A 57671-nucleotide genomic window follows, 5' to 3' on the forward strand; every position below is an offset into this window, starting at 1 on the left:
GTTGTGATAGCTGCTGTAAGTGTTGTCTTACCGTGGTCTACGTGACCGATTGTTCCGATATTGATATGCGGTTTAGTTCTTTCAAATTTTTGCTTTGCCATTTTTATTCCTCCTAATTAAAATAAAAGGACAAAGTCGCTTCGGCGATCTGGTATCAGAAGTGGACTTTGTCGATACTCCTCGCAATTGCGAAGCCGGAATTTCCATTATTCTTTTCTTTCCAGCTGTCCCCCTGCGTAGTTTAATGGAGCTGCTGAGCAGACTTGAACTGCCGAACCTCTTCATTACCAATGAAGTGCTCTACCGACTGAGCTACAGCAGCACACCAATATACATTATGGTACTATATTTTAAAGACTCTGTCAACTAAATCAACAGGCCTTTAATGCTGATTTTACATGCCGCAGATCAGCGGTTTTCACGCCGGAGATCTGCCCTTTTCCATTCCTGCCAAAACACTCAGGACGCATATCATTTCCACAGATAATCGATCACTTTGCGCTTTACACGCTGCATCGCGTTATCTATAGATTTTATGCTTTTTCCGAGCTTCTTCGAGATCTTTTCAAAATCATTTTCCTTCAGGAACTCGTTCAGCACCTGCATCTCGAAGCTGCTGAACACATTGTCTCCATTATGCAGTATATAATACGCTATATCCTTGAAAACCAGCAGTTCCTCAGGGTTTTCGACAACATTCGTCTTCAGCGTATCGGCTATCGTGATATCGTCCTCATCGTCGATCACCGGATTGCTGAGCGACACTGATGTGTTGAGCGCCTTGTGCTTGTCGCGTCCGGCTGCCCTTATCGCACTTATTATCTGCCTGGTTATGCAGATACCTGCAAACGTTCCGAATGACGCTTCGCGCTCAGGATCGAACTGTCTTATAGCCTTGAGGAGCCCTATCATTCCTTCCTGAACGATGTCATCCTCATCAGCACCGGCCATGTAGTACATCTTGGATTTTATCCTGACGGTCTCCTTGTATTTTCTCATCAGGACTTCTTCTGCACTGATGTCACCGCCCTGAGCCATCACAGCCAGTTCGTCGTCAGAATACTTGCAGTATGCCTGTTCACCGCGAGTCATGCACCCGCTGGTCATATATCCATCCTCTGTCTCACGACTTCATACATCAGTATCGACGCCGCATTCGATGCGTTGAGCGAAGTGATATTGCCCTTCATCGGTATGGAAACCACGAAATCACACTTTTCCTTCACCAGCCTGCTTATGCCTGCGCCCTCTGCGCCTATGACGATGGCGATCGGCCCCTTGAGATCCTGCCTGTAATACAGATCCGGTCCCATGTCGCATGCGCCTACCCAGACGCCTTTTTCCTTGAGCTTTTCGATCTCATTCGCGATGTTCGTGACCTTTGCACACAGCATGTATTCGACTGCGCCTGCCGACGTCTTCGCTACCGTTTCTGTCACCGACACAGATCTTCTCTTCGGGATCACTATGCCGTGTACTCCCGCACACTCAGCAGTACGCATTATCGCACCAAGATTGTGCGGATCCTCGAGTCCGTCGAGTATGATGATAAACGGATCTTCACCGCGCTGTGCTGCTCTGGCCAGTATATCGTCGACCGTGCAGTATTTATAATCCGAAACCACTGCGATCACGCCCTGATGAGCGCCGCCCGACGCAGCCTTGTCCATCCTCGCCTTGTCGCTGTAGTAGATCGGTATATGCTTGTCCCTGGCTTTTGCCGCGATCTGCTTCACCGAGCCTTCCGCGCCTTTCGCCAGTGTTATCTTCTCTATTTCTCTGTTGCCTTTCAACGCCTCCAGAACGGCGTTCCTGCCTATTATCGTTTCTGCCATGCTACCTCATTTCAGACCTTACCTGGAATATATCGTGAATCTGTAGGAAATGCCTTTTTCCTGCTGAGGCTCGCTCTCCCAGGTAACGTGCAGTCCTTTTGCATCAAGATCCGGGAAAAACCGGTCTGCTTCATACTCCTCATCGATCTTCGTCACGTAAAACTCGTCGCAGTCGTCCATGAACTGCTCATAGACATTTGCTCCTCCCGCGATGAACACCTTTTCCGTATCGAAAGCCTGCAGCTTTTCCATGACCTCATCCTTCGAATGGCATATGATGCAGTCTTCCCTCTCGAAATCAGGATCGGTCGTCATGACTATGTTCGTCCTTCCCGGGAGCGGTCTGCCGCCGGGAAAAGAATCCAGCGTCTTTCGCCCCACCACGATCACATTGCCTATCGTTTTTTCTTTATAATATCTGAGATCGCCAGGCAGATGCACCAGCAGATCTCCGTTTTTTCCTATCGCCCAGTTCCTGTCGACAACTACTATCGCCTTCATCTTATCTCCAGTCCTTATCCTTTCATCTGTGCCACCGGCTCCGATGCTATATCGCGATCGGGATGTTCTTTATCTGAGGATTTTTCTGATAATCCTCGATCTTTATATCATCTACTGTAAAGTCGTAGAAATCCTTCACGTCAGGGTTCAGGCTGAATTTCGGAGCCGGATACTGCGGCCGCGATATCAGCTCTTTTATTATGTCCACATGTCTGTCATATATATGCGCGTCAGCTATCACGTGCACCAGCTCGCCCGGCTTGAGTCCCGAGACCTGAGCCATCATATACACGAGCACCGAATACTGTACCACGTTCCAGTTGTTTGCGGCGAGTATGTCCTGTGAACGCTGGTTGAGCACCGCGTTCAGCCTGTCGCCGGTCACATTGAAAGTCATGCTGTAGGCGCACGGCTCCAGTCCCATCTCCATCAGATCGTCGAACTTGTATATGTTTGTCATTATCCTCCTGGAATAAGGAGTGTTCTTGAGCTGCCACAGCACGTTGTCCACCTGGTCCATCTCACCGTGCGGGAATCTGTACTTCACTCCGAGCTGATAGCCGTAGGCCTTGCCTATCGAGCCGTTTTCGTCAGCCCACTCGTCCCAGATGTGGCTGTTCAGATCTCTGATGTTGTTCGATTTCTTCTGCCAGATCCACAGCATCTCGTCCACTGCCGACTTGATCGCCGTCGGTCTGAGAGTCAGCGCCGGGAATTCCTCCTGCAGGTCGTATCTGTTGACTATACCGAATCTTTTTATCGTGTGCGCAGGTGTACCGTCTTCCCATCTGGCTCTGACAGTCTGCCCCTCACTGGAAAATCCGTCCTCGAGGATGCTGCTGCACATATCTACGAATAACTTGTCTGCCTTGCTCATTATTCCCCCGTTTCTGCGATCTCGATCGCCCTGGAAAGCACCGCCTGCAGCCTTTCCTCCTCATCTGCGAGATAAAGATATCCCACGAGCGCCTCGAATGCCGTCGCCCACTTGTACGTGATCGGATCCGCATTCTTGGCTTTAGTCGCGGATTTCCTGTTCCTTGCCCGCTTCACCAGCTTCTGTTCAGGCTCAGTCAGATCATCGAACATCGTCTTTATTATCTTTGCCTGAGCTCCCGCTTTTACAAAATTTATGGCTGTCCTGTGCATGTTCTGCACATGATATGAGCCTTTTCTTATTATATGCTCTCTGACCGCCTGTTCGTATACGGCGTCGCCCATATATGCCAGTGCGGTCGTGTTGATCGCGTTGATATCGTCTACTTTCATGCTAGTCTCTGATCACCTGCACGCCCTGCGGAGTATCCTTGAGCGTGATGCCTTTTGCCTTGAGCATGTCTCTGATCTCGTCTGCTCTTGCGAAGTTCTTCGCTTTTCTGGCTTCCTGTCTCTCGTCGATCAGCGCCTGAAGCTCTGCATCCACTTCATTCTCATCGTCCTTCTGCAGAAGTCCGACTACTGTCGCCAGCTCCATCAGCACATCGAGGCTCTTCTGCGCGAACTCTTTGCTCGCTCCGTCCTTGACTGCCGTATTTATCGCAGTTATCAGCTCGAATATAGCTGAGATCGCATCGGCTGTATTGAGGTCGTCGTCCATCGCTGCGATGAATTCCTGTCTGTACTTATCGTATCCTGCCAGCGTCTCCTTCTCGGCATCCGTCATCTCGCCTGTTCCGTTGGCGATCAGATGCTTCAGGTTCTCCTTGGCGTTTTCCATTCTGGCAAGTCCGGCTTTTGCCTGTTCCATCAGTGTATCGCTGAAGTTGATCGGATTTCTGTAATGTCCGGAGAGCAGGAAAAATCTCATCACTTCTCCGTCGTAATCCTTCAGTATGTCTCTTACCGTAAAGAAGTTGCCCTTTGACTTTGACATCTTCTCGTTATCTATAGTGATGTATCCGTTGTGCATCCAGTAATTCGCGAACTGCACGCCGTTGCAGCATTCGGACTGTGCGATCTCGTTCTCGTGGTGCGGGAACTGCAGATCCTGTCCGCCTGCGTGGATATCGATGGTGTCGCCGAGGTGCTTCTTGGACATCGCCGAGCACTCTATGTGCCATCCCGGTCTGCCCTTGCCCCACGGGCTGTCCCATGCGATCTCGTCAGGTTCTTTCTGCGCTTTCCATAATGCAAAGTCCAGCGGATCCTTCTTTATATCGCCTACGGCTATCCTTGCGCCTGCCTCGAGGTCTTCGATGTTCTGACGTGAAAGCTTGCCGTAGCCGTCGAATTTTCTGGTGGAAAAGTACACGTCTCCGTTGACTTCATACGCGTACCCCTTGTCTACCAGTGTGCTGACAAAGTCGATGATCTCAGGGATATGCTCCGAAACCTTCGGATGCACATCTGCCTTCTTTACATTCAGAGCCGCAGCATCCTTGTAGTATTCCTCGATGTATTTCTCGCTGATTTCCGGTGCAGTCACACCTTCTTCTCTAGCCTTGTTGATGATCTTGTCGTCAACGTCTGTGAAGTTCTGCACGAATTTCACTTTGTATCCTCTGTATTCGAGATACTTCCTTAGAGTGTCGAACACTACGAACGGTCTTGCGTTTCCGATGTGGAAAAAGTTGTACACAGTCGGTCCGCACACGTATATTTTTACAAAGCCGTCTTCTATAGGTTTGAATTCTTCTTTTCTTCTTGTAAGTGTATTGTAGATCTTCATTTTATCCTCCGATCACGCTGGCCCTGCAGTCACTGCCGTCATCACTCGCCTGACTGTCAGTCCATTTCCTCCTCCAGTTTCTTTACATCTTCCTCAATGCTCTCTTCGACGTCCTCTGCTATGTCTTCTTCGTATATATGGTCTATCCTGCCGTCCTTTATCTCTCTCGAAATATTCGCATACTGGCAGTCGTCGTCGCATTTTATGTGTGTCTCTTCTCCGAACTGTTTCATGAACATCGCTTCCATCTCAACGACACGTCGCCGCAGGCATTCCAGCTCTACCGCGATAGGGTCCGGCATATCGACCTGATTGAGTTCTCTTGCCGGTTTTCCGTGTCTCCTGACTATAGTGCCCGGTATGCCGACTACCGTACAGCCGTCAGGTATCTCTTTGAGAACTACGGCTCCCGCCCCGATCTTCACATCGTTGCCTACCTTGAAAGGTCCCAGAACCTTTGCACCGCTGCTGATCACGACTCTGTTGCCTACGGTCGGATGCCGCTTGCCTGTATCTTTGCCCGTACCGCCGAGCGTGACACCCTGATATATGGTGACGTCATCTCCGACTTCCGCGGTCTCTCCGATCACGACAGCCATGCCGTGATCTATGAAGCAGCGTCTTCCGATCACTGCACCCGGATGTATCTCTATACCAGTGAACCATCTCGTCAGCTGCGATATTATCCTGGCAAGCATTTTCATATTGTGCCTGTAAAGCCAGTGCGCCGGCTTGTGCCAGATGAGCGCCCATATCCCCGGATAGCAGAGCAGTATCTCCAGACCGGTCCTCGCCGCCGGATCCTGCTCCAGTATCACGTTTATGTCTTCTTTGATATCTCTGAAAAATGCCATTATCTATTCCCTTTTATCATCAAATTCCCGATTTATTTCACACTAAAAAACAGGTGATCACACCTGTCTTTTATAATATCATATCTATGCCTTCAATACAATCAAGGTTCTTAAAAAAGAAGTCCTGATGCGATCTACAGGAACCCTCTCGGATCCACGCAGCTGCCGTTTATTATCACCTCAAAGTGCAGGTGCGGCCCTGTTGAATTTCCTGTCGAGCCCACCAGCGCGATACGTTCTCCGCGTCTGACCTTCTGTCCCTGAGACACCAGGATGCTGCTGCAGTGAGCGTAGTACGTCTGCATGCCGTTGCCGTGATCTATCTTCACGAGATTGCCGTACCCTCCGCAGTTTCCTGCAAAATACACGGTACCGCCGTCCGCAGCGTATATGTCGCTTCCCTGTGCGAGTGCAAAGTCAGTGCCGCTGTGCATCCTGCCCCAGCGCCAGCCGAAGTCCGACGATACATATACCTGACTTATCGGCATTCCCAGCTTTGCATAGACCGCATCGGGATCATATGAAACATTGTCATCCCGGTAATCCGAGCTGCCTCCGCCGTATCCGTCGTATATCTTCGTGCCTGTCAGGATTATCCGGTCCTGAGGCTCCTCAAGGAGCTCTTCTTCAAGCACCTCTTCCTCGATCTGCTTCCCGTTTTCCTTCACTATCCTGCTGGTCACTTCGCGTCTGCCTTCATGACCTTCCTGTTCGACCTTCTGCTGGCCCACATACATATCGGACTGAGGCTTGTACTCCTGAATGAATTCCACAGGCTCCTGTCTGGTCTGCTCCTCTGTCGTCACCACCGTGAGATAGCTTTCGCCGGAATCACCGCTCAGCAGCACTTTCTCGGCTTCATCTGCCGTCAGTATATCCGGAGGATCGTCACCGTTCCTTATCTGCATTTCTTCAGCAGAGGTTTCCTCCCTGACTTCTATATCGAGCACTTCGTTCTCGCTGTCATCGTATCCGGAGACCACATTCTCCAGGACCTCCTGCGCAGTCTCCTGCGAATCGACGAGTGCGATCTTTTCTCCGTCGACCGTTATATACCACGGAGGTGTTATCACCTCTCCGTTCGCAAGCAGCACGGGGATCTCAGTTTCTTCCGGCGCCGTCGCCATACCAGCTGCCACAGAGGCAGCCATCAGCACTGTAAATGCTGCAGTCAAAATCATCTTTCCCCGTCGGGGGACGGGCACCGTGTTTTCTTTCAAGATTTTCATAAACTTTCTTCCTTCTGTGAAATTTCCTTTCGCAAGCGGTTTTCGCCGATACTCGCTGCAGGTGTCATGTGTATTTCCCGTCACGGTCCACGCCGTACTCAGGAAATACTTTCCAGGGTTATTGTTCCCATATATTATTTATATATTCACAGAAAGAAGTTTTTATACCTGTTATCTGCCGATAAACTGATATTTTTATTGATTTTATGCCGTAGGCTTTGCGTTCCTGTAATCAGCTCCGTGAAAATCCGAGCCGCGCGTTATGCTCAGATCATATTTTTCCGCAAGTTCGATGAATCTCTCCGTCTGTGCCGCATCCTGATCAGGATGGTAACACTCGAGGCCGCTGATCCCCTGCGTTTTGAGCTGCCTGATGATCTTTTCGATATTCGTGTAAAATTCTTCAGAACCGGGATCACCTATATGCCGCGTCTGTACAGGATGCGCCAGCACCGCGATCCCGCCCGCAGCCTTTATGAGCTGTATCGCTTTTGCAGCCTGCGGCTTATCTTTTTTCACCGCCCGCGCTTCAGGACTCCCGAAAAAGCGATCGCCTTTGAAGGCTTCCTCGTAATTTTTGATATAGCCTTTATCCGCTAATGCTCTTGCGATCACCGGTTTCCCGATGAACCCTCCCGGTCTGCCGACTTTAAGTTCATCCAGAGAAATTTCGAATCCCATCTCATTCAGGACGTTTATGAGCCTGCGGTTCCTCTGATCCCGCTTTTCAGCAAGATCCGTGAGCACATCATTTAAAGCGGCATCGTCCGGATCGAAACCATAACCCAGGATATGCAGACCTGTGCCGTTTTCCATCTCCGTTGCCAGCTCGATGCCGGTAATCACCTCGATACCGTACTCCCTGCCCGCGGCTGCAGCCTCTTTCACACCGCCCGTGCCGTCATGGTCTGTTATCGCGATCGCCCTGCGGCCTGTTTCGGCTGCGGTCTTTACGATCTCTTTCGGGCCCGACTCCCCATCGGAATAGTATGTGTGTATGTGGAGGTCCACCTTGTGGATATCATTTCTGAATCTATCCAGATCGATCATTTTCTGTCATACAGCAGATCTTCGGCTACCGCATCTGCCGTTTCCTTTCCTTTCACGTTTTCTGCGATGGCAAGCGCAAATTCCATCGCAAGAGCAGGTCCCTGGCCTGTGATGATGTTGCCGTCCACTGTTGCAGCTTCGCCTGTCGGCTCAGCTCCGGTCAGGTATTCTTCCATGCCCGGATATATCGTTGCTTTTTTGCCTTCCAGTATGCCGCACGAACCGAAGACCATCGGCGCCGCGCATATCGCTGCCAGTTTCTTTCCAGCTGATGCAAAGGCTCTGATATTGGCTGTCAGACCCTCATGCGCCTGCAGATTTGTCGATCCCGGCAGTCCGCCCGGCAGCACGATCATTTCGCACTTGTCATAGTCGGCATCTTCAAAAAGCAGATCCGCCTCGACCGGTATGCCGTGAGTTCCTGTTACCATTCTGCTGCCCGTTACCGAGACCGTCTTCACATCGGCTTCTGCTCTCCTGAGCACGTCTACGACTGTCAGAGCCTCGACCTCTTCAAATCCCTCTGCAAGATGTACATATATCATTGTGATTACCTCCATTATCATTTTTTCCATACGGCAGTGCCGTTATCGATACTACGATCATTCTACCACATAACCTTCGCCTTGTAGCACGTATTTCCTGTTTTCCTTATTGTTATTTCATCTGTGCTGTGGTACGATTGTTTTGTTTGGAAAAACATAGACTTTTCGAAGTTTTCCGTATTTGGAATTTATAGATTTCCTGCTTTGCGGAACCTCGAGAGCTTTCACTTCGGAAAGCGTGCGCTTTTCCACTTCAAAAACAAATATAGTATTTATCAGCAATGAGGTCAATAAAATGAAAACTGTAAAAGATTATGTAACAAGCATTCCCGACTTTCCTGAACCGGGTATCATATTCCGCGATATCACTTCAGTCATCGGCGATGCTGACGGACTGAAGCTCGCTGTCGATCAGATGCAGGAAAAGCTCGACGGCGTCGAATTCGACGTCATAGCCGGACTTGAATCACGAGGCTTCCTGTTTGGTATGCCTATCGCCTACAATCTAGGCAAACCGTTTATCCCTGTCAGAAAAAAGGGCAAGCTTCCGAGAGAAACGGTGAGCGCATCTTTTGAGCTGGAATACGGCACAGCCGAGATCGAGATACACAAAGATGATGTCAAGCCGGGAACAAGGGTCGTACTGATAGATGATCTGATCGCAACGGGCGGCACGCTGAATGCTGCAGCGCAGTTGTTCGAACAGCTGGGTGCGTCAGTCGTAAAAATCGTATGCCTGCTTGAGCTCAAGGGGCTCAACGGCCGTCAGGCGCTTGGCGATCATTCCATCGACACGGTGATCTCATACGAAGGCAAATAGCCTGACCGCCCCGTTGATCTTATCGATCATACACACCCCGCCTAAAGCACTGCAAAGACAGCGGATCAGTCATTGTGCGAGCCGGCGGGGTGTTTTTCCACCAAAAAACGCCAGCTGCGTTCCGGCAGCCGGCGTTTTTATCATTTTTATTATACAGCAGATCTTCGCATGCCCGTCCGTCAGCGGTCTTCTCTGAAATACGGCAGACCCAGACTTTCCGGCGGCTGATCCTCTCTTCTCTTTCTGATGCTCGTAAATACGAGTACGACTATCGTTACTATATACGGCAGCATCTTGTAAAGTTCCTTTGCCGCCATTCCAGCTCCCGGAATGAACAGGTGAAGGATATACAGACCTCCGAACAGTATCGATCCGAATATCGCGATGTTTGGTTTCCACAGTGTGAATATAACCAGTGCGATCGCAAGCCATCCTCTGTCTCCGAACGCATCGTTCGACCATACACCGCTGGCATAATCCATTACATAGAACAGTCCGCCCAGACCGGCGATCATGCATCCGATACAGATAGCAAAATACTTGTACCTGTTTACATCGATGCCTGCCGCATCTGCAGTTGCCGGATTTTCACCTACCGCACGCAGCTGCAGTCCAGTCCTCGTATGTCCGAGGACATATGCCGTCACTATAGCTATCGCAACTGCAAGATATGTCAGGAACCCATATGACAGGAATATCTTGCCGAACCACCCGAGATCATCTGCAAACGGAAGTGTCCTGCTGAAATACTCACTCGTACGTGAAAGGGCGATCGAAGGGACCGAGCTTCCTGTCAGCTTCATCAGCGATCCGCCGAAAAAGTTTCCAAAACCCACTCCGAACGTAGTCATGGCAAGACCTACAACATTCTGATTAGCTCTGAGCGTGACTGTAAGCACACTGAAGAGGAGCCCCATCAGCAGTGACCCGAGGCAGCATGTCAGCATCGGTATGAAGATAGCGAGGAAAGGATTGAGGTCGCCGCTGCAGTTCTGCTCATAAATGAACGAACCGATAACGCCGCATATGCCCCCGACATACATCACTCCCGGGATGCCGAGGTTCAGACTTCCCGCTTTTTCCGAGATAGTCTCCCCTGTACATCCGAACAGGAGCGGCATGCCCTGCACTATCGCACGCGGTATAAATGAAACTATATCAAACATCTACGCTTCCTCCTTTCCTGATTTCTTTCTGATATGCACCTTGTAATTTATAAAGAACTCGCATCCTATGATGAAGAACAGGATTATTCCCGTCAGTATATCAGCAAAGGACTGGTTGAGCCCGAAGCTCGTCGATATCTCGCCAGCACCCTGCTCGAGGAAAACCAGCAGCAGACTTGCGAACACCATCGCGACAACGTTGAACTGTGCGAGCCACGATACCATGATGCCCAGGAAGCCTCTGCCTCCGGCGAGCGTCGTTGTTATCGTATGGTCTACACCCGATACGATCATCCATCCTGTAAATCCGCAGATCGCTCCGCTCAGCAGAAGTGTTCTGATGATGACTCTGTCGACCTTTATCCCGACATAGCTTGCAGTTCGCTGGCTTTCGCCTACTACAGCGATCTCGTATCCGTGCTTGCTGTATTTGAGATACATGTACATGCCGGCTGTGATCAGCGCCACGAATATTATTACAAACAGGTAGCTGTTCGTGCCTATATACGGCAGCCATCCCGACATGGAAGCCTGATTTATGATGCCTACTTTTCCCGAACCTTTCGGCACTTCCCATATCATTACGAAATATGCGACCAGCTGGATCGCCACGTAGTTCATCATCAGCGTGAACAGCGTCTCGTTCGTGTTCCATTTAGCCTTGAAAAACGCCGGTATCATCGCCCAGATCGCTCCGCTCAGCACTGCAGCCGCGAGGCATATCAGTATGAGCAGTCCGCTCGGGATCGTGTCACCCATGTATATCATGCACAGAGCCGTTGCCCATGCGCCCATCAGTATCTGACCTTCGCCACCCAGGTTCCAGAATTTCATCTTGAACGCAGGTGTAAGCGCCAGCGCCACGCTGAGAAGGAGCGCCAGCTCCTTGAGAAGGATCCACATTTTTCTCTCGGTTCCCACCGCGCCGTAAAATATCGTTCCGAAAACACTGAAAGGATCGAGTCCTGTCATTGCCGTCGTGACTATCGCACACACTATGAGCGCCGCGATTATCGCGCCTATCCTTATCGCCCATGTCTTTGCCAGAGGCAGTTCTTTTCGCTTGGTGATATGCAAAAGCGGCTCTTTATTCTGTTTACTCATTGTCTTCACCTCCGCCAAGCTTCGTCATCATCATACCTATCTGGTTCTTGTCCGCTGTCCTGCCGTCCACGAGTCCGCTGACCTTTCCTTCGCAAAGGACGAGTATCCTGTCACTGAGCTCCATCAGAACGTCAAGGTCTTCACCTACGTAAATGACAGCTACACCTTTTTTCTTCTGCTTATTGAGCAGATCGTATATCGTGTATGACGAATTTATATCGAGACCTCTCACTATATATGCGGAAAGCAGCACTGTAGGCGCCGATGCGATCTCTCTTCCCACGAGCACCTTCTGCACGTTGCCGCCGGAAAGCTTTCTTACCGGTGTGGAAAGGCTGGAAGTGCTGACTTCCAGTTCATCTACGACTTTTTCCGCAAGCTTTCTCGGAGTTTTTCTATCCGTGAATATCGATTTTCCCTTTCGGAAAGATCTCAGCATCATGTTGTCTGTAAGGTCCATGTTGCCTACGAGGCCCATACCGAGTCTGTCTTCAGGCACGAATGAAAGCGCAACTCCCATCGACGCGATCTGCAGCGGATCCTTGCCTATAAGCTCGTCCGGCTGTCCGTCATCGCCGATGTACTGCACCGTCCCGTGTTCTACAGGCTGCAGCCCCGCTATCGCTTCCAGCAGCTCCTTCTGTCCGCATCCCGAAATGCCTGCGATACCCAGGATCTCACCGGAATTTGCAGTGAACGAAACATCATCCAGTTTGAGTATCCCGTCCGAACTTCTGACGGTAAGGCCCTCCACCTTTATACGAGGCTTCGGGTCTACAGGCTCAGGTCTGTCTATATTGAGCTGTACAGCCCTGCCCACCATCATGTTAGTCATTTCCTGCTCGTTAGTTTCTGCAGTGATCATTTCGCCTATGAATTCGCCTTTTCTCAGCACTGCAACACGATCTGATATCGACATCACCTCATGAAGCTTATGTGTGATTATAACGACTGTCTTGCCCGAAGCTTTCATGTTTCTCAGCACCGCGAACAGCTTTTCCGTTTCCTGCGGCGTGAGAACTGCCGTAGGCTCGTCCAGTATCAGTATGTCCGCGCCACGGTAAAGCACCTTTACGATCTCTACAGTCTGCTTCTGCGAAACCGACATATTGTATATCTTCTGATCCGGATCTATATCGAATCCGTACATATCGCATATAGATGCTATTTTCTCGGATGCTTTTTTAAGATCCAGCCTGCCTTCTTCCTTTAGTCCGAGCACTATATTCTCTGCTGCAGTGAACACATCGACCAGCTTAAAATGCTGATGGATCATTCCTATGCCGTAGTCGAACGCTTCTTTCGGCGAATGGATCGATGCGAGCTCACCGTTGATATAGATCTCGCCCCCGTCAGGATAATAGATTCCGGAGAGCATGTTCATAAGGGTAGTCTTGCCGCTGCCGTTTTCTCCAAGCAGTGACAGGATCTCTCCGCGGTAAATGTCAAGATTGACTTTGTTATTGGCTTTTACCGTGCCAAATGTTTTCGTAACGTCCCTCATGGACACAGCCACTTCTCTGTTGGCCAAACTGATCAACACCTTTCTGTTAAATATCATTTCTTCATATCGCATAGAAAAACACATTTTCAAAGCTTCGAACAGATTTCTGCCGTTTCTTCAAAAACTGCCCTTTACTCTGCAATATGCAAAAGTATCATTACCACGAAAACCCCGGCTTGACCGGGGCTTTCGCTGGTATATTGATTATATTATCTTTGCTTAGAATTTTGTATCAAGCAGTGTGATCCCGTCGATCTTGAGATCGAAGTAAGGAGCTGATCTGAATGTGGATTCGAGGAATGCTCCGTCCTTGATAACTTCTGTGTCAGGAGTGTAGTCAGCATCTGTGTCTACGTCTGCCATGTATGAATCAACTGTCTTTCCGTCAACTGTGAACTTTGTGATATCGAATACCTTGAGTTCGCCTGATTCGAGCTTAGCTTTTATCTCTTTGATAGCATCAGCTGTTCCCTTTGCTGCAACATCTTCGTTGATATCTGTGAGTTCTACTGATCCTGTTTCCAGAGTTCCTGTCCAGTCAGCGTCTATAGCTTCTCCGTCCTGAGCAGCTTTGATCGCATATTCATAGTAAGGCTGCCAGTTGATCTTTGATGAAACGATGTATGTGTTAGGACATGCTTCCTGTGTGCTTCCGTTGTATGAAACATTTGGAACGCCTTTCTTTTCACATGCTGTAGGAGCTCCCATCGAGTCAGCGTGCTGTGAGATGAGTACGCATCCGTCGTTGATCAGCTTGTTTGCAGCTTCTTTTTCAAGAGCTTCGTCATACCATGAACCTGTGAATGTTACTTCCATAGTAGCTGATTCACATACTGAACGAGCTCCCAGGAAGAATGAAGTGTATCCTGATACTACTTCTGCATATGTGTAAGCGCCTACGTATCCGATCTTAGCCTGATCTGCAGTGATGTCTCCGTTTTCGATCATTTCGTTGATCTTCATTCCTGCAGCAACGCCTGCGAGGTATCTTCCCTCATAGATCGAAGCGAATGCATTGTGATAGTTGTCAAGCTTTTCAGTGTGCGCTTTCGTACCTGTCGAGTGACAGAACTGTACATCCGGGAAGTCCTTTGCAGCCTGGATCATGAAGTCCTCATGTCCGAACGAGTCTGCGAATATGATATCGCATCCTGCATCTACCAGTTCAGCTGCTGCATCGTAGCATTCCTGACCTTCAGGGATGTTTGTCTTGATAACAGCTTCTACTCCAAGTGAATCACATGCAGCATTAGCAGCATCGATGAAGTTCTTGTCGTAAGTTGAGTTCTCGTCATGCAGACAGATGAATCCAACCTTGAAGTCTGAATCTCCGGAACCACTTCCGCATCCTGTAAGTGTTGCTGAGAATGCGAAAATCATCATAAGTGCAAGTACTAATGATAATACTTTCTTTTTCATTTTTTCCTCCTTAAAGTGAAAATAAATTAGATAAACGATCAGCAATTCCAGCTTCCGGTCACTTCCGGCGCCGGCTCGCTGACATACCGGCTCACCCTGCCTAAACGGGGAAATATCTAAAATGATATTTCATGTGCAATAACAAAGACAGGTCAAAAAAACCTGTCTGCCAATATCTACGGCACCAACCGCTGCTACGAAAGAATGCACTTATGATCTCACTAAAGACCGTGATCTTTCCTAAATCAGCCAATAGTCGTAACTGAGGCGTTACGGTAGAAACGCACTGTCCATCTCTTCGTGCTTATACTGGCAGTTTTTATTCATGATCGTATGATCACATATTGAGTTTACCCTCTCGGGCTGACAGTGTCAACTAAAATTCGAAGTATTTCGCAAAATTTCGAACCTGAGAATCGGCCGTCATGTATCGGACATTCTATACTAAAAAGCAGGCAGGATGCGACAATATGCCGTACCTGCCTGTATCCCAGCATTAAATATGTTCGGCTCAGGCGAATGTGATAACACCGTCTGTTATCTTCTCTATGACCGCCAGTGACTCGACCCTGTAGCCTTTGTCTCTGAGCTTGCGGCTTCCGCCCTGAAACCCTTTTTCAATGACAGCACCGATCCCGACGACCTCTCCGCCCGCCTGTCTGACGAGTTCAGTGAGAGCCATCGACGCCTCTCCGTGCGCCATAAAATCATCTATGATCAGAACCCTCTCACCTTCGTTCAGGAATTTCTGAGAAACTCTGAACTTAGATACCGTTCCTTTTGTAAAAGACCTTGCATCAGCTTCATAAGCGCCTTCTATCATCGTGCTCGGTGCAGCTTTTTTTGCAAAGACAACAGACGGATATCCGAAATACTTCGCTGTGAGACACGCCACGGCTATGCCGCTCGCCTCTACTGTCAGTATCTTATCCACCTTGCAGTCTTCAAACCTTTTCCCGAACTCCTGACCTATACGATCCAGAAATTCGACATCGAGCATATGATTGAGGAAATTGTCGACCTTGACCACTTCTGTCCCTATCGCTACGCCTTCTTTTAGTATCTTTTCTTTTAACTCTTCCATATCCAATCAATCTATATTCCAATATATGCTGCCTGCGCAGCCTGCCGACCTGTCAACTATTTGTCTTCTCCGAAAAGTTCTTCAAGTCCTTCAAAAGATATCTCACCTGAATCTTCACCGTCAGGCAGCGGAGCTGCTCCGGCTTCAGGCATACCCATATTTACAGTATTGAAATCCATACCCTGCGCTGTATTCTCTGCCGCTGCGATAGGATCCTGCTCAGGGATCAGATCTTCGAGTCTCAGTTCCGACGTCTGTTCAGCCACTGTCTCTGTTTCAACAACAGGAGCTGCCACAGGTTCTTCATATACCGGCTCCGATGTGAACGGAGAATCCACTACGAACGGTGCTGCCGGTTCAGTATGTACTTCCTCCACCGGTTCTGCATAAAGCACCTCCGGCGCTGCATCTGCAGTCTGTACAGTCTGTACAGTCTGTACTTCCGCTGCATCGTCTGCAGTATATTCAGGCAGTGTTATCTCTTCAACATCATCTCCCGCTGCAGGGAAATCCACTGCGTCTAAATTTTCAGTAACGCTCCATGTGACCGCTTCATCGTCAGAAAGCTTGCTCTTGAGGCTGTCCACCTTTCCGGCAGTCCTCAGGATGTTCGTCTTGATCTCGGCAAATTCCTCTTTCATCGAGTTGAGCTGCTGTCTGTATTTGTTCTTGAGCGCTTCAGCCTTTTCTTTCTCGGCAGCGACTTCTGCTCTCATCGCAGCCTTCTCTGCTTCTACAGCTTCTCTTGAAGCATTGAGCTCTGTTGTTATCGCATCTTTTTCAGCTTCCATGCCGTTACGCATCTGCTCGAGCTCTTTTTCCTGTCTTGCGACCTGTTCTCGTCCTTCTGTGAGAATAGTCTCCACTTCTGTCTTCGCCTGGTTGATTATCTCGTTGCTGCTCTTCTTAGCTTCCATGATAAGGCTAACATACAGGTCATTGTTATCATCGTATTTCTGATACTTTTCTTTCAATTCGCTGATCTCTGCCTCATAGGCATTCTCTAATTCCTCTATGTTATTTTCGTACAAGTCACACAGCTTCTGCATGCATTCATATACATCATCTTTATCAAATCCACCAACGGTGCTTTTCTTGATGTTCATATTCTTAAGAAGACCAATAACCGTTTCACGTCTTTGTTCAGTCAATGCGTTCTTGTTCATATCTATAACCTCTTTTTCTTCTCATTATTTAGTAATGCGAATAAACAATTATTTTTTATTATAACATCATTGTGCAGCTTTGTCTTCCTTAATTTGTAATTTTATCACATTTTTTATTGACTTTTAGTGCTCAAAAAGGTTACCATAATGTTGATGTGATTTATTAGAAACCCTATTTTTCAATGTTTTTACAAAGAATTGAGGTTTATGACATGAAAACTATAGAAATAATATCCGGAGCGCAAAAAGCGCAATTTACTACAAAAAGTGTCACACTTGACGGCATAGAATACTTTTATATAAATATGTCAGACGTGAGAAACGACAGACTCAACCGCGTCTATACATTTGTTTATGACAGTGAAGTGAAAGCTGTTCCTTACGAGGAAAAAGATGCAAAAACGCTGGCGGTCATCTTCGGTCAGGTACGCGCTATGGAAGAAAAGCGCAAAGCGCATGATCGCGCCGCTGCACACCATGAAGAACACACTGCCCCCGGCACAGCAGCTGCTCCGCAGACTTTTGCACCTGCAGCAGATACACCCGTACAGAACTCTGCCGCACAGTCGCAGACACCGTCAGAAGCCTTCACACCACAGCAGGCACCGGCCAGAAATTTCACGCAGCCGCAGTACGCTGTACCGGAAGCACCGATAAACACCACCGCTCCTTACGCAGCGCCGAAAATGCCGGTGGATCATATGACGCAGTACACAGCGCCGGAAATGCCGGCAGAAAAACCGCAGGCAGCAGCTTTCTATCAGGAAACTTCCCAGACAGAAACTTTTGCGCCTGACATGTACCCGAACACACAGACACCGTCTGCCGAGCAGACACCTTTCACCGAAGCAGCCGATCCAAAGGCTGCAAAGAAAGCAGAAAAGGAAAGACTCAAAGCTGAGAAAAAGGCTGAAAAGGAACGGCTCAAAGCAGAAAAGAAAGCTGCAAAAGAACGTGCAAAGGCTGAAAGGGCTGCACAGAAAGCAGGCAATACACCTCCGACAGAAAATATCCCGCCAGCAAATGCAACCGTATCAGATCAGCAATCAACAGAAACTGTGGCAGATATATACACCGAACCAGCACCTGTGGCTGCGGCTGACACAGATCTTTCCGGGGCGACTGTTCCGTCAGAAACTCAGGAACAGGGACTGCCGAATGAATCCGCTGAAACACCGGCAGAAGCAGCTGAATCAGCAGTCCCCGGAGATGCTGCAGCTGAACCAGATGCCGTCGCTGAAGACACGATCGTTTTCACGGGCAGCGCTCCGTCATCTGAAATATCACATCCCGATGATTCTGCAGCTGACGCAGACGCCTCATCAGAACTCGACCCGGCCGATGCTGCCAAGAAGAAAAAACTGAAGAAATCCATTATAACGTTCGGCATCGTAGTCGCTGCCATCGCGGTCATCGCAGTGATATTCTTCCTGATCTTCGGAACATCGAAGGATCCTTCGCCTGTAAATCCGTCATCGACAGACTCCAACACATATCAGGATGTCGACGAACTGATAAACGATCTGCAGAACAACTGATTTCCGTATAAAAGCCCCGGAAACAGAGCATATATCAAAGCTCGCGATCCAGAGCCGATCGTTTTCAGCATGAACATGCTGAAACAGCCGTGGGCTGAGACTTTACACATAAAAAATCTTAGCAAAAAAATGTCCCCGCGTTCAAACGCGGGGTTTCCTTTCTACAAAAAACAAGCTGCCATGACAAGCACCCTGCAGTGTCCAGCCATGTGCAGCTTTTTACATATCTGCATTATTCACATCTGTTATCTGTCCGGATGACATCTGCCGCAAGGCTCGTATCCCGCGTTTTCTGCGGCATCCACACTCATGAAATACACCCGGTTCTTTTCATCAGGCAGCCCGCCGCAGCTCGGCAGGTGATATTTTTTCGAATTCACATTTCCTATGTAGTTCGCTTCCTGCTGATCCTCGTTGTAGGTTCTGTCCGACTTCTTTCCCTCACAGTTGAAAGTTATCTCACTTCCATCATCGACCGCGATCACCGTGCCCTGCTCATCCGTCCTGAAGACCTCCGCCCCGAGGTCATTGAACCTGCTCAGCGCCTCCTCGTGCGGGTGGCCGTACATGTTGTCCTTTCCGCATGATATCACCACATATCTGGGATTCACCTCGCGCAGAAAGTAATAGCTGTTTGAGGTGCTGCTGCCGTGATGCCCTGCCTGGAACACGTCTGCCTCCAGATCCGCGTCGCTTTCTATAAGCTCTCTCTCGGAAGAGGAACCGGCGTCGCCTGTAAACATGAAGCTGTTATCGCCGTGTGTCACTTTCAGACATATCGAATCGTCGTTCGCATCGTCGTGCTCTCTCACCGGCCCGAGAAAATCGATCCGGCACTCTCCCAGCTGCGCTGTATCCCCCGGTTCCGGAGCTGTCGTCGCGATCCCATTTTCGTCGACCGCACGCTTCAGGCTTGCGTCGATGCCTTCATCATACCCGTCCATCATGAATATCCTGTCAACGTCCACCGCTGCGATCACCGCTTCCCCGGAACCGATATGATCCTCGTGCGGATGCGTGAAAACTATGTATTTCAGGTGATCTATGCCCAGTTCCGCAAGATATCCCGTTATAAATGCCGCATCATCCCTGTTGCCCGCATCGATGAGCATCGCTTCTCCATCCGACACCAGCAGAGTGGAATCCGCCTGCCCTACATCGAGGAAATGTACCGTGAGCTCTCCATCTGCCGAAATCGTCCCGGAACCGCCGCCTGGATCTGACGCGCAGGCGCACAGGCTTGCCGCCGCCAGCACCAGACTCACGACAAGCGCCGCTATCCTGCTGAATTTTACTGATCTCATATATTACTGTTCCTTTCTCTGCCTGTCCTGCTGCCGCTCCTGTACGAAACCGCATGATGCCAAACAGCTTTGTCAAATGTTTTTATCAGATAGCTTTACCCGCCAGCTTAAAGACACCAGCTTAAAGAGTTATCGAGATAAACGTGCCGTCATGACCCTCGATGTGCAGTATTTCCAGGCCTTTGCAGCCTCTGAAAACATCTCTGCATTCCGAAAATATCAGCGATATCATTTCTCTGCTGACCAGGCAGTCGTATGGCCGGCCAAGCTTTTCCGCCGCCTTGCGGAATACCTTGTCCGGAACTGTTCTGATCGCCATGTCGGCCATCGCCAGCGGCACAGGCATCGAAATATCAGTGTCTTTTGTTTTTATCGTTATTTTCATGTCCCGTTTTTCCCTGCTCCCTTTTCTAATCGCCTATCGATACTCGGAACTTCGCTCCGCCGGACGAGCTCACGTTGACGAGCTCGCCTTCAGTCTCGGCTTCAAAGCATGTCCTGATGATTTCCATAAGCTCGGCCGTGTCTATCCCCTGGACCATATCGTCCGGCAGCGGCAGCTTTCCCGCCTGATCTATCAGTCGCTTCACAGCTGCCACCGGAAGCTGCAGCTTTACATCATCTCCCTTCGGAGTGACCGCCGTCATCCTGACCAGCTTTCTGTCGTAAAATGTCATATACTTTCCTCTCTATGTGTCTGTGTGTATCTCTGTGCATTCGCGTTTCTACGCATTTGCATCCCTGTTCGGATACCCGTCTGCGCCTTGCTTCCGGCACGTTCTAGCCGATCCTGTTAGTGCTGAGATAATATTTCGTGATCGTGTCCCAGTCTCGCCTTATCGCTATCTCGGCCGTGAGATCCGTGTTGTTGTAAAGGATCGACCACTGCGTATTGCTGGTGACGTCATCCTCCCTCGGTTCCTGCGAAGCCGCCCTGAGCGCTTTCCAAGCGACCGAAGCCGTCAGCGCCTCTTTATTCTCGTCGAGGATCTCCTCGATCGCGTCATGACGCTCTCTGCCATGTCCGTAGATACCGTTTTCCTGATTCGGCTTCACGTGCTTTCTGTACATCTCGTAAAAGTTAGTGACTGTCCTTACCGGCGTCACTGTGAGCTCTCTGTAAGGGCTGTCACAGTCGTATTCCACCACGCGGCTGTCGCCCGACGCGTCTGTTATATAAAAATGGTAGTCACGTCCGCTTGTGGCGAACATATCGTAGCCTCTTATCAGCTGTATCGCTTCTTCTGTAGTCGCTGCTCTGTCAAGCACGAGCCTTATCAGCAGGGTCGTTGCTATCACTGGTCTTCCGGTCTGCTGTCGTGTCGGTTCGCTGTCAAGAGTCAGCACTGCTATCGAGACGCCTTTTTCATTCATGCCGTCGAGGCATATGAACGGAGCAGTCAGGCATGCGATCTTTGTTCTGATGCTGCGGTCCGCTTCATTGGCGGAAACATTGTCAAGCGCGGCAAATGCGACTGAACGATATCCGTCTTTCGGCGCGCAGTGCACCAGCAGTGCGGATGTATTGTTCTTGAAATCGTAGTTGCGCCCCATCAGGGTATGCTCTGCCATGTCCTTCATGCAAAACGCACTGCATCCGAAGTTCGGCGCTTTTATTTTTACCGGCAGCCCCGGCATCGATTCTCTGACAACCGCGTCTATGAACGACTGATCATCTTCTATATCATGTTTTATGATGTTATCTATACTGTATCTGTGCCTGACGTCCATACGATACAGGTTGTAGTCTTTGTAAAAAGTCAGCTGTCTAATCGTCGCAAGTGATTTGAATCTCCTGAAATAAAGTCCTGACAGCGCTCCTGCTGCAACGCCCAGCCCCGCTGCCGCCAGTGGTAAAATTTTTGATTTTTCCATTACCGCCTCTCCTTTCATTTATTTGTCGATCGCAGATCGACATCAGGTTATCCCTGCAGGGACAGCGCATAGCGCAGTCCCGCAGCAGAGGGTTCATTAGTTTGCCGGCAAAGTCGCCGTAAAGGTCACACCTCTGTGCACATCTCCGGCACCGATAAAAATCCGGGCCGAGAAGTGCTGCCTATATATTAGCATACATCTTACGATTAATATAACCATTTTATGCCTGATTAACACTAAAAAATCACAAAACCCTGTCTGCCGCTGAGTTTTTTGCATTGTGTCCCTCGCCTGTTTTCTTGCTTTGAGGAAAATTATATTTTTTATCCCGATACCACATTTGGCAATACCAGATTTTTTTCAGCTTTTGCACAAAAGTCACGGGAATCGAGCGGGATCAAAGAATGACCGGAGGAACTTCAAGAAAGCAAAAAGCACGTTGAAATTTCAGTGTTTCAAACGTGCTTTCATATTAAAACTGGTGGAGAATACGGGGGTCGAACCCGTGACCTCATGACTGCCAGTCATGCGCGCTCCCAGCTGCGCTAATTCCCCATATTTTTTATGCCTGCTGGCTGACCTCTCCCCCTGTAAACGATTATATATCATAAAAGCCGTTTTTTCAATATTCAGATCGTCTTTTCCTCTGCCGCAGCATTTTCAAATGCCCTGAAAATGCTCTAAGGATGAAATACAGAGGGCAGTTCTTATCTGTAGCGAAAAACTTTTTCGATCAGAGAAGATCCGCCCCGTCTGTAAATCATACCAGATTCAGAGTGATCTGACCGGCGCCTTTTATAAACGCACCGGCCATTCGTCAAATCCCAAGAGATTCTACTATCGCATCAGCCATCTGTTCCATCTCTGCTGCACTGCTATCACTCAACGTCGAAAGCACTGTCACTTTTTCATTCAGCACCGTCATCTGCTTCATCTCATCTAGCAGCTCCTCCATCAGCACCCCTGCCTTTGGAGCCCATGATCCGCCTTCCATGATAGCGACCGTACGATCCTGCATGTTCAGCGCTTTCATATCCATCAGATAATTGTGCATCAGCGGATATATCCCCAGGTTGTACGTAACCGAAGCCAGCACTATATGACTGTATTTGAAAGTCTCAGCAATCAGATGAGATACATGCGTGTTCGAGACATCATACACTGCGATCTTTTCAACACCCTTTGCCGTAAGCATCGAGGCGAGCCGCTGCGCTGCGCTTTCCATATTGCCGTACATAGATGCATAAACTATGAGCACCCCGTTCTCCTCCGGTTCATATCGGCTCCACTTGTCGTACTTTTCGATAAAATATCCCAGATCCTTACGCCAAAGCGGCCCGTGAAGCGGGCATACCATTTTTATATCGATACTCCCCGCCTTCTGCAGCAGAGCCTGCACGTGAGGCCCGTATTTCCCGACTATATTCGTATAGTATCTTCTGGCGTCATCTATCCAGTCTCTGTCAAAGTCCGCCTCATCACTGAAAAGTATCCCGTCCAGTGCTCCGAAAGACCCGAAAGCATCTGCAGAAAACAGGACTCCATTTGTCGTATCAAATGATACCATGGCTTCGGGCCAGTGCACCATAGGCGCCTGTACGAACGTGATCGTATGTTTTCCGAAGCTGATGACATCACCTTCCGATACTTCCACCCTGTTATCACCTATGCCGAACCCGAACTGGCTCATCAGCATGAAGGCTTTCTCATTGCTGACAACAGTAATATCAGGGTATCTCACAAGTATTTCGCCGATCGACGCCGCATGATCCGGTTCCACATGATTTATCACCATATAATCAAGTGAACGCCCGTCGAGCACGCCTTCTATATTTTCAAGGAACTGCCTGCCGGACGACCAGTCTATCGTATCGAAAAGAACGGTTTTCTCATCGAGCAGCAGATATGAATTGTATGAGACACCTCTCGGTATAGGGTGGATATTTTCAAAAAGTGCAAGCCTGTGATCGTTTGCTCCTATCCAGTAAAGATCTTCTGTCACCTTTCGTACATTATACATGCTGCTCCTCCTCTCTCTTCTTTACTTCTATGAACTGATCCTTGCCTTCGCCGCAGTCAGGACAGATCCATTCCTCAGGAAGCGCCTCAAACAGAGTCCCCGGTGATATACCGCCTTCCGGATCGCCGGTTTCCGGATCATATTCATATCCGCAGCCCTGGCATACATTGATCGACCATGGCGGGGCTTCTTTTTTCGGCGTCGCTTTTCTCATCTTCACCATCGGCGGCGCCGGTTTCTTCGGTTCTCCGTTATCGAGTGCTTTCGTAAGCAGAGGCAGGATTTCCATGAGGTCTCCCACGATTCCGTAATCCGCATTTTTGAAGATCGGCGCATTCCTGTTCTTGTTTATCGCAACTATCGTAGTCGCACCTCTGATCCCTTTGAGATGCTGGCCCGCACCCGATATGCCGCATGCTATGTAAAGGTTGCCGTTGAATTTCTGTCCGGACATTCCCACATATCTGTCAAGAGGCAGGTACTTCAGAGTTTCAGCTACAGGTCTTGATGAGCCTACTGCTGCTCCGGCCTGGATCGCAAGAGCTTCTATAAGCTTCATGTTTTTCCTGTCACCAATGCCTTTGCCGGCGCTCACTACTCTATCCGCCTCGCTCACAGGTGTATTCATATCTATTCCTACTGTAAAATCAAACCCCTCTTTTTTCAGTGCCTCAACAAGTGCATTGACCTTGTCCTCAGCCGTTCCGTCATTGAACATGATTCTTTTTCTTGCACCTGTGATCGGTCCTTTTCCTTTAACGGCTGCCGTATTTTGCTTAGGCGCTTTGCCGAGTATATGCGACGCTATAACGATCCTCTGTATCTCGTTTGTCCCCTCGTATATCGTGCAGATCTTTGCATCTCTGTATGCACGCTCGACCTCCATGCCTTTTAGGAATCCGTTGCCGCCGTGCATCTGCAATGCGTCGTTGACAACTTCAAGACATATATCCGAAGCATACATTTTAGCCATTGCAGACTCCATGCCGTAAGGCTCATGTGCTTCCTTGAGCTCTGCGGAACTGTAGACCAGGAACCTCGCAGCTCTGAGCTTTGTAGCCATATTTGCGACTTTGAAAGAATTTGCCTGCTGAAAAGCTATAGGCATACCGAACTGCTCGCGCTCTTTTGCATACTCGACGGCTGCTTCATATGCTCCCTGTGCAATGCCCAGTGCCTGTGCCGCGATGCCGATACGGCCTCCGTCAAGGGTACTCATTGCGATCTTGAACCCTTCGCCTTCTTTGCCCAGGAGATTTTCTTCCGGGACCTTTACATCATTGAATATAAGTTCTGCTGTCGCCGATGATCTGATGCCCATCTTATCGTAGTGATCTCCGAATTCAAAACCTTCCCATCCTTTTTCAACGATGAATGCGCTGATCCCCTTCGTTCCGATATTCGGCGTTGTAACTGCAAACACGACATAAGTATCCGCCTTGTCTGCATTGGTGATAAATATCTTGCCGCCGTTGAGCAGATAATGATCCCCCTTGAACACTGCAGTTGTCTCTGTGCCGCCTGCATCACTTCCCGCATTAGGCTCCGTAAGTCCGAATGCGCCTATTTTCTCTCCTTTCGCCAAAGGAACGAGATATTTCTTCTTCTGCTCCTCAGTTCCGAATGCAAAAATCGGATACGCACCCAGGGATACATGTGCCGAGAGGATAACTCCTGTTCCGCCATCTACTCTGGCCAGCTCTTCTACCGCAATAGCGTAGGTCAGTATATCCTTGCCTGCGCCGCCATATTCTTTCGGATAAGGCAGCCCCATGATTCCCATTTTCCCAAGTTTTTCTACTATCTCTCCAGGAAATTCGTTGTTTTTATCCAGCATGAAAGTAATCGGTTTTAATTCCGACTCAGCAAACTCTCTTATTTTTGCTCTGAATTCCTCATGCCGCTGTGAAGTTTTAAATAACATCCGCACACCTCCTTTTTTCAGTTTTTTTTGAATATTTTAATTTGTTTTACGTAAGGATAACACAGTTCTGACATAAAGTAAATATACTATACAAAAATAGTCCTTATTATTTTTTGAATCTTTTTACGTGACTTTCCAGAAAAGTCGGCTTTGCCGAACACCGATCAACGGCAGGCTTTGTGAGACCAGCGTTATTGTCTGAATAATATGGCCTGTCGCCCGGCTGCGATAGCGATCCCGCGCCTTAGATCCTGCTGCTGCGTGCGATAATGATGTGCATGATAAGGATACGAACGATAGCGATACGGGCTCATGTAAAAACCAAGAATCCCTTGCCTGATGGCTGTTGTTGGTAAAAACAGCAGTTATTCGAGTGTTTTTGTGGGAGCAAATACCAAGAATGAAAAATCGATGATTGGTTCTTGGTATTTTTCATGCGAAAAAGCCAAGGTTTTTATGAAAAAGTTACCAAGAAATCATAGGTGAAAGCAGTTTCTTGGTAAACAGGAGCTTTGAAATGGGCGATATTACAGCTATTTTGCTGAATATGATAATGTTATGACCTGATTTTGGTAAATGCCGGGATTTCCAAAGAGGTGCAGTTTTTTCGATCGCCCTCAGTGATGTATCAAGGTGCTAACCACCCCCGGCAGTTTTAACAGAGCCGGAGATCCGGAGCAGGAAATATTGCCAGCGATATTTCCCTGCATAAAAAAACTGCGATGCTGAGACCGCAGTTTTGTGGAGCCACTGGCCGGGATCGAACCGGCCACCTGCACGTTACGAATGTGCTGCTCTGCCAGATGAGCTACAGTGGCAAATCTGAAAATCAATAACAGTATTTTACTATGTATTAAAAGCAACGTCAAGTAAGACAATACAAATTTTATAATACACCTGTGTGACAAATTCCCATGTACTGTCAGTCACTGCGAAAGGCTCTTGACAGGCAACAGGCGGCAGGCGACAAACGACAAATGGCAAACAGCAAACCGGCAAATATTTCAGCATCTCATGTTCAGGCACACGAGACGCTGAAATGCAGCGATCACACATTCTCATATCTGCATCCGTCAAATGAAGTGTCAAACATGCATATGCTCCTGTATCTGCAGTATCTGCAGGCGATCCTGTAATTGCCTTCCATGTCTTTGCGGCTCTCGCGTTTCGGCTTGATCTCTATGTTTCCGGCGCACAGTTCAGTGCAGATGCGCTTCACCTGCATATCGACCTGCTCGTACAGTTCGGCGAATTCTTCTTTCGTCATCAGACAGCCGCCGGCCGCCGGAACATACACGCCTTCTTTTTTGCTGATCTTTACCGGGATCACCTGCGATGAGCCGTCGATCTCGCTGTCCATCGAGCTTATCAGGCTGTCGTCATTCAGCAGTATCCCTTCGAGCCGGTAGGAATCCGCGAGCTTCTTCTCAAGCCCGGTTTTATCTGCGGGCAGCGAGGCGCTGTCTGCATCCATGTCTACGTCGCGGATCTTGAAGTAAAACACTCCGGCCGGTTCGAGTCTGCCGTTGTACGCGTCCACGGCTGCTTTCATGTAAACCATCAGCTGCAGCTTATAGCCTTTCATGAAATATTCGGGATCCACGGTCTCGCTGCCCGTCTTGTAGTCGATTATCCTCACTGACGCCTCGGCTTCCGGATCGCGACGGACACTGTCTTCATGATGTTCCCCATACGCACCATCGGCACGGTCACCGGCATCGTCTCCGCATTCATCACCATGAGAAATTTCATCATCTCTGCCGGCAACTCCCTCCAGTATGTCCAGCCTGTCGATCTTGCCCTGGATCAGCACCTCCTGCGATCCGATGTCCACTCTGACAGGCGGCAGCGCTCTGCCTGTACCGAACGGATATTCAAAACGCATGGATCTTATGCTGCCTTTCCTGACCTGCTGTATCATAGACCACGCTATGCTGCTGCAGATCTCAGCGATGCGCTCCGCCCTGTACGACTCCTCCCTGCCCGATGAAAGTATCCCTTCTCTGTAGCTCTTGGAATCGCTTCGTATTATATCGCGGATGCGTTCCGTACATTCTTCCTTCGTCACATTCATCCACGGTGAATCCGGATCATTGACCGCCATCCCGCTGTCGCGATCAGGTGTCAGCTGCTGCGAAAGCTTCATCAGGCATCTGTGGTATACATCGCCGATCTCCCTGGCCCCGACTTCATAGATCCTCGGCTCCTGCGCTTTCAGCCCGTACATCACGAAATGCGAGAACGGGCATCTGCTGTACTGCTCGAGTCGCGAAGCGCTGACCTCAAGGGCAGACAAGTAGCCTTTGTAAAGGCTGTCCGCAAACTTTTCGCCCAGCGCTTCCAGTCTGTTGTCGAACATAAGGCCGTGTTTCACGCGGCTGAAATCTTCTTCATCATGCTTTTCATACCAGTCCATCACTTCGAGCCAGCTTCTGTCGAGCATGCCGTCGGCCTTGTAGTCTCGCAAAGCTGCAGCCATGTGAGAAAGCGTGCCTTTAGGGGCAGTTATCAGCTCTGTAAAGCTGCCGCGCGCGCCCAGATCGCCAAACACCGATGGACTATGCCAACGTTCGGCATCCTCTGACGTCAGGGTTTCGCCGGAACGCTGATCTTCAGGCGACGAATCGCCAAACACCGATGGACTATGCCGACGTTCGGCATCTTCCGACGGCAGGGTTCCGCCGGAGCGCTCATCTTCAGGCGATGAATCGCCAAACACCGATGGACTATGCCGACGTTCGACATCTTCTGATGACGCACTTTCATGTCTTTTCTCCACAAATTCCCTCAGCACCGTGAAAACCTCTGAAGGTCTGCACTCCTCGCCTTTCTCGTCGACTCCGCAGCAGCTCACGTACAGCCTTTCCTGCGGAAGCCACAGTGCCCTGTATATCGCCAGCTGCTCCTCCTGCCTGGTGACCTCGTCTCTCTTGGAGAGCTCAAGCTCCATCGACTGCAGGATCTCTTTTTCGCGCTCGCTCAGCAGACCTTCATCACTCCTGTTCAAAGGCAGCACTCCTTCGTTCGCGCCTACGATCAGCAGCGCCTTGAGCTGACTGAGCCTCGTCCTCTGCAGCGTTCCGATCAGCACGCTGTCGCCCGTCACCGGAACGAGGCCGATCTCGACCTCTTCAAATCCCGCCGACATCAGCTCGAACAGATCCTCATTGGACATCCGCTCTTCTCCAGCGATGTCCACGATCTGATCGAATATATTGCAGATCACGCTCCAGCTCTGCGACGTTTCCGCCGCACTCTCGGCAAGGCCGAGCGCCTGCTGCCTTTCCATGATCTGCTCCAGACGCTCCATCACAGCCATGTCCTGCTCCAGGAACGTGTAAAGCCCGCGGATCTTTTCACCGGCTGTATTTCGGATGCCCATCCTGAGTTTTGCATTTTCTATACAGTCGACGACATTTCTGCGCAGAGCATTGAGCACGTTCAGCTGCTCCGCGTCATACCTGTCGCCGCATTTTTCAAAATCGTTTTTCCAGGCGCTGCCCCTTATACGGAACTGACGCACATAATTTTCGAGCTGCTCCTTTTCTTCTTCGCTGAAAGGCATCATGCCCGATTTCACGAGACTCATCACAGCTTCATCACGATAACCCTTAGCGATCACCTCGAGCAGCGCCAGCAGGAAGCTGACGGCCTGATGATGCAGCACCTTGCGCTTTTTATCCATGAAAACAGGGATCCCCCATCGCATCAGCGTGCGTCTGAGGATGCCGCCTCTCGTCTCCGTGTCATTGCAGACCACGACGATATCGCCGTACCTGTAGCCTTCTTCGCGCACCAGCTCCAGTATATATGCCGCCGCGCGCTCCGCCTCCGCATACATGTTCGAAGCCGCGACGAGCGTGATCGGAAATCCGCCGTACTCCGCTTCATTTGCCGGCTGTGCGCTCATCTCAGTCCCGTGTGCGATCGCCCGGCGCCCATGCTTCAGCTGCGCGATTCTCGACCATACCGTCTTTCTCTCCGTTCCATGTATCTCATCAAAGCTGACGGCGATACCACTGCGCTCCGCAAGCTGCCTGAGCTGCCCCATCACGTGGCCGGTTAGCTCGAACTGCTCCTTTCCGTCTTCATATGTCATCACGATATTGACATTCCGCGCGGACAGGATCAGCCGCTCGATCACCTGCATGTTTTTCGGCGTGAACGTGTCGAACCCGTATATCCATATCTCCGATTCGTGTATCATCGGAGCTTCGAGTATCCGCTCCCCGTAAAACGAGATATAGTCCTCGGAATCGAGGTATCTGCCCTCGATCTGCGCCTGATACGCCCGGTAGACCTTCAGTATGTCGCCGAGCTTGTAGCTCAGATAGCTGCTTTCCTCCAGCTTTCCCAGCACATCCTCGAGATCCTCAGGGCTCACATCATAGCGCTTCATTTCCGATATCACGGTGTTGAGCATATCGATGAATGAGTTTTTCCTGTTCAGCCCCCTGTAGATACCGAGCTCGCTTTCCAGCTCCGCAGTCACTCTGGCAAGCAGCATGTGACGTCCGTACTTGTCTATCAGATCGGGAACTCTGCCTCCAGTCTGCTGCATCACTTTATAGCCCAGCGTGGAAAAGTCCACTACCCTCAGGTCCATGAGGCTGTTCTTTCCAAGATAAAAAAAGGCATCTCTTTCTGCCTGCAGCGAAAACTGGTCCGGTACAAGCAGCAGAGTCCTGCCTTTTACATGTTCGAATATGAATTTTTCTCTGTCTGTCGCTTCGCTGCCGTAATAGATGCTGAGCATGGGATACCTCCTGGCTGAAATCAGTTCCACCCGGCCTCGTCTGCCTGTTCAGACTGTCACACGATCGCTGCCGGGCTGCTTTTCAGCCCCCGCAGACTATTCATGCGGTCCCAAGGCGTAGAGCCGGACCGCCCCGGTCAGGTGGTGAATTCTCTGAAAACATCTTCCACGGTATCTGTCTTTCTGATCTTTTCGGCATTCGCACTGCAGAAGATCAGTCCGTTGTCATGATCGCCCTCAATGCCTTTCTGCACGGCCCGGATTATGTCGTAATCCTCCTTGCCCGTGCGCGCCAGCATGTCGGCGAACGAGTTTTTCATCACTCTGGCAGATGTCTTCATAGGACTCCTGACTATTGTAACATCATTTTCCGTACAGTTCAAATACAGCCTTTTGTATGATTCGTCGGCGTCGCACTCCTCCGTGGCGACGAATCTGGTGCCCATCAGTATACCGTCCGCACCGTACCTGAAGACCTTCTCCGCGTCCTGTTTATCGAAAATGCCGCCGCCTACTATGAGAGGACAGTTTTCGATCTTCGCCAGCTCCGCCTTTATCTCAGCAACGATCTTGTAACGGTCGTTGCACGCCTTTTCGAGCTCGGATTCGCGGAAACCCAGCAGCCCTGCTGCACATGGTCCCTGGAAAATGAACCCGTCGGGCGTCCTGTTGTACTTCTGCGTCCACGTCCTGGTTATCACGGCCGCCGCACGTTTTGAAGATATGGTAGGCAAAAGCGCGACTTTCCGGTCTTCACAGTATCTGGGAAGATCCTTGGGGAGCTCGACGCTGGTGACTATCACCTGAGCGCCGCCGCGTACCGCCGCCTGGACGTATCTGCCCGCATCGTGATCGTTCCACATCACTGCCACGCCTATAAGGCCTTTGCCGCCGGCCTTTTTCACGATCCTTCGCGCCTCGGCGACCTCCGCTTCAAGCGCCTTCAGATCTGCCTCCAGCGGATCTGCTTCATAGTTTTCGCTGCGGTATCCGATCCTCGAAGTGCCTATCAGACCAAGTCCGCCCTGTATCGCTACTGCCGACGCCAGTCGTTTGCCTGCGATGCCGATACTCATGCCTGCCTGCACGATCGGCACCGGAAGTGTGTTTCCTGCCAGCTGCAGCGGCCTGAGATCGAACCCCGAGCCTTTTTCATACGGCATGCTGCTGCGCATGATCATGAAGCTGCTGATGTTCTCGAGCGACGATACGAACTGCCTGACGTTTTCCTGCGGGATCTGCGCTATCGCTTCACGGATCATCGACTCGTGGAATTCCTCGTGCTCCCTTACGGCATCCCTGCCCTTTTCAGTCAGGCTTATCTTGACGATCCTCCTGTCGTTCTCGTCGCGCAGCCTGCTGACATAGCCTTTTCTGACCAGACGGTTCACGGCTGTCGTCAGCGTGCTGATCTTTATCCCCAGGATGTTCGCGACATGAGTCATCGTCCTCGGTCTGCCGTTGCCGATCGCCTCGAGCGTATGTACCTCCGTGATGGAGATATCCTCGCACGAAGCGTTCCTGATGGCTTCCTCCTCCATCTTCAGCACCGTATTGAACAGACTGACCATTATGTCATTGAGCTTTTTTATCTCTCTGTCCAATCCCGCCACCTAGCTGAAAGCAAACAGTATCTCGCATTTACATGCGAGCACGTCTCCAACGTAAGCTTCTGCATGGCCTGTGCCCGAGCTTGTCCTGAGCCTGTCCATAGTCACCTTGAGAGTCAGAGTGTCTCCCGGAACGACCTGCTTCTTGAACTTTGCATTCTTTATAGCACCGAAAACAGCCAGCTTGCCTTTGTTTTCCGGCATGGAAAGCACCGCGATGCCGCCTGCCTGCGCCAGCGACTCTACGATGAGGACTCCGGGCATTATAGGTCTGCCCGGAAAATGTCCCTTAAAATAGTACTCGTCTTCCGTCACGAATTTAGTAGCGACGATGGACTTGCCGACTTCCATCTCATCCACCTGATCGACCAGGAGGAACGGCTCTCTGTGCGGAAGCACTTCTTTTATCTGTTCTTTGTTCATCAACATTTAAACTGCCTCCTTGCCGGCTATTCGCCCCTGTATTTTTTCATCAGCAGAGTACCGTTGTGTCCGCCGAATCCCAGCGAGTTCGAAAGCACGTATTCGAGATCCGCTTCCCTGCCTGTGTTAGGAACGTAGTCCAGATCGAGCTCAGGATCCTGGTTCTGCAGACCGACCGTAGGCGGAATGAAGCCCTCTACGATAGCCTTTGCACAGATAACTGCTTCAAGTCCTCCTGCCGCTCCGAGCAGATGTCCCGTCATGCTCTTAGTCGAGCTTACAGGCACCTTCGTGTCGTCTCCGAACACTTTCTTGATAGCGATCGTCTCGAACGCGTCATTGTAAGGCGTTCCCGTTCCGTGAGCGTTGATGTAGTCGACGTCCTCAGGCTTGATGCCTGCATCGTCGAGTGCCATCTGGATAGCCTTTGCCGCACCTGTGCCTTCAGGGTCAGGCGATGTGATGTGGTATGCGTCTGATGTTGCACCGTAGCCTGCGATCTCACCGTAGATCTTCGCACCTCTTGCCTTTGCGTGCTCGAGCTCTTCGAGGATCAGGAAGCCTGCGCCTTCTCCGAGGATGAATCCGTTCCGCTCAACATCAAACGGGATCGACGCTCTGTCAGGATCTGTAGTCGTGTTCATCGCTGTCATGTTCGCAAACCCCGAGAATGAAACAGGCGCCAGCACTGATTCTGCACCGCCTGCCATGATGACATCGTTGTAGCCGTGCTTGATGTTCCTGTACGCTTCACCGATAGTGTGCGTGCCTGATGCGCAGGCTGAAACTATACCGAAGCTCGGACCTTTTGCATTGAATTCCATGGAAATATTTCCTGCGATAGCATTAGGCATCATCATAGGTACCAGCAGAGCGGACGCTCTCGCCATGTTGCCTTTCTTGATACACTTCGTGACTTCGCTTTCCAGTGTGGCGATACCGCCGATACCTGTACCGCCGTAGATGCCGAATCTGTCAGGGTCAACATTTTCCCCGCTCACGATGCCGCTGTCCGCAACAGCTTCTCTTGCTGCGACGAGCGCATACTGATCCGCGATATCCAGCCTCTTTGCAGCTCTTCTGTCGCCAAAATCAAAATCCTTGACTTCTGCCGCCAGCGTCACCTTGTGGCCTTCTGTATCAAATCTGGTGATCGGCGCGATACCGTGCTTTCCGGCTTTTATCGACGCCCACATTTCATCTATATTGTTTCCTACAGGGGAAACGACTCCGAGTCCTGTTACGACAACTCTTCTTTCCATTTGAGTTCCTCCTTGAAAAATCCTGTATTACATTATTATTCCGCCGTCTACGCTGATGACCTGTCCCGTGATATATGATCCCATATCCGAGGCGAGGAAAAGCGCCGTGTTCGCGATATCTTCGGGCTGTCCGAGTCTTCCCAGCGTGATGTTCTTCGCAGCTGCTTCCTTCTGTTCATCTGTGAGCACTGCAGTCATGTCTGTTTCGATGAATCCCGGTGCGATCGCATTCACTCTTATGCCGCGTCTTCCGAGCTCTTTCGCTGCGGAAAGCGTCATGCCGACAACGCCGGCTTTCGATGCGCTGTAGTTCACCTGTGCAGGGTTGCCCTTGAGTCCCGAAACTGACGCCATGTTGATGATGACTCCGCTTCTCTTCTTGACCATGAGTGCAGAGAGCTCCTTCATCATGTAAAACGCGCCGTTCAGGTTTGCGTTTATTACTTTTGTAAAGTCTTCAGCGTCCATTCTCATCATCAGTTTATCGTTGGTGATGCCTGCGTTGTTGACGAGTATATCCACTTTCTTATCGAAATCTGTCTTTATCAGTTCTGCGACTTTCTTTGCGGTTTCCGGATCTGCGACGTCGCCTTTCACTACGCACACCTGCGTGCCAAGCGTTCCGAGCTCGGCTGCAGTCTTTTCGGCTTCGGCATCGTTGCTCCTGTAGCAGAGCACTACGTTAGCGCCGTTTTCGCAGAATATCTTCGCTATAGCTTTGCCGATCCCTCTGACTCCGCCTGTCACTACTGCTGTTTTTCCTTTTAACATATATGTCCTCCTGTATGTGCTGAAAAAGTGCGCCGCGCCTAAAGCATCTCTGCGAGCTTCTGCACAGTTTCGTTCAGTGTCTCCACGTTTTCTACATTGAGTGCCGCGATCTCAGGGCATGTCTTTTTTGTAAGTCCTGTCAGCGTGTGTCCCGGACCCACTTCTACGATAGCCTTGACGCCATCGGCTTCGAATCTCTTAATGATCTCTTCCCAGTACACAGGGCTCATCGCCTGCTTTGCCAGCATGTCTGTAAGGTAAGCGCCTGCATCTGTTCCATCGAAGTCCTTCATGATATCGTCTGCAGTGACATTTGCATAGACAGTCTTCTCCGGAGCCTTCAGATCAGCTGCGAGCAGCACGTCTCTGAGCTTTTCTGCAGCCGGAACCATCATCGGACTGTGAAAAGCCGTGCTCACTCCGAGCGGGATAGCTTTTACGCCTTTTGCCTTTGCTGCTCTTCTGAAGCGCTTCAGCGCTGCCTTGTCTCCTGCTACTACTGTCTGCACCGGCGAGTTGAAGTTCACACCTTCGAGGATACCGTCTTCTCTCGCTTCTTCGACTGCCTCCAGGATCGCCTGTCTGTCACCGATACCTGCCGCCATGCCGCCCTTTGCATTGCCTTCCTCGTCAAGACCTGCCTGCTGCATCAGCACGCCTCTCTTGGAAACTATGTCGATGCCTTTGCTTATCTCGTCGATAGCTCCTGCTGCAGTCAGCGCTGAATATTCTCCGAGGCTGAAGCCTGCCAGTGCGGTGATCTCCAGCTTGTCTGCGATGCCCTGCTTTTTGAGCTCTGCGAGCAGCGCTTCATAAGCTGCCATCGTTGTCGTGTATATCGTCGGCTGGGTGACGTGCGTCTGCTTGAGTGTATCCGCATCACCGTTGAAGCACCAGTCTTTCACCTGATCTCCCGCCATGTCGAATACTGCCTTTGCTTCGGGATAAGTCTCGTAGAGATCCTTTCCCATGCCGCTATACTGTGCGCCCTGCCCTGCAAATACTATTCCTATCTTCATAAACTTCTGCCGCCTCCTTAAACATTTCTTCTATCATCTCTGCAGCAGGCTGCTCTTTCTTCACAAGGCCTGCGATCTGTCCCGACATGATATTTCCGTTGTCTGCATCTCCGTTCACAACTGCTGCCGCGAGTGTGCCTGTGCAGAGTTCGTTGATCTCCTCTTCAGGAGCATTCTTCTTCTCGAGCGAAAGTATCTTTCTCGCGAGTTTGTTCTTGATTATTCTTACAGGGTGTCCCGTGCTCCTGCCTGTAGCTACTGTCGACGAATCCTTTGCTTTCAGGATCGCGTCCTTGTATCCCTGATGTATGATGCATTCGTCTGCGACGAGGAATCTTGTTCCCACCTGGACGCCTTTCGCTCCCAGCATGTATGCCGCTGCGATACCTCTTCCGTCTGCGATGCCGCCTGCCGCGATGACCGGGATATCAAGCGCATCCACCATCTGCGGAATCAGCGCCATGGTCGTAGTCTCGCCTATGTGGCCGCCAGCCTCTGTTCCCTCTGCAACTACTGCATCCGCACCTGCACGCGCTACTCTCTGTGCCAGTGTCACGTTGGCTACTACAGGAACTACCTTGATGCCTGCTTCCTTTAGCTTTGCTATATATTTGCCCGGATTTCCCGCGCCTGTAGTCACGACTGCGACTTTCTCCTCACACACTACGTCCATCAGCTCGTCTACATTGTCTGCAAGCAGCATGATGTTGACACCAAACGGCTTGTCTGTCATCTCTCTTGTCTTCTTTATCTGGTCTCTGAGCCAGTCTGCGCTCTGACCGCCGGCTGCGATTATCCCAAGTCCGCCGCCGTTGCTGACTGCTGCTGCCAGATTGCACTCTGCGATCCTCGCCATAGCCCCCTGAATGATCGGGTATTCTGTTCCTAAGATCTCGCAAACATTCACCATATCGTACCTCCTCATCTGTTCTGATCTCTGTTTTGATACGCGGTTTTATCCGCACTGCTATTGTTAACTTTTTTTAGTTTTATATTCAAATACTTTGATAGTCAAACTATTTATATGATACTATTTTTCGGCATTTTCGTCAAGGAAAGGATGCAGGTGGCTGGAATGCGGGATTTGCGCGGAGCGGCAGGTGTATGTCGCAGCGATTTCAGCCATAAATCACTCATATCTACAGGTCTATGGCGGAAAAATGGAAATCTTATTCTTTTAAAACGTCGCTTGCATGATCTTCTGATGAGCTGCCAGCTCACGTATGCCCTTATTTCAGCCATATGATAAAGATTCGAACGAGTTGTGGCTGAAATATGGAAATCCACATCCAGTTGCAGCTATTGATCACGCTGCGCAAAAGCCACTGCCGCACTCGAACAGACTGAAATTTACATTTTTCAGCCACAGCAACATATAAAACGCCCAATTATGGCTGAAATCGCTGCGACAAACTGTAGATCTCACGGGTTCAGCTGAAAGAAAGCGCAGTATGTGAGTGGAACGCAGTGAACATTGCCTTTTTTCCCAGAGAATCGCATAGCGATCCCGGGAAATATCGCAGTCGATATTTCCCGCCACATAAAAATACCAATGACTCGCTCATCAAAGCAAATCATTGGTACTCTGAAATTTTCAAATCTTGCAGCACTGGCCGATGACAGCTGACATATCCAGCTTCGGCCATTTCATCATGCGATTATCTCCAGCAGCTCTTCCGGCTTCTGTATTATGTAGTCCGGCGCTGCTTCGCCAAGGTCTTCCTTTGTCATACCGTGAAGCGCCAGCGACCATGAAACCAGCACTGACCGCACGCCTGCATTCTTTGCACAGAGAAGATCGAAAAGCGTATCGCCCAGCATTATCGATGTTTCCGGCGAAGATCCCAGCTTTTCCAGGGTGATGTTTATCGGAGCCGGATCCGGCTTGTGTTTGTCCGTATCATCTGCGGTCAGGACCGCATCGAACATATCCTTTATCTCGTATTTCTCAAGCCCCTGCATCGTCGTGTTGTAGAGGCGGGATGTGACGAGTCCCGTCTTGTAGCCTCTGCGTTTCACTTCTGCGAGCAGCTCACGCATTCCCGGGAACAGATTTATCAGTTCGCCGAAGTTGTCGCGGTGAAAGCTTCTGTAGACCTCAAGCGCTTCCTCCGCCGGCACTTCCGGAAAGAATTTTTTCATCGTCAGCTCGAGAGGCTCGCCGAATGTCTTCACTATTACTTCCCGGTCTTCCTCTCTGCCCCTGAGAGTCCTGAACGTGTGCTGCCAGGACATCAGGATCACGTTGTTCGTATCCATGACAGTGCCGTCAAAATCAAAAAGCACTGTATCTATCTTGTTCATCAGTCATGCCCTCCATCATCTGACATCATTTGAGCTTCATCGTCAGCCCTATCTTCTGCTTTTCTCTGTCGATGCTGATTATCCTGACCTTTACGGTGTCGCCGACCGAAACGACATCCATCGGATGACTGATGTACTTGCGGCTCATCTGTGAAATGTGCACGAGTCCATCGTTCTTGACGCCGATGTCGACGAAGGCTCCGAAATCGACGACGTTTCTCACTGTTCCCTCCAGCTCCATATCGAGCTTCAGGTCGTCAAACGATTTGACGTCGTTTCTGAACACTACCGGCGGCGCGTCTTCACGCGGGTCTCTGCCCGGCTTTTTCATCTCGGCTACGATATCCGTCAGCGTCGGCACCCCTGCATCGAGGTCGGCAGCCATCCTTTCGATCGCTTTTTTCATATTTCTCTTAGGCTTTTCTTCTTTTGCGGAAAGCTCTGCAAGTGCCGCAAGCCCCTTGGCTCTCTTCTTCGGCTGTGCAGGTTTTTCCTCTTTGCCGTAAACGGACCAGATCCTGTCGTCTATGTCAGGGATCCCGCCTTTTTTGAGGTCATCCTTCTCTATGCCGAGCTTTTCCAGCATCGCTTCTGCAACTTTATATGACTCGGGATGCACCGAAGTGCTGTCCAGCGGATTTTTCCCGCCTGAGATCCTGATGAATCCTGCGCACTGGTTGAACGTCTTTTCTCCGAGCTTTGCGACTTTTTTCAGTTCTTTACGCTCTTTGAAAACGCCGTTCTGCTCTCTGTATGCGACGATGTTGCTCGCGATACCCATATTGATACCCGCAACGTGCGCCAGCAGTGAAGGCGATGCGGTATTGAGCTCGACTCCGACTCTGTTCACACAGTCCTCGACTACATTGTCAAGCGCGTTTTCCAGCAGTCCCTGATTGATATCGTGCTGATACTGACCTACGCCTATGCTCTTCGTCGGTATCTTCACGAGCTCTGCCAGCGGATCCTGAAGTCTCCTGCCGAGCGACATAGCGCCTCTGACCGTGACATCGAGGTCCGGATATTCCTCAGTTGCAAGCTTTGAAGCTGAATATACCGATGCGCCCGCTTCATTCACTATCGTGTAGCTGATATCTCTTCCCGACTTCTTTATGAAATCGGCTACGACTTCTTCCGTCTCTCTCGAAGCTGTGCCGTTACCGATGACGATCGTATTGATCCTGAACTTGTCGACAAGCTTGCCGAGCACAGCTTCAGTGCCCTTTATATCCTTCTTCGGCTCAGTCGGGAAAACTGTAGTGTATGCGAGAAGTTTTCCTGTCTCGTTGAGGACTGCGACTTTGCAGCCCGTCCTGTATCCCGGGTCGATGCTGATTATGCGCGCGCCCTTGACAGGCGGCACCATCAGGAGTTTTTCTGTATTTTTTGCAAAGACCTTGACCGCTTCGGCCTCGGCTCTCTCTGTCAGCATGTTCCTGAGCTCACGCTCTGCTGCAGGCGCCATCAGCCTTTTGTACGCATCCGCGATGGTCTCCTCGAGAAGCGGCCTGAAAATCGAATTTTCATTCGTTATCACCGCATCCTGCAGGATCTTTTCCATCTTCTCAGCGTCAGTCTGGACTTTTACCTTGAGTTTCTTTTCCTTTTCGCCCCTGTTGATCGCAAGTATCCTGTGATTCGGGATCTTTGCCGCGCCCTCGCTGTACTCGTAGTACATTTCGTACACGGTCTTCTCTTCCGGGTCGGCTGCCTCGGTCACTATGACTCCAGCATCATGCGTCTTTTCGCGGATCGCTGCAGTCAGCTCAGGATCGTCCGATATCATCTCGGCGATGATGTCGCATGCGCCCTTTATCGCTTCGTCCGCGGATGCAACGCCTTTTTCTTCGCTTATGAAAGGCTGTGCAAATTTCTGCGGTGTGCCGCTTTCCTCTTTCTGTTCGCGGAAAATCACGGCAAGCGGCTCGAGGCCTTTTTCTCTCGCTTTCGAAGCTCTTGTAGCTTTTTTCTTCTTGTATGGCTTATACAGGTCCTCGACACGCTGCAGCACTTCCGCTTCCCCGATCTGCGCGCGCAGCTCCTCCGTGAGTTTGCCCTGCTCTTCTATCAGTCTTATTACTTCGTCTTTTCTCTCCTGCAGGTTTCTAAGATATGTCAGTCTTTCATCCATATCTCTGAGGACAACGTCGCTCAGGCCGCCTGTCGCTTCTTTTCTGTAACGTGCTATGAACGGGATGGTGTTCCCCTCGTCGATAAGTGCAACAGTCTGCTGCACCTGTGATTCTCTGAGCTGGAATTCTCTCGCTATCGTTTCGATGATATTCACTGGCCTGCTACTCCTTCTGCTTTAATTTTTCATTTATAAAGTAATCGATATCTCCATCCATCACGGCGTCGACATTGCCGACTTCCGCGCCGGTCCTGTGGTCCTTGACCATCGTGTACGGATGGAACACGTACGATCTGATCTGGCTGCCCCATGTTATCTGGCTGTAGTCGCCCTTGAGCTCGTCGAGGTTCTCTTTCTTTTCCTGTTCCTTGAGCTCGATCAGCTTTGACATCAGCAGCTTCATCGCAGTTTCTCTGTTCTGGTGCTGCGATCGCTCGTTCTGGCACGTCACGACGATATTTGTCGGGATATGGGTGATCCTGATCGCCGAGTCGGTCTTGTTTACGTGCTGACCGCCGGCTCCGCTGGATCTGAACGTGTCGATCCTCAGATCGTCGCTGTTGATCTCCACTTCTTCATCGTCATCGATCTCCGGAACGACATCCAGCGATGCGAATGATGTGTGTCTTCTGCCGGACGAATCGAACGGCGATATGCGGACGAGTCTGTGTACACCTTTTTCATTTTTAAGATAGCCGTAGGCATACTCGCCCTCGACGAGAAGTGTCGCGCTCTTTATGCCTCCCTCGGTATCCTCCTGCATGTCTACCAGCTTGGACTTGAAGCCTTTCTTCTCGCACCATCTCGTATACATCCTGAAAAGCATCTCTGCCCAGTCCTGCGCGTCTGTGCCGCCGGAGCCTGCGTGCACCGAAATGATCGCGTTGTTCCTGTCATACTTGCCGTCGAGCAGCGTCCTGAGTCTCAGATCGTCCAGCGCTGCGGAAAGCTTTGCACATGCGTCCTCTGCTTCCTTTGCGAGGTCCTCGTCCTGCTCCTCATCGGCCATCTCGACCATGACTTCAAGATCTTCAAGCTGTCCGTTCAGGCTCTCGAGCTCCGAAAGCTTGCCCTCGATGGACTTCTTTTCTTTCATGTATTTCTGAGCGGAATCCGGGTCGTCCCAGAAGTCGCTCCTGTTCATTTCGTTTTCTATTTTTTCGAGTCGTTCCTTGAGCCCTGCCGGGTCAAAGGGACTCACCTGCCTCTTTCAACAGCGTCTGCAGCGCAGGTATCTGACCTTTTATCTGGTCAAGCTGTATCATTGTCTCACTTCCTCGTATTATATAGTAGTAGTGTTTAGAGACCCTCTCCAAGGTCTTTATTACTATTAAGTCATAGTCTTTTCTTTACCTTTTCTGTAGGTTCGACTATGATATTTAAGATGCTGTGGATCGGTTTCACACTCCTCGGTTTTATATGGTGCGGCCGCAGTCGCGGCCGATTATGGTTGCATTGTACCCTGTAAGTGCGCAGAGAAAATTCGTTGCCCCTGTGACATTCACGTTCGGGCTGCTAGCCGCTCTCTGCGTTCGCGGGCATCCCTTGCGAAAATTTTGCTTGCTGCTCGTCACCTCGCAGAGCAAAATGTTTTGACGGGGGACACTCCAACCGCTCTATCTCGTTTTCAACGAGCTACTCGCGGGGAGTCGTCCTTGCGTCGTTGGTCACCACGGGCTGAAGCCCTGTGACATTCACGTTCGGGCTGCTAGCCGCTCTCTGCGTTCGCGGGCATCCCTTGCGAAAATTTTGCTTGCTGCTCGTCACCTCGCAGAGCAAAATGTTTTGACGGGGGACACTCCTGCCGCTCTATCTCGTTTTCAACGAGCTACTCGCGGGGAGTCGTCCTCCCGCAGCAGTGTTTGTATTTTTTGCCGCTGCCGCATGGGCATGGGTCGTTTCTGCCTACTTTCGGGGCGTCTCTTCTGACGGTCTGCTGTTTGTGTTCTCTTTCGGGAACGACTGCGCCTGCCGGCACATCCTGGCCGCCTGACATCACTGCCTCTTCATCGAATTCGTCTTTTCTGCTCTCGCCGGTACCGATAACGTCTTTTCTCTCTGTAGTCGTCTGTACCGTAACGTTGTAGCAGAACTTCACGAAATCTTCCTTGATGGAGTTGACCAGCAGCTCGAACATGTCGAAGCCTTCCTGCGCATATGCCGCTGCAGGATCCTGTCCGCCCAGTCCCCTGAGGCCTATACCGCTTTTGAGCTGATCCATCGCATCGATGTGATCCATCCACTTATTGTCTACTACTCTGATCAGGATCATTCTCTCTACTTCTCTTAGACGTTCTTCGCCGATTTCTTCTTCCTTGGCTTTGTATAGATCCTCAAAGTCCGCATACAGACCTGCCTTGAGGCTTTCCTCATCCATATCTGCAAGCGTTTCCTTGTCAAAATCGAGTGGCTCGAATGCCGGAGTGATCTTTCTCAGACCCTTGTTTATCGTCTCAAAATCCCATTCCTCTGCGAACTTTGAAGCCACGACTACAGGATCCACCACTTCGTCGATCAGCTGGTGTGTCATCGAAACGAGGTCCTCTCTGAGATTTTCTCCAAACAGTACCTTCTTACGCTCGCCGTAGATTATCTCACGCTGCTTGTTCATTACATTGTCGTACTGCAGCACGTATTTTCTTATGGAAAAGTTCTTGCCTTCCACTTTCTTCTGGGCGTTTTCGATCTGCTTCGTGATCATCTTCGCTTCTATGGCCTCGTCTTCTTCGACGCCGAGTCGCTGTATGATATTCTGCATCCTTTCACCGCCGAAAAGTCTCATGAGGTCGTCTTCAGTCGAGATGCAGAACTGTGTCTGACCAGGGTCTCCCTGTCTTCCCGAACGACCTCTGAGCTGGTTGTCTATACGTCTGGATTCGTGACGCTCAGTACCTATGATGTAAAGGCCGCCGAGCTCTACTACCTTCTCCTGTTCAGCCTTTCTCTCTTCTTTGTATTTTTCAAGAAGCTTTCTGTATTCTTCACGCGCCTTGAGCAGTTCTTCATCGTCGCTCTGCACGAAGCTGGTCGCAAATGCTATCGCATCCTCGTCGTATCCGTTTGCAGCCATTTCCTTCTTCGCTTCGAATTCCGGATTTCCGCCGAGTATGATATCGGTACCTCTTCCGGCCATGTTCGTCGCGATCGTTATCGCGCCGAGACGTCCTGCCTCTGCGATGATCTGCGCTTCTTTTTCATGCTGCTTCGCGTTCAGGACATTGAAATCCTTTATGCCTCTCTTCTTGAGGGCGTCTGCGATAAGCTCCGACTTTTCTATGGAAATCGTACCTACGAGGACAGGCTGGCCTTTTTTGTGTGCCTCTTCGACTCTGTCCACGATCGATTTGTACTTGCCCTTTTCCGTCGCATAAACGGCATCCTGCAGGTCATTTCTGACAACAGGCTTATTCGTCGGGATAACGACTACGTCCATGTTGTATATATCTCTGAATTCGCTTTCCTCGGTCTTCGCCGTACCGGTCATCCCCGCGAGCTTCTGATACATTCTGAAGTAATTCTGCAGCGTTATCGTTGCAAGTGTCTTCGATTCCGAACGCACCAGCACGTTTTCCTTGGCTTCGATCGCCTGGTGGAGTCCGTCGCTGTATCTTCTTCCGAACATCAGACGTCCCGTGAACTCATCGACGATGACGATCTCGCCGTCCTTTACGATATAGTCTACATCACGCTTCATCATGTTTCTGGCCTTCAGAGCCTGCAGCACGTGATGGTTTATTTCCATGTTCTCCGGGTCAGAGAAGTTCTCCACGCCGAAATATTTTTCACACTTCTCGACACCTTCGTCGGTGAGCGCGATCTGCTTGTCTTTTTCTTCTATCGTAAAGTCGTCCTCTACCTTCAGCGTTCTGACGAATCCGTCCGCACGCTTGTACATGTCTGTCGACTTGTCACCTTTTCCCGAAATGATCAGCGGTGTTCTCGCTTCGTCGATCAGGATGGAGTCGACTTCGTCGATGATGGCATAGTTGAGCTCACGCTGCATCATCGCTTCTTTGTAAACGACCATGTTGTCACGCAGATAGTCGAAACCGTATTCGTTGTTCGTTCCATATGTTATATCTGCCAGGTATGCCGCACGCCTTTCCTCTTCCGAGATACCGTGTATAACGCAGCCTACTGTCAGTCCGAGGAATGTGTAAAGCTTGCCCATCCACTCCATGTCTCGCTTTGCCAGGTAGTCGTTGACTGTAACGACGTGCACGCCTTTTCCTTCCAGCGCGTTCAGATACGCAGGGAGTGTAGCAACGAGGGTCTTACCTTCACCTGTCTTCATTTCTGATATCCTGCCCTGGTGAAGCACGATACCGCCGATGATCTGCACGTAGAAGTGTTTCATTCCCAGGCTTCTCCATGCTCCTTCACGGCATACTGCAAATGCTTCCGGCAGGATGTCGTCGAGTGTTTCTCCGCCTTCCTGCACACGTTTCTGGAATTCTGCAGTCTTCTCACGAAGCTGCTCGTCCGTCAGCGCCTGCATTTCCTCGTCATAAGCCATGACTTTATCTGCTATTTTCGAGACTTTTTTTACTTCTTTTTCATTAAGATCTCCAAAGATCTTTTCCATCAAGCCCATCTATATTCTCCTTTCATTAATTTGTCGACTGAAAGTCGACATTAAGGTTATCCTTTAGGGTTTCATATATTCGTCGGTAAAAGACCGGCATCAGGTCATCCTCTCGCCTTTTTCCCTGAAGCGCCGTTATCGCCGGCATCCCCAGCTTCTTCAACTTTAAGATTTATCTCTATCGCCTTGCGCCCGTCCGCCTTGGTGACCCGCACCTTCAGCTTCTTGTCGCCTGCGATCTCCTCAAACGAATCATTCTTTTCCGGAAGTTTGTCCAGCTTTTCCACGACCCAGCCATTCACAGTGACCGCATCAGACTCGTCATCGATCTTCAGATAGTCGAAAACCTTGTTGATGTTGGCACTGCACTTTACACGAAAACTGCCGTTTTGCAGCGGCATCACATTCTTCGAAAGCACGACGTCATGCTCGTCGAATATCTCCCCGACCAGCTCCTCGATGATGTCCTCCATAGTGACCAGTCCTTCGGTCCCGCCGTACTCGTCTATCACGATCGCCATGTGCGTCTTGAGCTGCTGCATCTTCTTGAGAAGATCTGAGATCTTCATCGCAGTGCCCACGAACACTACCGGCATCACATAATCTGCGATAGCCTTGTCTGTGCCTACTATATAATTGTAAAAATCCTTCTGATTGATGACTCCGATTATCTTGTCGATCTCCTCCTCGTACACCGGCATCCTGGAATACCCCGTATCTCTGAAAAGATCTGCAAGTTCCTCTTTCGTGCATTCTTCGACATCGATCGCTGTCATCTTCGGACGCGGCGTCATCACGTCTTCTGCCTTCAGTTCATAAAACTCGATCGCATTCTGTATCAGCTCGCTGTGCTTTTCCTCGATGCTGCCTGCATGCTCAGCCTCTTCGACCATGGTCATTATCTCGTCTTCAGTTATTTTTTCCTCGGAGTTGAGTTTCAGAATCTTTGCCACAAGCTCTTTCCATTTTGTAAATATGAAATTTACCGGGGTCATCACTACCATAAACTTATCAAGAAACGGCGCCGAAGCCATCGCAAAGCCCTCAGGCATTTCCTTGGCGATGCTTTTCGGCGTTATCTCACCGAAAACCAGCACGACGACTGTTATGACTACAGTTGCAATTGTTGCACCGTATGAACCGAAAATTTTTACAAACAGGATCGTAGCTATCGATGTCATAGCTATGTTAACGATATTGTTACCTACGAGTATTGTCGTGAGCAGCTTGTCGTATTTCTCGGAAAGCTTCAGCACACGGTCTGCCTTGCGATTGCCGTCGCCGGCCATATTCTTGAGTCGTATCCTGTTGACCGAAGTAAAAGCTGTCTCCGTTGCCGAAAAATATGCCGAAAACATTACAAGCACTATTATGATGAGCACATTTCTGATAATGTCATCACTCATTAAGTATGATCCACTCCTTTCGCCTGCACCTGCCATGTACATCCGAAATGCCGGAAACGATATCCTTTGCATAATAAAAGGTATACTGACTGGTACAAATACCTAGTAATTCAGTATACCTTATTTTTCCTAGAAATGAAACTGATAAGACAATATTGCTATGTAAAATTCTTGTGAAGATGTGTGCAGAGGATGTGGATTCTGCACATTTTTCCGGATTTTGGGGACGGCAGTCTATATGAACCTGCTGCTCAGGTCGAATGCGTGATCGACCGGGCCGCTGCCTTTTCCGAGGTCCATCATCACCATCAGCGCTCCCGTCAGGTATGCCTTCGCCTCTGCCACAGCGCTCTCGAGATCCATGCCTTTGGCAAGATTCGAAGCGATCGCGCTCGACAGCGTGCATCCGGTCCCGTGCGTGTTCGGATTGTTTATCCTTTCCTGCGGCAGCCAGCACGCTCTGCCCTCTACGTACAGGAGATCGTCCGCATCTGAAACGCTGTGCCCGCCTTTGCATAACACCGCGCATCCGTAACTTTTCCGAAGTATCTCCGCTGCAAGCTGCATGTCTTCCCTGCCGGTGATCTCGATACCTGTCAGGACCTCAGCTTCCGGTATGTTCGGAGTTATCAGATCGGCGACCGGCAGCAGCTGAGTTTTCAGCGTTTCCACCGCATCTTCTGCCAGGAGCCTCGATCCGCTCGTCGAAACCATCACCGGATCGACCACGATATTCGCAGCATCGTGAGCTTTGAGCCGCTCCGCTATCACTGATATCAGCTGCGCAGAAGCCACCATGCCGGTCTTCACCGCATCTGGCCGGATATCATCGAACACCGCATCTATCTGCTGCGCCAGGAATTCCGGCGTCACTTCCATCACACCCGTAACGCCCATCGTGTTCTGCACGGTCAGCGCCGTCAGTGCGCTCATCCCGTATACGCCATTGGCCATCATCGTTTTAAGATCCGCCTGGATCCCCGCGCCGCCGCTGGGATCGCTGCCCGCTATAGTAAGCGCCGTTTTTCTCTTCATCTGTAGTTCCTTTCATATATTAGTCGGCGGTAGCCGACATAAAGGTTATCCTGCAAAGGGTTTCATATGTTTGTCGATCAGAGATCGGCATAAAGGTTATCCCTGCAAGGGTTTTCATTAGTTTGCCGTCCTGACTCAGTCAACCAGCTGCTCTGCCTCGGCTTTCATCAGCCCGGCGGTTTCCCTGATGTCTTCTGCTGCAAAGACTGCCGACACTACTGCAAAGCCCGCCATGCCGCATCCTTTCAGCTCTTTCATATTGTCAAGGCTCACTCCGCCGATCGCGACTGCCGGGATCTGCACCGAGCTGCAGATCTCTCTGAGCTGATCCTTCGTTATCCTGATCGCGCCCTGCTTCGTCGGCGACGGGAATACAGCACCCGAACCGATATAATCCGCGCCGTCAGCCTGCGCCCTGAGAGCCTGCTCTGCTGTTTTTGCCGTAACGCCGATTATGAAATCACTGCCCGCAAGCTTTCTTATCTCTGCCGCAGGTCTGTCGTCCTGCCCCACGTGCACTCCATCTGCACCTGATCTGAGCGCGACATCGACGTTGTCATTTATGATGAGCGGCACGCCGAAGCTGTGGCACAGCTCTCTCAGTCTGACGGCTTCGCGAATGAATTCGCTGTCATCCATATATTTTTCACGCAGCTGTACACAGGTCACGCCCCCCTCGAGCGCTTTCCTGACCTGGTCGTACAGTGTTTCATTCACTGCATGCACACGGTTCGTCACCGCGTAAAGCAGCAGCTGTTCACGTTTGAATTTCATTTTTATACTTACCTCCCGGTGTTTCCATCGCTGCGGATCTGAGTTCTGCCACGTATCTCTCCGGATCCGCGCAAGTCATCGCTCCGCTCATGACACACGCGCCCTTTGCACCTGCACGCTGCACTTCCGCTATATTCCCGGCGCCGATCCCGCCGATCCCGTATACCGGGATATTGACCGCTTCACATACCTCCCGCAGAAAACCCGTCCCACGCGGCGCGAGCCCCTTCTTGCAGTCAGTCGCAAAGACATGCCCCGCTGTTATATACGTGCACCCCAGCGCCTGCGCTTCGCGAGCCTCATCGACCGAATGGCACGACGCGCCCATTATTTCAAATGCGCTCCGCTCCTTTTCACTCATCTCACGGAGCACCGGCATCGGCAGATGCACCGGTGCTCCGAGCTCCGCTGCAACACGATGAAAGCTGTGCAGTATGCACAGCACGCCGCTCTGCCCGCAGGTCTCCATGACCTGCGCGGCAAGCGCCCTGTACCGCACTTCCTCAAGATCCTTCTCCCTCAGGATCACTCCTGAGAGTCCGCAGGCCGTCAGCTGCCGGATCTTTTCCAAAAAATCCCCCTCGCAGATCAGCCTGTTTGTGACGCATAGTAAATCAAACATAAAGATAATCGTTCAGCACCGGCTGCAGCCCTTCGCCTTCCATGTCGCTGTACATCCTGGCGAAGCTCCTGCCGTCGTTTATTTCGAACTGCTCATCCCCCTCTGTGCCTTCGCTTTCCTTTCCTGTGTACTTGCTCTCATGATCCCCGATACCCGTTGAAACTCCTGCCGACACTTTGGTCGCTGCGATCTTCACTATGCCGTTCCTGAAGCTTTCGCTTTCTCGCGATGATACGGTGATCCCCGCGAACGGCAGGAATATCCTGTACGCGCAAAGTATCTGGCAGAGCTGTTTTTCGTGGACGTCCAGCGGATTTATCTTGTCGTTGTTTACGATCGGCCTGAGTCGCGGACATGACAGCGACATTTCCGCATGCGGGTATTTTCTCTGCAGGTAATATACGTGCAGTGCTGTCGCGAGCGCGTCCTTTCTGAAATCCGAAAGTCCCAGGAGTGCTGAAAATCCAACGCCTCGCATGCCGCCCATCAGTGCTCTCTCCTGTGCTTCGAATCTGTACGGCCACACTCTCTTATGCCCCATCAGATGGAGCGTTTCGTACTTGTCGGGGTCGTATGTCTCCTGGAACACGGTGACATAGTCGGCTCCGCACTCGCGCAGGTATCTGTAGTCGTCTGTGTTGACCGGGTATATCTCGAGGCCGATCATCCTGAAATATTTGCGGGCGATGCGGCATGCCTCACCGATGTATTTCACGTCGCTCTTGCCGCGGCTTTCGCCGGTGAGGATCAGGATCTCTTCCATTCCCGAGTCCGCTATTATCTTCATCTCGTGCTCGATCTGGTCGAAGTCGAGCTTCATTCTGGTTATGTCGTTGTAGCAGTTGAAACCGCAGTAAACGCAGTAGTTTTCACAGTAATTCGCTATGTAAAGCGGCGTGAACAGGTAAACGCTGTTGCCGAAGTGCTTTCTGGTCTCCAGTCTGGCTTTCTGCGCCATTTCCTCGAGGAAAGGTTCTGCAGCCGGTGACAGGAGGGCTTTGAAGTCTTCGACTGTGCAGTATTCGTGGTCGAGCGCGTTCCTGACGTCACGCGCGGTGTAGCGGCTGTAGTCGTAAGACTCCATCTGTTCCATCACTTTGTCGCGGATGCCGGTGTCGATCTGCTCCATGTCCGGCATGTATTCCATGTGGTTTTTTCTTGAAGACGGGTCGTTTTCAAGTCTGTGCTTTTTTTCGAGTGCAGCCTCGGAAAGATTCGCCGAGTCTATGAAAAAATCGTTTTTCTGTGCGGTCTGCTTCGGCTGTTCCTGAATGTCCTGAGGGCCGGTCATTTTCTTTTCTTCACTGTTGTTTTGCATGATGCCGCCCCCTAATCTCTAAGAAAGCCTGTAAGCGGATCTGACGCTGCCGCGCCTCTGAGCAGTACTCTGCCGAGTCCTGAAAGATACGCTTTTCTGCCTGCTTCTATCGCCTGTCTGAATGCCGATGCCATCAGCGGCAGATCGCCTGCCGTTGCCAGCGCGGTGTTCGCCATTATAGCTGCTGCGCCCATTTCCATTGCCTCGCATGCCTGTGACGGTCTGCCGATGCCTGCGTCGACGATGATCGGAAGATCTATCTCGTTTATCAGGATCTGTATGAATTCTTTCGTCGCGAGCCCTTTGTTAGAACCGATCGGCGATGCCAGCGGCATCACTGCTGCAGCTCCTGCGTCCACCAGGTCTCTGGCTGTATTGAGGTCCGGATACATGTACGGCATCACTATGAAGCCTTCCTTTGCAAGGATCTCCGTCGCTTTCACCGTCTCACTGTTGTCCGGCAGCAGGTATTTTGAATCTCGCATTATCTCGATCTTTACGAAATCTCCGCAGCCCAGCTCTCTGGCCAGTCTTGCGATCCTCACCGCTTCTTCCGCATCTCGTGCGCCGGAAGTGTTCGGCAGCAGAGTGACGTTTTCCGGGATATAGTCCATGATATTTTCTTCGTCTTTTGTGTTGGCGCGGCGCACCGCCAGCGTTATGATCTCCGCTCCAGCGTCTTTCACCGCTGCCTCTATCAGATTGAGGGAATATTTGCCTGATCCCAGTATGAATCTGGAGCTGAAGCTGTGTCCCCCTATTATCAGTTCGTCTTTTGTATTCATCCTTTATACCTTCTTTCGTGTTTTGTATTTTATGTTTTATGCAAAAGCTCACGCTTCCGTCAGCCCTGCGATTATCCTCAGTATCATCGTCGCCTGGTGTGCAGCGCAGACAAGCACTCTTGCTGAAAAAAGCCCGAGTCCATCTCCGACATCGCTGACCCCGTCTCCGCACAGGTAGAATCTGTCCATCAGTTTCCTGGTCTTTATCAGGTTTGCGGAGTCGATGCCCGCCATACCCGAGCCTGAAACGAGGTATCGGTCGCTCATGTTTTCGAGCACATGGTTCACCAGCATCGCCTTGGCTTCCGCCGAATCAAACGCTTCGCATATTATCTCCTCACCTTGCAGCAGCTCGGTCGCATTCTCCGCTGTTATCCTGACGGTATCCGTCGTGATTTTTATGTACGGTGCGATCTTTCGCAGGTTCACCGCGAGCGCTTCGGTCTTGTAATGTCCGATCTGCGCGGCTTCGTACTGCTGCCTGTTGAGATTGGAAATGTCGACTCTGTCAAAATCGATCAGATGCAGATGTCCGACTCCGGCTCTCGCCAGTGCGATCGCGATGTTCGATCCCAGACCTCCCAGGCCGCACACTGCTACGGACGCTGCTGCAAACCGCTGCTGGATCTCCTCGCCGTGACGCTCTATCAGCGCCGCGCGCATTTCCTCTTCTGTAGGGATATTCTCTCTCAAATCAGCCACCTCCCACAAAACTCACTACTTCCAGTGTATCGCCGTCCTCGATCTTCACATTTTCGTACTGTGCCTTCGGGACGATCTCGCCGTTTCTTTCGACCGCGATACGCCTGATATCATAATCCGTACCCTGCAGGTACTCTGCCACGGTCTTCCCTGCCGCATCGCAGGCCGCGCCATTTATTTTTACCATGCTCCACACCTCCTGTATTGGACTGAACAGCGGGCGTTTACCAAGAATCTGCATTTTGCTAGATTCTTTTAGCAAATTTCAGCAAAAAAACGCGCTCTGGCAACAGGCGTTTACCAAAAATCGCATTGCAGGTTGCCCATGTTGGTAATTTTTTAAGGAAAAACTGCACTTTTGCATAATAAAATCACCAAAAGATACCCATCCGCTCTTCATTCTTGGTAATCACTCTTCCTGTATATACCTGATATCGCGATAAAATACCAAAAGCTATATGGAAACACCGAAAATTTTGGTAATCTGCACTCACCATTACAGACTGTACAAAAAACGGGAAGTTACCTCATAGGCAACTTCCCGAAATACTCACGTATAAAAAATATTCTTGTATTTACAGTCTTCCCTACGTTGGCATTATCCAAATCAGGTAATGGGTCGAAGGTCTCACCTTCCTCTCAGCCTGTACTACAAGCTCCCCGCTGTTCAATTGTCGCAATTATTATAACTCTACTCCCCTGTAAATGCAAGCAGTTTTATGCAATTACAATGCCATTCTGCAAAACGCTGCGCCGCGTATGTCCCGATAATATATCACTGGCATCTGAGCTCTCTGACACCGGCGCTCAGCTGACCAGCATCTTTCCGGCAAAGACTCCTCCTATGCAGAGGACAAGACTCGCCGCCACGTATATCCCGAACATCAGCGCTCTGCCGCTTTGCAAAAGCCCCAGAGCCTCCAGCGAAAATGTCGAGAAAGTAGTGAATCCGCCGCATATGCCTACCTTCAGGAACAGCAGCCACGGTCCGTTCAGATTGCCGTACGACTCGGCCGCCTGCACGATCATCCCGATCATCACCGCACCTATGACATTTACAGCAAGCGTCTGAAACGGGATATCACTTTTATTCAAAAACGGGATCAGACCAACCAGATACCTGAAAACTGATCCGATGAAGCCGCCCGCACCAACCGCCAGACAATTTATCAGCACGATTTTCCTCCTTCTGCGGTTTCAGGATCAGACACAGAAGCCTTTGCAGGGTCAGACGCAGAAGCCACTGCCGAATCAGATGCAGAAGCCCCTACAAAATCCACCGCAGAAACTCCTGCGGGATCAGCCGCGATTTTATCCGCTCCGGACTCGCGAACCTTCGGCGGCTTGCAAAGCAGCCACAGTGCTAATATCGTCACCGCAATTCCGCACAATGACAGCACCGACGGCACTTCCTCATAAAAAATCAGTCCGAAAATCATCGCTGCGGACGGCTCCCCGCCTGCCGCCAGTATCGAAACCCGACCTGCATCTATATACGTCAGCGAGAACGTGAACAGCACATACGGCAACACTGATGTGCAAAGCGCATTGAGCACCAGGAACACAGAGTCCTTCACCGGCGACACCGCAACAAATTCACCGATCGTCTGCCAGTCCGTGAACGGCAGCATCAGTATCACTCCCGCGATCAGACTGTAAAACGTTATCGTGAACACATTGTAATGCTGTTTCATCGCCACTTTCGAGAATATGCTGTATATCGCGTAAAACAACGCTGCTGCGATCCCCGCGAGCGCCCCATATGCCGACACTTTTATCCCAGATGATGATTCGAGAATGCCACTTACCAGCACACACCCGGCGATCGCCAGAGCACTGCATGCTATCTTTCGCATTGTGACCTTTTCCCGCAGGATAACTGCCGCAAGGATCATCACGAAAATCGGCGACATGCTCAGCAACACTGCCGCGAGCGACAGCGAGATCTGGTTTATCGCCTGATTGTAGCAGAGATTGAGTCCCAGCATGCCGAAGATACCGCTCATCGCAAATATCCATATGTCTTTCGGTCTAACTTTCAGCATCGACCTGTCGACTGCCATTATCCCGACAAACAGGATCACCGCCGCAAGCAGGAATCTTGAAGTAATTATTGTAAAGTTGTCAAATCCAAACGCCGACAGAGTCCTGACAAAGATCCCCGCAGACCCCCACAAAACCCCCGACATCACCGGAATGATCAACATCAGTTTTTTCATAGCCCACCTCGAATGCATAATATAGTTACTTCAAAAATATACCATAAATCGGCGGTTTTCGCAATATGCGTGGCCACACGGTGACAGGACACAGCACATAGCGACAGGGCGTCGGCTCATTCGATCCGATAACTCATGTATCGCTTTCCGCTGCACCTTTGTTTTCTTTCCGATCCCTGTAAAAACTGCGGCCCAGCGACAGCAACAGGAAAACTGCTGCAATGCCTGTCATGAGCCATCGACAGCCCTTAGCACTCACTACCGAAAAAGGTCCGCCCAGCAGCGGTATCCCGAATACCACTTTACCCACAGTGTTCTTCCAGAGCACCGGCACCGCATCGTTGACATCATTGGCATCGCCCTTTGTTGTAAAAGTCTGCTGGACAGGATCTGCCGATACCACCCGATGTGTCACTACCATTCCGTCTGCATTGGCCACGAAAGTTATGACATCCCCCGGCTGTATGCTTTCCGGCTCGACTTCCCGCACTATTATCAGCGAGTCCACCGGATACTCCGGAGTCATGCTCCCACTCTCCACGCTGTACAGATGAAGACCCGCCAGCTGCCCCAGCAGAGCCACCCCTGAAATAACAATAATCGCTACCGTGATAAACGTAAAAATCAAATCCAACACCTTGCGCTGTCTTCCCCGTACGCAAAAACCATCTCTTTTATGCATCGTAGATTACCCCCTTTGATCCATTATCTGCATGCCCGGATGACGGCGCGCAGATATTTTCCAAATTATCCCATGTCAATAATATCCTTTTTTTACCAGGATGTCAATAGGGATTTTGGGGAGGTACATGTAGATGTGAATTTGGGGACTGGTTTTTATGTAAAGTATGCGCGTTCCTGGATTTTTCAGATATATAAGTATTGTCATTCGTCTTTTAGCAATATGGACATAAAATCGAGCGCCCTACTCAGTGCATTTTACTCTTTCGATTCATCTTTAGCTTCATGCTTCTCATGCAGGTCTCCGGTTTCAGGTTCCTCTGTTATCCCTGGCAGAGCAGTCTGTTCAGGCGTTTCCTGCTGTTCCTGCTCTGTGTCATAACGATCATTTTGTTTCATTATTTCTGCAACATCTATATGCATTTTGACTGCAGTTGCAGGTATGTCTTTCCTTTCCAAAGGATCTCTTTTTCCCACCTTATATGCTACCTCTGATTTAATATCTGAACATTGCATTTTAATACTCCCCCCGTATTGTTCTGTCAATATAAATTTCTGTAAGGCTCTTATAAACTAAAAAAATGTTCATCTGGTAACTCGATCGTTCTGCCAGACTGCAAGCTCTGAGCTCTGACACAGCTGTTTCAGCCATAAATCCATGTCTGCATTATGCAAATGGCGGAAAACTGGAAATCGGAGTCTTTGCAATATGCTTATAGTCCGGGGTACCCACAACTAACTTGCAGACCGTGGGATAATTTCAGCCATACACCGTTCATTCATGGGCTGACGTGGCTGAAAATTGTAAACTCAAACCATAGCTACGCATTTTACATGACGATGACAAAACTCTCACTTGATTTTGCAAGCATATAATTTCCTTTTTTCAGCCATGACACCTGCTATATCATGTACTTTCGGCTGAAACAGCTGTGACAAACTCGATGCACAAAGTCCACAATAGAAAAATATGCGCAATCACATAAAAGATCTGCCGCCGCATTTTTGACGAAATGGGCAGCATGCAGATCAGACAGATCAATGACGACACCGCTAAATTAGCAATGACGCTAAATCAAGAATCTCCTTGCATACCTCACCTTTTTTTGTTATATTATATAGGTATCTTGCGTTGCCGACTGATATGCGGTCGCTAGCGCAGAAATATAAAAACTGCAGGCTTTCGGCAGGCTGCAGTCATAACAATAAATACGGAGGATTGACCGAGTGGCTAAGGAGCTCGCCTGGAAAGCGAGTAAGGTGTAACAGCCCCGCGGGTTCGAGTCCCGTGTCCTCCGCCAGAATTCAGAGACCTGTTTCAGGTCTCTTTTTTATTGAAATTTCAACGTTTTTCACGTTTTTATATAGACGAATCCATCCCATAAAAAAATGGCAAAAAGGTGCTCTCCGGACCCTATAATAGGCTCTCCGGTGCATAAAGATATGGGATGAAATTCAGCAAAAAAGCCCGGAAAACTTAAATAGTTGACAAATCCAGGACAGTTCCGACATATGCACTGAATGAACTGAGAAATATATCAAAGTTGAATAAAAGTCAGAATATATCAGTGCTACTGCAGAGACTTCAATTAAAACTGTATCTTTATTTATAGAAAACACCCGCTGTCGACGTTTTACTGCAGTCGACAGCGGGTATATTTGTTTCAGCTTTTAAATATAATTTTTGTCTGCAAAACATGGCATATGATGTAATAGCGGCTATTCTGCCACAACTGTATACCAGATGTCGCCGTTTGCCTTCGTTTCAGAAACTACCTTATAGCCTTGCGGTACGAAACTTCCACCGAGGTTATCATCTCCGGTACTTGGATCATAGTTCACGAACGTGCCGCCTGTTACAGTTATCGTGCCGTGAGTTTTATTATTCTGGTTCAGTACATAATATTTGCCATTATTATCCGGACCTTCACACTTGAATAAACCGCCTTTGATGATGATGGTACCACCGGCATCATAAATACAGCTGTTTCCTGCTTTACCAATAAATGTTCCGTCTTCTATTGTTACCTTTCCGCCAGACTCTACTGTGACTGCAGTAGCACCATCTGATGCCTTAGAGGCATCTACCGTACCTTTTCCTTTAATAGTCAAGTCCCCATTATTTTCAACATCGAACAATGGCTGACTGCCGGTTTTCGACAATGTATTGCCATTCAGATCGATCGCTGTCTTATAATTTACAAACCATCCGTAATAACGACTTGCATCTCCTCCAAGCAGGATGTCAGGGTTTTGCTTCTGTAATTCATTATATAAGGCCGTGCCGGTGCCAGGTACATCTTCTCCAATAATCGGGTATGGTACATTTTCATCATACTTATTATTGAAGCTGTCACTTTCATGACTTGCCTGTGTTGCAGTCAAGGCTAAATTGAATCGGATCGCCGGAGAATTTCCATTGACTGAGTTTGCCTCATTTCCGACAGTTTCAGGCATACGAACTACGAATGCCAGATAATCGGCTGATTCAGCATTTTCTCCTGCAGGCAGTAATTTATTTTCTTTCGTATAAGAATCATATGGCACCATATTATTTGCAGCAGCTGCTGCAGCTTCTTCACGTGTTGCATATGTGCCTTCTGCAGCATTCTTACCTTCTGCGATACCTATCTCAAGATACTTTGACAGCAGGATAGTTTCGCCGGCACTGTTTACAGCATTCTTCCACTCCCAGGTATTGATCGTATTCAGGCGATATTTCAGTGCCAGATTTCCCTTGTTGCTGACTTTCAAGTATACTACTTCTGTGTGTCCCGGCTCCCAGAGGGTATCTTCCGAGAAAAGCGTAGCATTTTTTGCATCAACATACTTTTCCCCATTCCAGTACTCGAATCCTACCTTCAGATTACCTGCCTGGATCTTGTTCACTCCTGTGCTCGCAGTGTCTGTGAACCATGCGAATGTCGTTCCGATCAGCAGCACTATGCATAAGAATAATGCAAAGAGACTGCCGCGAAGCGCTTTTTTAGTTTTCGTGCTTTCGTTCATTACTTCTTCTCCTTTTCCACAATTTCAGTGATTGAATTAGTGCAAAATCTCTACTTCCCAGTTCCCTTATATTTTCTAAATCCATTTTGCACCCGGTAATGCAGGGGGCAATTTTAAATACCCGCTGCCGACGTTTTGATATAGTCGACAGCGGGTGTTTGTTTTGCTGTGTTTTGATGTTGATCTTTGTAGGTCTTATTCTGTGCCGGACTGGCTCTTGTTGCTGTCGGCATCGGTATTGCTACCGCTGCTGTCGGTGTTCTTGTCGGTCGACTGCTGGCTGTTTTTACTATTCGTGGTGTTCTGATCGGAGCTGCCATTTCCGGAAGTTCCGCTGCTGCCTGCGGTCGACGGTTCTGCAACGGTATTGCTGTCCGTGTTCTGATCGGAAGAACTGTCAGTCTTCGCACCGCCATTCAAGGTTATAGTACCGCCACTTCCATATGCCTGTCTGCCTGCAAAGCTCGCAGCATTCGGAGCTCCCCAGGCTGCTATCAGCTGGCACTTTACAGCTTTACTCCCATTATTGATCGTAAAATTGAATTCATTATCTGATGTCAGTGCCACTGTGCAGTACTTCTCTTCAATATTTGCACCACCGTCGCCTGCATAAGTCATTTTCAATATGCAGTAACCGCCGTTTTTAGGTGCTG

General features: G+C 50.0%; 50 protein-coding genes, 4 tRNA genes and 2 riboswitches (1 of these 56 running past the window's edge). Of the genes, 3 read left to right on the forward strand and 51 right to left on the reverse strand.

Annotated features, from left to right (window positions below):
• The 12 genes from OCV59_RS01355 to OCV59_RS01410 all read right to left on the reverse strand — a co-directional run.
• Positions 1 to 101 (reverse strand): GTP-binding protein (locus OCV59_RS01355; RefSeq protein ID WP_147592537.1); only part of this gene is annotated, 101 nt, incomplete at its 3' end.
• A gap of 144 nt (positions 102 to 245) precedes the next feature.
• Positions 246 to 322, reverse strand: a tRNA-Thr gene (locus OCV59_RS01360).
• Positions 323 to 471: 149 nt separating this feature from the next.
• On the reverse strand, positions 472 to 1107 hold the full coding sequence (gene sigH, locus OCV59_RS01365) for an RNA polymerase sporulation sigma factor SigH (RefSeq protein WP_147592538.1): 636 nt from the start codon (positions 1105 to 1107) through the stop codon (positions 472 to 474).
• Positions 1104 to 1835: a 23S rRNA (guanosine(2251)-2'-O)-methyltransferase RlmB gene (rlmB, locus tag OCV59_RS01370; RefSeq protein WP_147592539.1), complete on the reverse strand. Its 732-nt coding sequence runs from the start codon at positions 1833 to 1835 to the stop codon at positions 1104 to 1106. Before rlmB ends, sigH begins: the two co-directional genes overlap by 4 nt.
• Positions 1836 to 1853: 18 nt before the next feature.
• Positions 1854 to 2336 carry a dihydrofolate reductase gene (locus OCV59_RS01375; RefSeq protein WP_147592540.1) on the reverse strand — a complete coding sequence of 161 codons (483 nt, stop codon included), beginning with the start codon at positions 2334 to 2336 and terminating at the stop codon, positions 1854 to 1856.
• A 46-nt stretch (positions 2337 to 2382) separates the two neighbouring features.
• Positions 2383 to 3213 (reverse strand): thymidylate synthase, encoded by an 831-nt coding sequence (gene thyA, locus OCV59_RS01380; protein WP_147592541.1) that lies wholly within the window; start codon positions 3211 to 3213, stop codon positions 2383 to 2385.
• Positions 3213 to 3605, reverse strand: a complete 393-nt coding sequence (locus OCV59_RS01385; RefSeq protein ID WP_147592542.1) for a Mini-ribonuclease 3 — start codon at positions 3603 to 3605, stop codon at positions 3213 to 3215. The genes thyA and OCV59_RS01385 overlap by 1 nt, the downstream gene beginning before the upstream one ends.
• Before the next feature lies 1 nt (position 3606).
• Positions 3607 to 5004 carry a cysteine--tRNA ligase gene (cysS, locus tag OCV59_RS01390; protein ID WP_147592543.1) on the reverse strand — a complete coding sequence of 466 codons (1398 nt, stop codon included), beginning with the start codon at positions 5002 to 5004 and terminating at the stop codon, positions 3607 to 3609.
• A 56-nt stretch (positions 5005 to 5060) separates the two neighbouring features.
• On the reverse strand, positions 5061 to 5858 hold the full coding sequence (cysE, locus tag OCV59_RS01395; RefSeq protein ID WP_147592544.1) for a serine O-acetyltransferase: 798 nt from the start codon (positions 5856 to 5858) through the stop codon (positions 5061 to 5063).
• Positions 5859 to 5992: 134 nt separating this feature from the next.
• On the reverse strand, positions 5993 to 7087 hold the full coding sequence (locus tag OCV59_RS01400; protein WP_147592545.1) for a peptidoglycan DD-metalloendopeptidase family protein: 1095 nt from the start codon (positions 7085 to 7087) through the stop codon (positions 5993 to 5995).
• A gap of 204 nt (positions 7088 to 7291) precedes the next feature.
• Positions 7292 to 8137, reverse strand: a complete 846-nt coding sequence (locus tag OCV59_RS01405; protein WP_147592546.1) for a PHP domain-containing protein — start codon at positions 8135 to 8137, stop codon at positions 7292 to 7294.
• Positions 8134 to 8682, reverse strand: coding sequence for a DJ-1 family glyoxalase III (locus tag OCV59_RS01410; protein ID WP_262584033.1), 549 nt, complete (start codon positions 8680 to 8682; stop codon positions 8134 to 8136). Before OCV59_RS01410 ends, OCV59_RS01405 begins: the two co-directional genes overlap by 4 nt.
• Before the next feature lie 295 nt (positions 8683 to 8977).
• Here OCV59_RS01410 and OCV59_RS01415 point away from each other — a divergent pair, with 295 nt between their 5' ends.
• Positions 8978 to 9502 carry an adenine phosphoribosyltransferase gene (locus OCV59_RS01415; RefSeq protein WP_147592547.1) on the forward strand — a complete coding sequence of 175 codons (525 nt, stop codon included), beginning with the start codon at positions 8978 to 8980 and terminating at the stop codon, positions 9500 to 9502.
• A 179-nt stretch (positions 9503 to 9681) separates the two neighbouring features.
• Here the strand turns inward: OCV59_RS01415 and OCV59_RS01420 are convergent, their stop codons facing one another.
• From OCV59_RS01420 to OCV59_RS01445, 6 genes are all read right to left on the reverse strand, one after another.
• Positions 9682 to 10668, reverse strand: a complete 987-nt coding sequence (locus OCV59_RS01420; RefSeq protein ID WP_147592548.1) for an ABC transporter permease — start codon at positions 10666 to 10668, stop codon at positions 9682 to 9684.
• Positions 10669 to 11772, reverse strand: coding sequence for an ABC transporter permease (locus OCV59_RS01425; protein ID WP_147592549.1), 1104 nt, complete (start codon positions 11770 to 11772; stop codon positions 10669 to 10671). It abuts the gene before it with no gap.
• On the reverse strand, positions 11765 to 13276 hold the full coding sequence (locus tag OCV59_RS01430) for an ABC transporter ATP-binding protein (RefSeq protein ID WP_394802987.1): 1512 nt from the start codon (positions 13274 to 13276) through the stop codon (positions 11765 to 11767). Before OCV59_RS01430 ends, OCV59_RS01425 begins: the two co-directional genes overlap by 8 nt.
• A gap of 219 nt (positions 13277 to 13495) precedes the next feature.
• On the reverse strand, positions 13496 to 14695 hold the full coding sequence (locus OCV59_RS01435; RefSeq protein WP_147592551.1) for a BMP family ABC transporter substrate-binding protein: 1200 nt from the start codon (positions 14693 to 14695) through the stop codon (positions 13496 to 13498).
• Between the two features lie 233 nt (positions 14696 to 14928).
• Positions 14929 to 15027: riboswitch (purine riboswitch) on the reverse strand.
• A gap of 179 nt (positions 15028 to 15206) precedes the next feature.
• Positions 15207 to 15779, reverse strand: coding sequence for a xanthine phosphoribosyltransferase (locus OCV59_RS01440; protein ID WP_147592552.1), 573 nt, complete (start codon positions 15777 to 15779; stop codon positions 15207 to 15209).
• A 56-nt stretch (positions 15780 to 15835) separates the two neighbouring features.
• Complete coding sequence (locus OCV59_RS01445; protein ID WP_147592553.1) at positions 15836 to 16945, reverse strand: DivIVA domain-containing protein; 1110 nt, start codon at positions 16943 to 16945, stop codon at positions 15836 to 15838.
• A 212-nt stretch (positions 16946 to 17157) separates the two neighbouring features.
• On the opposite strand from OCV59_RS01445, the gene OCV59_RS01450 reads away from it, so the two are divergent.
• Positions 17158 to 18483, forward strand: coding sequence for a hypothetical protein (locus OCV59_RS01450; RefSeq protein ID WP_147592554.1), 1326 nt, complete (start codon positions 17158 to 17160; stop codon positions 18481 to 18483).
• A gap of 245 nt (positions 18484 to 18728) precedes the next feature.
• On the opposite strand, the gene OCV59_RS01455 is transcribed toward OCV59_RS01450, so the two are convergent.
• The 31 genes from OCV59_RS01455 to OCV59_RS01605 form a co-directional block, all read right to left on the reverse strand.
• The gene (locus OCV59_RS01455; RefSeq protein WP_147592555.1) at positions 18729 to 19787 is read right to left on the reverse strand and encodes an MBL fold metallo-hydrolase; all 1059 of its coding nucleotides are present in this window, start codon (positions 19785 to 19787) and stop codon (positions 18729 to 18731) included.
• A 121-nt stretch (positions 19788 to 19908) separates the two neighbouring features.
• Positions 19909 to 20172 (reverse strand): hypothetical protein, encoded by a 264-nt coding sequence (locus OCV59_RS01460; protein WP_147592556.1) that lies wholly within the window; start codon positions 20170 to 20172, stop codon positions 19909 to 19911.
• A gap of 25 nt (positions 20173 to 20197) precedes the next feature.
• The gene (locus OCV59_RS01465) at positions 20198 to 20464 is read right to left on the reverse strand and encodes a hypothetical protein (RefSeq protein WP_147592557.1); all 267 of its coding nucleotides are present in this window, start codon (positions 20462 to 20464) and stop codon (positions 20198 to 20200) included.
• A gap of 103 nt (positions 20465 to 20567) precedes the next feature.
• Positions 20568 to 21662 (reverse strand): linear amide C-N hydrolase, encoded by a 1095-nt coding sequence (locus OCV59_RS01470; protein WP_147592558.1) that lies wholly within the window; start codon positions 21660 to 21662, stop codon positions 20568 to 20570.
• Between the two features lie 479 nt (positions 21663 to 22141).
• Positions 22142 to 22217 (reverse strand) — tRNA-Ala (locus OCV59_RS01475).
• A gap of 262 nt (positions 22218 to 22479) precedes the next feature.
• Positions 22480 to 23682, reverse strand: coding sequence for an FprA family A-type flavoprotein (locus OCV59_RS01480; protein ID WP_147592559.1), 1203 nt, complete (start codon positions 23680 to 23682; stop codon positions 22480 to 22482).
• A complete protein-coding gene (locus tag OCV59_RS01485) occupies positions 23675 to 25606 on the reverse strand; it encodes an acyl-CoA dehydrogenase family protein (RefSeq protein ID WP_147592560.1) in 1932 nt (643 codons plus the stop codon). Before OCV59_RS01485 ends, OCV59_RS01480 begins: the two co-directional genes overlap by 8 nt.
• Before the next feature lie 742 nt (positions 25607 to 26348).
• A tRNA-Thr gene (locus tag OCV59_RS01490) sits at positions 26349 to 26424 on the reverse strand.
• 230 nt (positions 26425 to 26654) lie between these two features.
• Positions 26655 to 30362, reverse strand: a complete 3708-nt coding sequence (locus OCV59_RS01495) for a PD-(D/E)XK nuclease family protein (RefSeq protein WP_147592561.1) — start codon at positions 30360 to 30362, stop codon at positions 26655 to 26657.
• A gap of 137 nt (positions 30363 to 30499) precedes the next feature.
• A complete protein-coding gene (locus OCV59_RS01500; protein WP_147592562.1) occupies positions 30500 to 31966 on the reverse strand; it encodes a nitronate monooxygenase in 1467 nt (488 codons plus the stop codon).
• A gap of 9 nt (positions 31967 to 31975) precedes the next feature.
• Entirely contained in the window at positions 31976 to 32401 is a 426-nt protein-coding gene (gene fabZ / locus OCV59_RS01505) for a 3-hydroxyacyl-ACP dehydratase FabZ (RefSeq protein ID WP_262584035.1), read from the reverse strand.
• Positions 32402 to 32421: 20 nt separating this feature from the next.
• Positions 32422 to 33657 carry a beta-ketoacyl-ACP synthase II gene (gene fabF / locus OCV59_RS01510; protein ID WP_147592563.1) on the reverse strand — a complete coding sequence of 412 codons (1236 nt, stop codon included), beginning with the start codon at positions 33655 to 33657 and terminating at the stop codon, positions 32422 to 32424.
• Positions 33658 to 33684: 27 nt separating this feature from the next.
• A complete protein-coding gene (gene fabG / locus OCV59_RS01515; protein WP_147592564.1) occupies positions 33685 to 34428 on the reverse strand; it encodes a 3-oxoacyl-[acyl-carrier-protein] reductase in 744 nt (247 codons plus the stop codon).
• Positions 34429 to 34466: 38 nt separating this feature from the next.
• Positions 34467 to 35447, reverse strand: coding sequence for an ACP S-malonyltransferase (locus OCV59_RS01520; protein ID WP_147592565.1), 981 nt, complete (start codon positions 35445 to 35447; stop codon positions 34467 to 34469).
• Positions 35404 to 36357, reverse strand: coding sequence for an enoyl-[acyl-carrier-protein] reductase FabK (fabK, locus tag OCV59_RS01525; protein WP_147592566.1), 954 nt, complete (start codon positions 36355 to 36357; stop codon positions 35404 to 35406). The genes OCV59_RS01520 and fabK overlap by 44 nt, the downstream gene beginning before the upstream one ends.
• Positions 36358 to 37097: 740 nt before the next feature.
• On the reverse strand, positions 37098 to 37751 hold the full coding sequence (locus tag OCV59_RS01530; RefSeq protein ID WP_147592567.1) for an HAD family hydrolase: 654 nt from the start codon (positions 37749 to 37751) through the stop codon (positions 37098 to 37100).
• A 25-nt stretch (positions 37752 to 37776) separates the two neighbouring features.
• Positions 37777 to 40038 carry a Tex family protein gene (locus OCV59_RS01535; protein WP_147592568.1) on the reverse strand — a complete coding sequence of 754 codons (2262 nt, stop codon included), beginning with the start codon at positions 40036 to 40038 and terminating at the stop codon, positions 37777 to 37779.
• Positions 40039 to 40045: 7 nt separating this feature from the next.
• Positions 40046 to 41147 (reverse strand): peptide chain release factor 2 gene (gene prfB, locus OCV59_RS01540; RefSeq protein ID WP_147592569.1). Its coding sequence is split into 2 segments (ribosomal slippage): positions 40046 to 41071 and positions 41073 to 41147, totalling 1101 coding nucleotides; the frame shifts between segments, so codons are not numbered across the junction.
• A gap of 563 nt (positions 41148 to 41710) precedes the next feature.
• Positions 41711 to 44476, reverse strand: coding sequence for a preprotein translocase subunit SecA (secA, locus tag OCV59_RS01545; protein WP_147592570.1), 2766 nt, complete (start codon positions 44474 to 44476; stop codon positions 41711 to 41713).
• 95 nt (positions 44477 to 44571) lie between these two features.
• The gene (locus tag OCV59_RS01550; RefSeq protein WP_147592571.1) at positions 44572 to 45873 is read right to left on the reverse strand and encodes an HlyC/CorC family transporter; all 1302 of its coding nucleotides are present in this window, start codon (positions 45871 to 45873) and stop codon (positions 44572 to 44574) included.
• 234 nt (positions 45874 to 46107) lie between these two features.
• Positions 46108 to 46908, reverse strand: a complete 801-nt coding sequence (gene thiD / locus OCV59_RS01555) for a bifunctional hydroxymethylpyrimidine kinase/phosphomethylpyrimidine kinase (RefSeq protein WP_147592572.1) — start codon at positions 46906 to 46908, stop codon at positions 46108 to 46110.
• A gap of 135 nt (positions 46909 to 47043) precedes the next feature.
• Positions 47044 to 47682: a thiamine phosphate synthase gene (gene thiE, locus OCV59_RS01560; protein WP_147592573.1), complete on the reverse strand. Its 639-nt coding sequence runs from the start codon at positions 47680 to 47682 to the stop codon at positions 47044 to 47046.
• Entirely contained in the window at positions 47666 to 48304 is a 639-nt protein-coding gene (locus tag OCV59_RS01565; RefSeq protein WP_147592574.1) for a thiamine phosphate synthase, read from the reverse strand. Before OCV59_RS01565 ends, thiE begins: the two co-directional genes overlap by 17 nt.
• Positions 48297 to 49595 (reverse strand): 2-iminoacetate synthase ThiH, encoded by a 1299-nt coding sequence (gene thiH, locus OCV59_RS01570; RefSeq protein ID WP_147592937.1) that lies wholly within the window; start codon positions 49593 to 49595, stop codon positions 48297 to 48299. Before thiH ends, OCV59_RS01565 begins: the two co-directional genes overlap by 8 nt.
• Positions 49596 to 49633: 38 nt before the next feature.
• The gene (locus OCV59_RS01575; protein WP_147592575.1) at positions 49634 to 50407 is read right to left on the reverse strand and encodes a thiazole synthase; all 774 of its coding nucleotides are present in this window, start codon (positions 50405 to 50407) and stop codon (positions 49634 to 49636) included.
• Between the two features lie 48 nt (positions 50408 to 50455).
• Complete coding sequence (gene thiF / locus OCV59_RS01580; protein ID WP_262584037.1) at positions 50456 to 51100, reverse strand: thiamine biosynthesis protein ThiF; 645 nt, start codon at positions 51098 to 51100, stop codon at positions 50456 to 50458.
• Position 51101: 1 nt separating this feature from the next.
• Positions 51102 to 51296 carry a sulfur carrier protein ThiS gene (thiS, locus tag OCV59_RS01585; RefSeq protein WP_147592577.1) on the reverse strand — a complete coding sequence of 65 codons (195 nt, stop codon included), beginning with the start codon at positions 51294 to 51296 and terminating at the stop codon, positions 51102 to 51104.
• Positions 51297 to 51673: 377 nt separating this feature from the next.
• Positions 51674 to 51782, reverse strand: a riboswitch (TPP riboswitch).
• Between the two features lie 134 nt (positions 51783 to 51916).
• Positions 51917 to 52285: a fluoride efflux transporter CrcB gene (gene crcB, locus OCV59_RS01590; protein ID WP_262584039.1), complete on the reverse strand. Its 369-nt coding sequence runs from the start codon at positions 52283 to 52285 to the stop codon at positions 51917 to 51919.
• Positions 52279 to 53328 carry a DMT family transporter gene (locus OCV59_RS01595; RefSeq protein ID WP_147592578.1) on the reverse strand — a complete coding sequence of 350 codons (1050 nt, stop codon included), beginning with the start codon at positions 53326 to 53328 and terminating at the stop codon, positions 52279 to 52281. The genes crcB and OCV59_RS01595 overlap by 7 nt, the downstream gene beginning before the upstream one ends.
• A gap of 133 nt (positions 53329 to 53461) precedes the next feature.
• Complete coding sequence (locus OCV59_RS01600; protein ID WP_262584040.1) at positions 53462 to 53956, reverse strand: signal peptidase I; 495 nt, start codon at positions 53954 to 53956, stop codon at positions 53462 to 53464.
• A gap of 311 nt (positions 53957 to 54267) precedes the next feature.
• Positions 54268 to 54525, reverse strand: a complete 258-nt coding sequence (locus OCV59_RS01605) for a hypothetical protein (RefSeq protein WP_147592580.1) — start codon at positions 54523 to 54525, stop codon at positions 54268 to 54270.
• Positions 54526 to 55222: 697 nt separating this feature from the next.
• Here OCV59_RS01605 and OCV59_RS01610 point away from each other — a divergent pair.
• Positions 55223 to 55310, forward strand: a tRNA-Ser gene (locus tag OCV59_RS01610).
• Between the two features lie 418 nt (positions 55311 to 55728).
• On the opposite strand, the gene OCV59_RS01615 is transcribed toward OCV59_RS01610, so the two are convergent.
• Positions 55729 to 57018, reverse strand: coding sequence for a SipW-dependent-type signal peptide-containing protein (locus tag OCV59_RS01615; RefSeq protein ID WP_147592581.1), 1290 nt, complete (start codon positions 57016 to 57018; stop codon positions 55729 to 55731).
• 195 nt (positions 57019 to 57213) lie between these two features.
• On the reverse strand, positions 57214 to 57671 hold the 3' portion of the coding sequence (locus OCV59_RS01620; RefSeq protein ID WP_147592582.1) for a hypothetical protein. The gene runs 328 nt beyond the window's last position; the window shows 458 of its 786 coding nt (coding positions 329-786); its start codon lies off the right edge, out of view; it ends in the stop codon at positions 57214 to 57216.

This window comes from Brotomerdimonas butyrica, assembly GCF_025567305.1.
GTDB lineage: Bacteria > Bacillota > Clostridia > Peptostreptococcales > Anaerovoracaceae > Lentihominibacter > Lentihominibacter butyricus.

Excerpts from the sequence above, each read along its gene's own strand:
- secA (WP_147592570.1), bottom strand. The coding sequence starts at position 44,476 with ATGGGCTTGATGGAAAAGATCTTTGGAGATCTTAATGAAAAAGAAGTA.
- thiD (WP_147592572.1), bottom strand. The coding sequence starts at position 46,908 with ATGAAGAGAAAAACGGCGCTTACTATAGCGGGCAGCGATCCCAGCGGC.
- OCV59_RS01480 (WP_147592559.1), bottom strand. The coding sequence starts at position 23,682 with ATGTATAATGTACGAAAGGTGACAGAAGATCTTTACTGGATAGGAGCA.
- OCV59_RS01445 (WP_147592553.1), bottom strand. The coding sequence starts at position 16,945 with ATGAACAAGAACGCATTGACTGAACAAAGACGTGAAACGGTTATTGGT.
- cysE (WP_147592544.1), bottom strand. The coding sequence starts at position 5,858 with ATGGCATTTTTCAGAGATATCAAAGAAGACATAAACGTGATACTGGAG.
- OCV59_RS01385 (WP_147592542.1), bottom strand. The coding sequence starts at position 3,605 with ATGAAAGTAGACGATATCAACGCGATCAACACGACCGCACTGGCATAT.
- OCV59_RS01605 (WP_147592580.1), bottom strand. The coding sequence starts at position 54,525 with ATGCAATGTTCAGATATTAAATCAGAGGTAGCATATAAGGTGGGAAAA.
- OCV59_RS01595 (WP_147592578.1), bottom strand. The coding sequence starts at position 53,328 with ATGAAAAAACTGATGTTGATCATTCCGGTGATGTCGGGGGTTTTGTGG.
- OCV59_RS01455 (WP_147592555.1), bottom strand. The coding sequence starts at position 19,787 with ATGAGATCAGTAAAATTCAGCAGGATAGCGGCGCTTGTCGTGAGTCTG.
- OCV59_RS01430 (WP_394802987.1), bottom strand. The coding sequence starts at position 13,276 with ATGAGGGACGTTACGAAAACATTTGGCACGGTAAAAGCCAATAACAAA.
- OCV59_RS01485 (WP_147592560.1), bottom strand. The coding sequence starts at position 25,606 with ATGTTATTTAAAACTTCACAGCGGCATGAGGAATTCAGAGCAAAAATA.
- OCV59_RS01420 (WP_147592548.1), bottom strand. The coding sequence starts at position 10,668 with ATGTTTGATATAGTTTCATTTATACCGCGTGCGATAGTGCAGGGCATG.
- OCV59_RS01615 (WP_147592581.1), bottom strand. The coding sequence starts at position 57,018 with ATGAACGAAAGCACGAAAACTAAAAAAGCGCTTCGCGGCAGTCTCTTT.
- thiE (WP_147592573.1), bottom strand. The coding sequence starts at position 47,682 with ATGAAATTCAAACGTGAACAGCTGCTGCTTTACGCGGTGACGAACCGT.
- OCV59_RS01530 (WP_147592567.1), bottom strand. The coding sequence starts at position 37,751 with ATGAACAAGATAGATACAGTGCTTTTTGATTTTGACGGCACTGTCATG.
- OCV59_RS01405 (WP_147592546.1), bottom strand. The coding sequence starts at position 8,137 with ATGATCGATCTGGATAGATTCAGAAATGATATCCACAAGGTGGACCTC.
- OCV59_RS01400 (WP_147592545.1), bottom strand. The coding sequence starts at position 7,087 with ATGAAAATCTTGAAAGAAAACACGGTGCCCGTCCCCCGACGGGGAAAG.
- fabK (WP_147592566.1), bottom strand. The coding sequence starts at position 36,357 with ATGGTGAATGTTTGCGAGATCTTAGGAACAGAATACCCGATCATTCAG.
- OCV59_RS01435 (WP_147592551.1), bottom strand. The coding sequence starts at position 14,695 with ATGAAAAAGAAAGTATTATCATTAGTACTTGCACTTATGATGATTTTC.
- rlmB (WP_147592539.1), bottom strand. The coding sequence starts at position 1,835 with ATGGCAGAAACGATAATAGGCAGGAACGCCGTTCTGGAGGCGTTGAAA.
- OCV59_RS01460 (WP_147592556.1), bottom strand. The coding sequence starts at position 20,172 with ATGAAAATAACGATAAAAACAAAAGACACTGATATTTCGATGCCTGTG.
- OCV59_RS01375 (WP_147592540.1), bottom strand. The coding sequence starts at position 2,336 with ATGAAGGCGATAGTAGTTGTCGACAGGAACTGGGCGATAGGAAAAAAC.
- thiH (WP_147592937.1), bottom strand. The coding sequence starts at position 49,595 with ATGACCGGCCCTCAGGACATTCAGGAACAGCCGAAGCAGACCGCACAG.
- OCV59_RS01565 (WP_147592574.1), bottom strand. The coding sequence starts at position 48,304 with ATGTTTGATTTACTATGCGTCACAAACAGGCTGATCTGCGAGGGGGAT.
- OCV59_RS01450 (WP_147592554.1), top strand. The coding sequence starts at position 17,158 with ATGAAAACTATAGAAATAATATCCGGAGCGCAAAAAGCGCAATTTACT.
- OCV59_RS01575 (WP_147592575.1), bottom strand. The coding sequence starts at position 50,407 with ATGAATACAAAAGACGAACTGATAATAGGGGGACACAGCTTCAGCTCC.
- fabG (WP_147592564.1), bottom strand. The coding sequence starts at position 34,428 with ATGTTAAAAGGAAAAACAGCAGTAGTGACAGGCGGAGTCAGAGGGATC.
- OCV59_RS01550 (WP_147592571.1), bottom strand. The coding sequence starts at position 45,873 with ATGAGTGATGACATTATCAGAAATGTGCTCATCATAATAGTGCTTGTA.
- cysS (WP_147592543.1), bottom strand. The coding sequence starts at position 5,004 with ATGAAGATCTACAATACACTTACAAGAAGAAAAGAAGAATTCAAACCT.
- sigH (WP_147592538.1), bottom strand. The coding sequence starts at position 1,107 with ATGACCAGCGGGTGCATGACTCGCGGTGAACAGGCATACTGCAAGTAT.
- OCV59_RS01465 (WP_147592557.1), bottom strand. The coding sequence starts at position 20,464 with ATGACATTTTACGACAGAAAGCTGGTCAGGATGACGGCGGTCACTCCG.
- thiS (WP_147592577.1), bottom strand. The coding sequence starts at position 51,296 with ATGGTAAAAATAAATGGCGCGGCCTGCGATGCGGCAGGGAAGACCGTG.
- OCV59_RS01425 (WP_147592549.1), bottom strand. The coding sequence starts at position 11,772 with ATGAGTAAACAGAATAAAGAGCCGCTTTTGCATATCACCAAGCGAAAA.
- OCV59_RS01415 (WP_147592547.1), top strand. The coding sequence starts at position 8,978 with ATGAAAACTGTAAAAGATTATGTAACAAGCATTCCCGACTTTCCTGAA.
- thyA (WP_147592541.1), bottom strand. The coding sequence starts at position 3,213 with ATGAGCAAGGCAGACAAGTTATTCGTAGATATGTGCAGCAGCATCCTC.
- OCV59_RS01495 (WP_147592561.1), bottom strand. The coding sequence starts at position 30,362 with ATGCTCAGCATCTATTACGGCAGCGAAGCGACAGACAGAGAAAAATTC.
- OCV59_RS01410 (WP_262584033.1), bottom strand. The coding sequence starts at position 8,682 with ATGATATATGTACATCTTGCAGAGGGATTTGAAGAGGTCGAGGCTCTG.
- OCV59_RS01520 (WP_147592565.1), bottom strand. The coding sequence starts at position 35,447 with ATGAAGATAGGAATAGTATTTGCAGGGCAGGGCGCACAGTATAGCGGC.
- fabF (WP_147592563.1), bottom strand. The coding sequence starts at position 33,657 with ATGGAAAGAAGAGTTGTCGTAACAGGACTCGGAGTCGTTTCCCCTGTA.
- fabZ (WP_262584035.1), bottom strand. The coding sequence starts at position 32,401 with ATGTTGATGAACAAAGAACAGATAAAAGAAGTGCTTCCGCACAGAGAG.
- OCV59_RS01440 (WP_147592552.1), bottom strand. The coding sequence starts at position 15,779 with ATGGAAGAGTTAAAAGAAAAGATACTAAAAGAAGGCGTAGCGATAGGG.
- OCV59_RS01470 (WP_147592558.1), bottom strand. The coding sequence starts at position 21,662 with ATGGAAAAATCAAAAATTTTACCACTGGCGGCAGCGGGGCTGGGCGTT.